42 protein-coding genes (1 of these 42 running past the window's edge) are annotated in these 57,671 nt (G+C 55.8%); 21 read left to right on the top strand and 21 right to left on the bottom strand.

The genetic code is table 11. The features are described from left to right. Together VAE55_RS17510 and VAE55_RS17505 are read right to left on the bottom strand one after the other, a co-directional pair. Nucleotides 1-2,921, bottom strand: partial view of a DNA-directed RNA polymerase subunit beta gene (locus VAE55_RS17510; RefSeq protein WP_322817009.1) — the 5' portion only. 769 nt of this gene lie to the left of the window's left edge; the window shows 2,921 of its 3,690 coding nt (coding positions 1-2,921); its start codon is at nucleotides 2,919-2,921; its stop codon lies beyond the left edge, outside the window. 854 nt (nucleotides 2,922-3,775) lie between these two features. Continuing rightward, on the bottom strand, nucleotides 3,776-4,750 hold the full coding sequence (locus VAE55_RS17505) for a type II CAAX endopeptidase family protein (protein WP_322817008.1): 975 nt from the start codon (nucleotides 4,748-4,750) through the stop codon (nucleotides 3,776-3,778). 1,111 nt (nucleotides 4,751-5,861) lie between these two features. On the opposite strand from VAE55_RS17505, the gene VAE55_RS17500 reads away from it, so the two are divergent. Genes VAE55_RS17500 through VAE55_RS17490 form a run of 3 tightly spaced genes read left to right on the top strand, consistent with a single transcriptional unit; the run spans nucleotide 5,862 to nucleotide 7,775 of the window. Further along, nucleotides 5,862-6,161, top strand: a complete 300-nt coding sequence (locus VAE55_RS17500; RefSeq protein WP_322817007.1) for an autorepressor SdpR family transcription factor — start codon at nucleotides 5,862-5,864, stop codon at nucleotides 6,159-6,161. Next, on the top strand, nucleotides 6,154-6,795 hold the full coding sequence (locus VAE55_RS17495) for an SdpI family protein (RefSeq protein WP_322817006.1): 642 nt from the start codon (nucleotides 6,154-6,156) through the stop codon (nucleotides 6,793-6,795). The genes VAE55_RS17500 and VAE55_RS17495 overlap by 8 nt, the downstream gene beginning before the upstream one ends. A gap of 32 nt (nucleotides 6,796-6,827) precedes the next feature. Then, on the top strand, nucleotides 6,828-7,775 hold the full coding sequence (locus VAE55_RS17490) for a CPBP family intramembrane glutamic endopeptidase (protein WP_322817005.1): 948 nt from the start codon (nucleotides 6,828-6,830) through the stop codon (nucleotides 7,773-7,775). Here VAE55_RS17490 and VAE55_RS17485 read toward each other — a convergent pair. Further along, the gene (locus VAE55_RS17485) at nucleotides 7,758-8,783 is read right to left on the bottom strand and encodes a mechanosensitive ion channel family protein (protein ID WP_322817004.1); all 1,026 of its coding nucleotides are present in this window, start codon (nucleotides 8,781-8,783) and stop codon (nucleotides 7,758-7,760) included. The genes VAE55_RS17490 and VAE55_RS17485 overlap by 18 nt on opposite strands. Before the next feature lie 39 nt (nucleotides 8,784-8,822). On the opposite strand from VAE55_RS17485, the gene VAE55_RS17480 reads away from it, so the two are divergent. From VAE55_RS17480 to VAE55_RS17455, 6 genes are all read left to right on the top strand, one after another. After that, nucleotides 8,823-10,064 (top strand): DUF445 domain-containing protein, encoded by a 1,242-nt coding sequence (locus VAE55_RS17480; RefSeq protein ID WP_322817003.1) that lies wholly within the window; start codon nucleotides 8,823-8,825, stop codon nucleotides 10,062-10,064. Between the two features lie 36 nt (nucleotides 10,065-10,100). Next, a complete protein-coding gene (locus VAE55_RS17475) occupies nucleotides 10,101-11,369 on the top strand; it encodes a cystathionine gamma-synthase family protein (RefSeq protein WP_322817002.1) in 1,269 nt (422 codons plus the stop codon). Between the two features lie 715 nt (nucleotides 11,370-12,084). Continuing rightward, nucleotides 12,085-13,290: a PAS domain-containing protein gene (locus VAE55_RS17470; protein ID WP_322817001.1), complete on the top strand. Its 1,206-nt coding sequence runs from the start codon at nucleotides 12,085-12,087 to the stop codon at nucleotides 13,288-13,290. 33 nt (nucleotides 13,291-13,323) lie between these two features. Further along, the gene (locus VAE55_RS17465) at nucleotides 13,324-13,605 is read left to right on the top strand and encodes a circadian clock KaiB family protein (RefSeq protein WP_322817000.1); all 282 of its coding nucleotides are present in this window, start codon (nucleotides 13,324-13,326) and stop codon (nucleotides 13,603-13,605) included. 36 nt (nucleotides 13,606-13,641) lie between these two features. Then, nucleotides 13,642-15,177: a circadian clock protein KaiC gene (gene kaiC / locus VAE55_RS17460; protein ID WP_322816999.1), complete on the top strand. Its 1,536-nt coding sequence runs from the start codon at nucleotides 13,642-13,644 to the stop codon at nucleotides 15,175-15,177. Next, nucleotides 15,152-17,755, top strand: coding sequence for an EAL and GGDEF domain-containing protein (locus VAE55_RS17455; RefSeq protein ID WP_322816998.1), 2,604 nt, complete (start codon nucleotides 15,152-15,154; stop codon nucleotides 17,753-17,755). Before kaiC ends, VAE55_RS17455 begins: the two co-directional genes overlap by 26 nt. Before the next feature lie 455 nt (nucleotides 17,756-18,210). On the opposite strand, the gene VAE55_RS17450 is transcribed toward VAE55_RS17455, so the two are convergent. Continuing rightward, nucleotides 18,211-19,029, bottom strand: coding sequence for an SDR family oxidoreductase (locus tag VAE55_RS17450; RefSeq protein WP_322816997.1), 819 nt, complete (start codon nucleotides 19,027-19,029; stop codon nucleotides 18,211-18,213). 40 nt (nucleotides 19,030-19,069) lie between these two features. After that, on the bottom strand, nucleotides 19,070-20,194 hold the full coding sequence (locus VAE55_RS17445; RefSeq protein WP_322816996.1) for an ArsA family ATPase: 1,125 nt from the start codon (nucleotides 20,192-20,194) through the stop codon (nucleotides 19,070-19,072). A gap of 167 nt (nucleotides 20,195-20,361) precedes the next feature. Between VAE55_RS17445 and VAE55_RS17440 the strand changes: the two genes are divergently transcribed. The 8 genes from VAE55_RS17440 (at nucleotide 20,362) to VAE55_RS17405 (ending at nucleotide 28,190) form a co-directional block, all read left to right on the top strand. Beyond that, nucleotides 20,362-21,000: a cyclodeaminase/cyclohydrolase family protein gene (locus VAE55_RS17440; protein ID WP_322816995.1), complete on the top strand. Its 639-nt coding sequence runs from the start codon at nucleotides 20,362-20,364 to the stop codon at nucleotides 20,998-21,000. Next, on the top strand, nucleotides 20,997-21,854 hold the full coding sequence (locus tag VAE55_RS17435) for a bifunctional 5,10-methylenetetrahydrofolate dehydrogenase/5,10-methenyltetrahydrofolate cyclohydrolase (RefSeq protein WP_322816994.1): 858 nt from the start codon (nucleotides 20,997-20,999) through the stop codon (nucleotides 21,852-21,854). Before VAE55_RS17440 ends, VAE55_RS17435 begins: the two co-directional genes overlap by 4 nt. A gap of 185 nt (nucleotides 21,855-22,039) precedes the next feature. After that, the gene (locus VAE55_RS17430) at nucleotides 22,040-23,344 is read left to right on the top strand and encodes a phosphoribosylamine--glycine ligase (protein ID WP_322816993.1); all 1,305 of its coding nucleotides are present in this window, start codon (nucleotides 22,040-22,042) and stop codon (nucleotides 23,342-23,344) included. Between the two features lie 51 nt (nucleotides 23,345-23,395). Further along, nucleotides 23,396-23,824, top strand: a complete 429-nt coding sequence (locus VAE55_RS17425) for a GNAT family N-acetyltransferase (RefSeq protein ID WP_322816992.1) — start codon at nucleotides 23,396-23,398, stop codon at nucleotides 23,822-23,824. A 585-nt stretch (nucleotides 23,825-24,409) separates the two neighbouring features. Beyond that, nucleotides 24,410-24,889 carry a phasin family protein gene (locus VAE55_RS17420; protein ID WP_322816991.1) on the top strand — a complete coding sequence of 160 codons (480 nt, stop codon included), beginning with the start codon at nucleotides 24,410-24,412 and terminating at the stop codon, nucleotides 24,887-24,889. 175 nt (nucleotides 24,890-25,064) lie between these two features. Then, nucleotides 25,065-25,592 carry a polyhydroxyalkanoate synthesis regulator DNA-binding domain-containing protein gene (locus VAE55_RS17415; RefSeq protein WP_015909395.1) on the top strand — a complete coding sequence of 176 codons (528 nt, stop codon included), beginning with the start codon at nucleotides 25,065-25,067 and terminating at the stop codon, nucleotides 25,590-25,592. Between the two features lie 170 nt (nucleotides 25,593-25,762). Continuing rightward, complete coding sequence (locus VAE55_RS17410; protein ID WP_322816990.1) at nucleotides 25,763-26,980, top strand: patatin family protein; 1,218 nt, start codon at nucleotides 25,763-25,765, stop codon at nucleotides 26,978-26,980. Between the two features lies 1 nt (nucleotide 26,981). Continuing rightward, nucleotides 26,982-28,190, top strand: coding sequence for a glycosyltransferase family protein (locus tag VAE55_RS17405; RefSeq protein WP_322816989.1), 1,209 nt, complete (start codon nucleotides 26,982-26,984; stop codon nucleotides 28,188-28,190). Nucleotides 28,191-28,708: 518 nt separating this feature from the next. Here the strand turns inward: VAE55_RS17405 and VAE55_RS17400 are convergent. From VAE55_RS17400 to VAE55_RS17355, 10 genes are all read right to left on the bottom strand, one after another. Beyond that, nucleotides 28,709-30,601 (bottom strand): WD40 repeat domain-containing serine/threonine protein kinase, encoded by a 1,893-nt coding sequence (locus tag VAE55_RS17400; RefSeq protein ID WP_322816988.1) that lies wholly within the window; start codon nucleotides 30,599-30,601, stop codon nucleotides 28,709-28,711. Nucleotides 30,602-30,900: 299 nt separating this feature from the next. Then, complete coding sequence (locus VAE55_RS17395; RefSeq protein WP_322816987.1) at nucleotides 30,901-32,127, bottom strand: anaerobic glycerol-3-phosphate dehydrogenase subunit C; 1,227 nt, start codon at nucleotides 32,125-32,127, stop codon at nucleotides 30,901-30,903. A gap of 22 nt (nucleotides 32,128-32,149) precedes the next feature. Further along, nucleotides 32,150-33,388 carry a glycerol-3-phosphate dehydrogenase subunit GlpB gene (gene glpB, locus VAE55_RS17390; protein ID WP_322816986.1) on the bottom strand — a complete coding sequence of 413 codons (1,239 nt, stop codon included), beginning with the start codon at nucleotides 33,386-33,388 and terminating at the stop codon, nucleotides 32,150-32,152. A gap of 17 nt (nucleotides 33,389-33,405) precedes the next feature. Further along, nucleotides 33,406-35,076, bottom strand: a complete 1,671-nt coding sequence (gene glpA, locus VAE55_RS17385; protein WP_322816985.1) for an anaerobic glycerol-3-phosphate dehydrogenase subunit GlpA — start codon at nucleotides 35,074-35,076, stop codon at nucleotides 33,406-33,408. 86 nt (nucleotides 35,077-35,162) lie between these two features. After that, a complete protein-coding gene (glpK, locus tag VAE55_RS17380; protein WP_322816984.1) occupies nucleotides 35,163-36,659 on the bottom strand; it encodes a glycerol kinase GlpK in 1,497 nt (498 codons plus the stop codon). 48 nt (nucleotides 36,660-36,707) lie between these two features. After that, a complete protein-coding gene (dhaL, locus tag VAE55_RS17375) occupies nucleotides 36,708-37,352 on the bottom strand; it encodes a dihydroxyacetone kinase subunit DhaL (RefSeq protein ID WP_322816983.1) in 645 nt (214 codons plus the stop codon). A 64-nt stretch (nucleotides 37,353-37,416) separates the two neighbouring features. Next, on the bottom strand, nucleotides 37,417-38,415 hold the full coding sequence (gene dhaK, locus VAE55_RS17370) for a dihydroxyacetone kinase subunit DhaK (RefSeq protein ID WP_322816982.1): 999 nt from the start codon (nucleotides 38,413-38,415) through the stop codon (nucleotides 37,417-37,419). A 55-nt stretch (nucleotides 38,416-38,470) separates the two neighbouring features. Beyond that, nucleotides 38,471-39,205, bottom strand: coding sequence for an MIP/aquaporin family protein (locus VAE55_RS17365; protein WP_322816981.1), 735 nt, complete (start codon nucleotides 39,203-39,205; stop codon nucleotides 38,471-38,473). A gap of 477 nt (nucleotides 39,206-39,682) precedes the next feature. Continuing rightward, nucleotides 39,683-44,848: an Ig-like domain-containing alpha-2-macroglobulin family protein gene (locus VAE55_RS17360; RefSeq protein WP_322816980.1), complete on the bottom strand. Its 5,166-nt coding sequence runs from the start codon at nucleotides 44,846-44,848 to the stop codon at nucleotides 39,683-39,685. Between the two features lie 224 nt (nucleotides 44,849-45,072). Continuing rightward, nucleotides 45,073-46,077, bottom strand: coding sequence for a homoserine kinase (locus VAE55_RS17355; protein ID WP_322816979.1), 1,005 nt, complete (start codon nucleotides 46,075-46,077; stop codon nucleotides 45,073-45,075). Nucleotides 46,078-46,212: 135 nt separating this feature from the next. Here VAE55_RS17355 and sfsA point away from each other — a divergent pair, with 135 nt between their 5' ends. Then, on the top strand, nucleotides 46,213-46,995 hold the full coding sequence (sfsA, locus tag VAE55_RS17350; protein ID WP_322816978.1) for a DNA/RNA nuclease SfsA: 783 nt from the start codon (nucleotides 46,213-46,215) through the stop codon (nucleotides 46,993-46,995). A 13-nt stretch (nucleotides 46,996-47,008) separates the two neighbouring features. Here sfsA and VAE55_RS17345 read toward each other — a convergent pair whose 3' ends face one another. From VAE55_RS17345 to VAE55_RS17335, 3 genes are all read right to left on the bottom strand, one after another. After that, nucleotides 47,009-47,731, bottom strand: a complete 723-nt coding sequence (locus VAE55_RS17345; RefSeq protein WP_322816977.1) for an SGNH/GDSL hydrolase family protein — start codon at nucleotides 47,729-47,731, stop codon at nucleotides 47,009-47,011. A 1,241-nt stretch (nucleotides 47,732-48,972) separates the two neighbouring features. Further along, nucleotides 48,973-50,175: an MFS transporter gene (locus VAE55_RS17340; RefSeq protein WP_322816976.1), complete on the bottom strand. Its 1,203-nt coding sequence runs from the start codon at nucleotides 50,173-50,175 to the stop codon at nucleotides 48,973-48,975. A 56-nt stretch (nucleotides 50,176-50,231) separates the two neighbouring features. Then, a complete protein-coding gene (locus VAE55_RS17335) occupies nucleotides 50,232-51,155 on the bottom strand; it encodes an LLM class F420-dependent oxidoreductase (RefSeq protein ID WP_322816975.1) in 924 nt (307 codons plus the stop codon). Nucleotides 51,156-51,241: 86 nt separating this feature from the next. Between VAE55_RS17335 and VAE55_RS17330 the strand changes: the two genes are divergently transcribed. From VAE55_RS17330 to VAE55_RS17320, 3 genes are read left to right on the top strand one after another with little or no spacing between them, the layout of a single operon-like run. Beyond that, on the top strand, nucleotides 51,242-51,652 hold the full coding sequence (locus tag VAE55_RS17330) for a gamma-glutamylcyclotransferase family protein (protein WP_322816974.1): 411 nt from the start codon (nucleotides 51,242-51,244) through the stop codon (nucleotides 51,650-51,652). Nucleotides 51,653-51,676: 24 nt separating this feature from the next. Continuing rightward, nucleotides 51,677-52,564: a carbon-nitrogen hydrolase gene (locus VAE55_RS17325; protein WP_322816973.1), complete on the top strand. Its 888-nt coding sequence runs from the start codon at nucleotides 51,677-51,679 to the stop codon at nucleotides 52,562-52,564. Between the two features lie 5 nt (nucleotides 52,565-52,569). Beyond that, nucleotides 52,570-53,625 carry an agmatine deiminase family protein gene (locus VAE55_RS17320; RefSeq protein ID WP_322816972.1) on the top strand — a complete coding sequence of 352 codons (1,056 nt, stop codon included), beginning with the start codon at nucleotides 52,570-52,572 and terminating at the stop codon, nucleotides 53,623-53,625. Between the two features lie 49 nt (nucleotides 53,626-53,674). Here VAE55_RS17320 and VAE55_RS17315 read toward each other — a convergent pair whose 3' ends face one another. Genes VAE55_RS17315 through VAE55_RS17305 form a run of 3 tightly spaced genes read right to left on the bottom strand, consistent with a single transcriptional unit; the run spans nucleotide 53,675 to nucleotide 57,313 of the window. Continuing rightward, nucleotides 53,675-54,100: a cupredoxin domain-containing protein gene (locus VAE55_RS17315; protein WP_322816971.1), complete on the bottom strand. Its 426-nt coding sequence runs from the start codon at nucleotides 54,098-54,100 to the stop codon at nucleotides 53,675-53,677. A gap of 16 nt (nucleotides 54,101-54,116) precedes the next feature. Then, the gene (locus VAE55_RS17310) at nucleotides 54,117-55,484 is read right to left on the bottom strand and encodes a DUF1501 domain-containing protein (RefSeq protein ID WP_322816970.1); all 1,368 of its coding nucleotides are present in this window, start codon (nucleotides 55,482-55,484) and stop codon (nucleotides 54,117-54,119) included. 29 nt (nucleotides 55,485-55,513) lie between these two features. Further along, a complete protein-coding gene (locus VAE55_RS17305; RefSeq protein WP_322816969.1) occupies nucleotides 55,514-57,313 on the bottom strand; it encodes a DUF1800 domain-containing protein in 1,800 nt (599 codons plus the stop codon). Between the last annotated feature and the right edge of the window lie 358 nt (nucleotides 57,314-57,671).

Here is a 57,671-nt window from a genome sequence, read left to right as displayed (position 1 = left end):
TCACCGGCGCTAATCTTCCGCTTCTGACACAGGAGCACGCGCACCGTCTGATTGACGCCAACCGGCAATTCGGCGCCTTCACTTCGCGAGAAGACCTTAACGTCAATCACCTTACCGCGCACCCCGTTTGGCACGCGCAGCGAGCTATCTTTTACTTCACGGGCCTTCTCACCAAAGATAGCGCGCAGCAGACGCTCTTCGGCGGTCAGATCGGTTTCGCCCTTCGGGGTGATTTTACCGACCAGAATATCGTTGGGTTGAACCTCGGCGCCGATGTAGATAATGCCGCGTTCATCGAGATTACGCAGACTCTCCTGACCAACGTTGGGAATATCGCGGGTAATCTCTTCGGGGCCGAGCTTGGTATCACGGGCTTCAACCTCATACTTCTCGATATGGATCGAGGTGAAGATGTCTTCGCGAACCAGCCGCTCGCTGACCAGGATCGCGTCCTCGAAGTTACCGCCTTCCCAGGGCATGTAGGCGACCAGAACGTTCTGACCAAGAGCCAGCTCACCCTGATCGGTGCTCGAGCTATCGGCAATGACATCACCAGCTTTCACCCGTTGCCCACGAACAACCGCTGGCCGCTGATTGATACAGGTGTCCTGGTTGCTGCGCATAAACTTGCGCAGACGATACTCAGTTTGATTTCCGTCGTCTTCCTCAATCACAATCCGTTCGCTGGTTGTGCTCACGACAACACCATCGCGCCGGGCCACAATAACCTGACCGCTATCGCGAGCCGCACGATACTCCATCCCGGTACCGACGATTGGGGCATCGGGGCGGAGCAAGGGCACAGCCTGCCGCTGCATGTTTGAACCCATCAGCGCACGGTTGGCGTCATCGTGCTCGAGGAAGGGGATCAGCGATGTCGAGACACTCACCACCTGTTTTGGCGACACGTCCATATAATCGACCCGCTCAACCCGCTCACTCACGAAGTCTTCACCAAAGCGGCACGAGACAATCGTATCGAGGAAGCGGTTATGCTGGTCGAGAGGCGCATTCGCCTGCACGATGACGAAACGGTCTTCTTCATCGGCACTCAGGTAATCGACCTCTTGCGAAACAACCGGGCGGATCTTGATATGCTTGATCGGCAGCTCAACAATCCGTTCGGCCAGCGCACGGTTGATCTCGGTACCTGCCTCGGCAATCAGCTCATCAGTATCGGGATCGACGATGTCTTCACGCAGAATCTGACCGCGCAGCAGGCCAATCGTAATCTGGCGAGCGATCTCATCGTTCACCCGGGTGCCCTTGGCGGCAATCAGGTCGCCGGTGCGCAGATCACGCACGTCGCGCAGCAGAATGCCCTTTTCCTTCCAGACCTGGACATTATCTACACTGTTGTACACCTTGCGGTACGGTGTTTCGAGAAAGCCCATCTCGTTGACGCGGGCGAAGGTAGACATCGTGCCGATCAGACCGATGTTCGGACCTTCCGGTGTCTCAACCGGACAGATGCGGCCATAGTGCGAGTGGTGCACGTCGCGCACTTCAAAACCGGCCCGATCACGCGAGAGACCGCCGGGGCCAAGTGCCGACAAACGGCGCTTGTTGGTCAACTCGGCGAGCGGATTGGTCTGATCCATAAACTGGCTCAACTGCGAGCCACCGAAGAATTCGCGCATTGCCGCAACGACCGGGCGAATATTGATCAGACCATTCGGCGTTGCACTTGCCGGGTCTTGCAACGACATGCGTTCCTTGACAACACGCTCAAGGCGCAGCAAACCAACCCGGAACTGCTGTTGGATCAGTTCACCGACCGTGCGCACGCGCCGGTTGCCGAGATGGTCAATATCATCGGGCCGCCCATGACCATTGTTAAGCAGAATGAGCTGCTCGACAATGCGGAAGATGTCACGTGGCAACAACACCCGCACACTCAAATCGGGTGCTTTGGCACCATCGCGACGGACATCACGTTCCCAGAGATTCTTATTCAGCTTGTAGCGCCCCACCTTTGCCAGATCGTAGCGGCGCGGGCTGAAGAGCAGTGACTCGATCAGCGAGCGGGCATTCTCAAGCGTAGGCGGATCGCCGGGACGGAGCCGCTTGTACAATTCGAGCAAAGCTTCCTTGGCATTGCGCGAAGGGTCTTTATCGAGCGTGGCATGGATGTATGGGTGCTCTGGTACTGTATCAATGTGGCGGAACAACTCGATAATCTGGTCATTGTGACCGAACTTATCGAGTTCATTATCCGGCACCCAGCGTCCATTCCCATTCTCCTTCTCCTCGGCAATCCAGGCGGTAATTGCACGCAGCAGGATGGTCACGGGAATCTTACGCTTGCGATCCACCTTAACGCTGATCACATCGCGCTTATTGGTCTCAAATTCGAGCCAGGCACCACGATTGGGGATCAGCTTGGCAGTGTGAAGCGAGCGACCACTGGTTGGTTCCTTCTCATCTTTGAAATAGACGCCGGGAGAGCGGATCAACTGTGAGACCACGACTCGTTCAGCACCATTGTAGACAAAGGTACCGTTATCGGTCATGATCGGGAAATCACCAAGAAAGATCTCCGACTCTTTAATCTCACCGGTGGTCAGGATACGCAATTCAACCCGCACGCGCAGCGGAGCGGCGTAGGTCAAATCGCGTTCACGACACTCGAACTCATCGTAGCGTGGCTCACCAAAGGTATAATCGCGGAAGTGGAGTTCAAGATTTTTGCCGGTAAAGTCGGTGATAGGCGAAATCTCATCAAAGAGTTCGCGCAGCCCCTCTCGCTTGAACCACTCAAAACTCTTGAGCTGAGTTTCAATCAGTAACGGCAGATCGATAGCATCCTTGATCCGGGCGAAGGAGCGGCGTTCAATCCGGCGCGACCGACGCCCATCGGCGCCCGGGTCGATCGGGGCGATCAATGGCTGAAGAACCACGCTCTCAATCAACGGGGGCATACGCACCTCTCTCTGTATCACGCTTACGGTTCAGCACACGACTTTGCGTGGCGATTAAGGATCAAAAAACATAAATAGCCAACCTGCAGCGCTACCCATCAGCGGGCCGCAGGCGGACTGACACGGCACGTTGTTTGTTTACGTCTTGTTGTGCCCCACACGGGGACTACCCACCATTACGCTGTATCAATACGGCGCATATACAGATCGCGAAAGACAATGATACCACGGATTTGCGAAAAGAGCAAGCTCTTTTTATCAGCACGGGATTTTTGCTGTTGCTAGTAGTATAGCACGATTCAATGGGGAAAGGGTGGTAAACGGTTCAAATGCCACCAAGGCGATTGCTCGTGGGGAAGAGGTGGATATTTGAAGCACGGGAACGCAGACCTGGTTAGAAGTAAGGCAAGGATGTTAGAACCTGTTTCAAAAAACATCTACTATGAAGGTATCTCATTCATTGCCGACCAATTCTATGTTCGTGACGAGCACACCCGGCATCCGCGTGATTAGCCGGGTCAACAACGTTGTACGCGCTAGATCGTGAGCACGGCTGGCGCGGCAGCATGGCTGCCGCACTCCAAACGACGCCACACGCGGATGATGAGCGAACAAGGCAACCAATCCAGCGCGTGATGGCACCGGCGATGGTTATGAGAGCGCGATAGTATAGCTTTTTATGAAATAAGTTCTAGTATCCCAAGAGTTCGCCCAGTGATCTGTACCCGCTGTAACATTACAAGATGGGGGAGTCCCGTAAGGTTTCCTCCATCTCCTGCCGGAACTATTGAGAATGGTGTCAGGTGTTGTTGATGAAGCGCAGTTGATATCGTGGGATCATCAGCCCTACTCGACTACAGCGCCCGATCCGCTGTAACCGGTTGGGAGGAGACGTGCTGTCCGGTTGCCGGCCACCACCAGATAATCGTGATGCTTAGCAGCAGGACAATCGTTGTGACTAATCCGCCTTCTGGGCCGAATGCGCCGCCGGTCAACCAGTCAGGACCGGTCTCGATTAGATTGAAGATCATACCACCGCTAACCATCTGGCCGCTCACTTCCAGTCCGAAGAGGTTGCCCTGCGCCCAGTTCCAGATTGAATGAAAGGCACAGATACCCCACAGCGACTCTTCACGCAAAGCATAGAGTGCGCCAAATAGACCGTACAGAGCCAGATTGATCATTGCCAGCACACTCAGGTTGGGATTGAGAGCGTGCATAAAGGCAAAAAAGAGCGATGAGATGAGTAGTCCGACCCATACCCGGTAGCGGGCCGCGAGGGTCGGTAACATCCAGCCCCGGGTGAAAATTTCTTCGGCTGCGCCCTGAATCAGCCAGCCCGGGAAGAAGACCAGCACGACTCCACCGAGCGCTGCCAGCCCAACCTGGGCAGGATCACTATCCTCGATAGCAATGTAACCCAGCAGTGCCATCAGCCCTACAATTGCCGCGAATGCAGCCAACCCGATGAGCAGGCCGCGACCGTAAAGAAAGAGGATTCTTCCCCGCTCGAAACCGAGAGTGGTGAAAGAACGTCGCTCGTAAAAGCGTATCCACAACCAGGTGAACAGAATCATTGCCCCGAAGGCCACCATTAACTGAAGGGACAACGCAAGCCCTGATAGTAGCGGCGGTTGGGTAAGCGCACTCTCTTCAGTTATCGGTATGATACCGGCGAGGAAAAGCATGAAGACAATCGGTAAGGCAAAAAGCTGCGAACCAAAAGCGATGGATAAACCAACCAGTATCACTGCCCACCAGGGTGGTAGACGTTGACCACTGCGCACCAGATCGTACAGACGGTTGTGCGTAAGCCACTGAGGGATCATATCCGCTCCTTGTTATTAATAATAATATCGTTATCATTTATTCTAACAATAACCATATATCGTCGTCAAGAGGGATCGAGTCGGGTAAAAGAAGTGGCCTTGCTACCCCTGATGTTGGTGGTACCAGCGAATCGCGCGTTCAGGTGATACCACTATTGTTCAGGTGTGATCCTCGTGCTGTGGCGTGATCGGGTATGCCATTGGCGAGTCGCCGGTGGATTGGCGTGGGCGTAGGGGGGCGACGCATGCGTCGCCCCTACCGGCTCTGGTGCCGGGAAGCTATGCATTACCCATAACTGGTGTCAACCACGTGCGTATCAGCGGGTATGAACGCCATGGGGTGATGTTGTGGGCGACTGGCCCGGTGGCAACGTGCAGCTCCAGCCGTGCTATCGCGTACTGAATGGATTGCCTTTCTCGCACATCATGTGCGTGTCGCAGGGTTTGGAGTGCGGCAGCCATGCTGCCGCGCCAGCCGTACACACGATCCGGCGCGTGTCACAACGTTCCTCATCCTGGTCACGGAGAAACTGGATGTGATCGTTTCGATCAGCGAGTCGGTCCGGCATGAATGCGATACCTGTGTGTAAACGTTTTGGTTATACCAGGTTCGTGCCTGCGTACCAGCGGCCACAGCCAGCACCTGACGGCGGTTGAGAGGATGCCTCCACGCAGGCTGGAAGCCTGCGCCATGGGGAGCTGCCACGGGGAGCGCTTGTAGCCCGGCCTAACGCAGCGTGACGTGTGGGTAATGCATAGGGTAAAGGGAGGGGCTTTATTGCTGGCGGCAAGCGAATCGGCGGCCTGTACACTGGAGAGGCGCTGGTGGATTGTCATCGGCAACGCATGCGACGCTCCTCCTGGCACTAGCGTCCAGCGTCGGCATCGGGCGACGTATGCGTCGCCCCCTACTGACTCAGATAACCGGATGCCTCGCAACCGGCAGTAAAGTACAGGTAAGCCGCCACAAGGTAGTGGAGCTTTCCGGAGTGAACATCTGGCGATAGTGTAGCTTGTTGAAAGAGAAGAATGAATGTCCATAGGGCTAGACAGTGAGGATAGAGTACGGTATACTCATGTCAGGGATATTTAGAAACTTGGCTAAATGTCTATGGAACAGTCGATAACCCGTACTCTTCAGGCACTCTCGGATCCGACGCGACGGGCGATCATTCGGATGCTCAACGAGCGTGATATGACCGCCGGCGAAATTGCTGCCCATTTCGCGATCTCGGCACCAAGTGTTTCTCATCATTTGAATGTATTGAAAACAGCCGATCTGGTCACTGTCGAGCGACAGGGTCAGCGGATTGTGTATCGGTTGAATGCCACGGTCTTGCAAGAGATGCTCAGTAGCTTACTGGATTTATTACGCATCGGCGTCGAGCGGAAGGAGGACGGACATGCGTAATCTACGGTTAATGCTAATCGTTGTGGTACTGATGTGGGGGTTTGGCCTGATCTTGCTACCGTCCATTCCCGATCCGGCGCCTATCCACTGGAATGCTGCGGGTGAGGTCGATGGTTATGGTAGTCCGTGGCTCGTAGCGTTGTTACTCCCAATCATAGCAACCATCACGGCTCTCCTGGCATTGGTTTTGCCACGAGTCGATCCACGCGGTCGGGGGTATACGGCATTTTTCCGTACGTATGCGCTGATTATGAATAGTCTGATACTGTTTTTCGCCTGGTTACAGGTCATTACGATTGGTGTGGCTGTAGGATGGCAAATCAGCATTCCGCGTCTGCTCAGTTTGGGAATGTCACTCTTGATCATTGTGTTGGGTAACGAGTTGGGACGGGTAACTCCCAACTATTTTGTCGGAATTCGTACACCGTGGACACTCGCCGATCCCGATGTCTGGCGCAAGACGCATCGGGTTGGGGCCAGGTTGTTTGTCGCTGGTGGTGGTCTGGCTGCTCTGTCCAGTCTGGTTGTGCCTGAAGAGTGGCTCTTCGTGGCAACCTTGTTATTCGTGATCGTTCCGGTGCTGGCAACGATTCCGTATTCGTATGTGGTCTGGCGGCAATTACGGAGTGGTTAAGTATTTGCCACGAATAGAAGAAGGAAACGTGAATGACTACTCTCAATTGGCGCGGTATAGGCTGGTTTATCGGATTAGCAATGGGCTTCGCGTGGCTCTGCTGTTTACCACTCTGGCTTAGTGGTCAGGGTCTAAATCATCCGCTAGCGTTTGCACTCATCTTACTGATGATGTTTACGCCATCGCTGGCGACGCTCATTGTAGTACGCTGGATCAGTCCACCACCGGTTGGTATCGTCGAAGCAACCGGTCTGGGGTTGGGGAAGGGACGGCGATGGGGATGGTACTGGTTGTTTGCCTGGACAGTGCCGGCGCTGGTGATGGTCATTTCGCCGTTTTTCAGTGCGTTACTTGGGGCCTACGACCTCGATCTGTCGCTGTCCGGCTTTCGTGAGTTGTTGAACACAGCGGGCGCGGGTGATGCGCTGGCTAACGTATCACTATGGCCGATTGTGATCATGCAGTTGCTGGTTGCGCTGGCAATTGGCCCGCTGCTAAACGCGATTCCGGTGTTTGGTGAAGAGTGGGGCTGGCGCGGGTATTTGCTACCCCAACTGCTGCCACTTGGTCAATGGCCGGCGCTGATCATCAGTGGCGTCATCTGGGGCTTGTGGCACGCCCCGATCATCCTCCTGGGTTACAACTATCCCACCAATCCGGTGTTGGGTGTGGTGATGATGACGGTCTTTTGTGTGCTGGTGGGTACGCTGCTCGGCTGGACGCGACTCGCAACCGGGAGTGTCTGGCCAGCCGTTATCGGTCACGCCGGCTTGAATGCCTTTGGCGGAGTGGTTGTCCTTTTTGCCCGTGCCGGCTCATCAGTCGACACCATTTGGGCAACAGCACTGGGCGTAACCGGTTGGCCGTTGTGGTTGATAATCATCGCCATCCTTGTTCTTGCTCGCCGGTTGCCGGTGAGCGATGTGCCTGATGAACAGCAAGTGCGCGACGCACAAGTGATGTCAATTGCTATGCGCTAACCCATCATACAACCGCACAACCTGAGTTGGCGGCGTAATACCCTCAGCCCGCAAGCGTGTGCGCAGCCGTTTGATCAGCTCGTGGCGAAGGAGAAACTGGTCGGTGAAGGTTTGACCGCGCAAGACGACGGTAAAGCGCGTTCCTGATGGATCGACTCCGTTGAAGCGAATGAGTGGCTCGAAGGTCGCTACACCACCGGTAGTGGTGGTCAGAATCTCACGGGCGACCTCAAGAGCCACTCTTTCGGTGTGTTCCAGATCGGCATCAGGTCCCACCGCAAAGTCGACCAGGACTGCTAGTTCCGGTTCAGGTCGGCTAAAATTGGTAACGATCTGGGTGATCATTTGGGCGTTGGGAATGATGATAATGTTGTTCGCCAATTGCCGGATGTAGGTGTCAGACCAGCGAATATCGGTGACAAATCCCTCTTCGCCAGAGGCAAGCCGAATGTAGTCGCCGGGGCGTACCCGATTAGAGACGATAATTTGTACCCCGGCAAAAAAGTTGGCTAATGGCTCGCGGAGAGCAAGGGTAAGGCCGAGACTCGATCCGGCAATGACGGTTAGCACAGGACTGATCGGAACACCGTAGCTGACCAGCAAGGTGCCACCAATCGCTAATGCCCCCAGACCACGCAACAGATTATTGATAAGTGAAATGTTTCCGATCTGACGATGGCGGAGATAGCTATCGACAAGATTGGTGATTAACCGCACAATAAAGACAGCAACTGCTAGCGTCGTAGCGATACTGAGGACAGGTTGCCAGGAATCGATCAAGGATGAAGAGACAACCTGATCGCCGACAAGGTTGAGCAAGAGTACGAGCGTCCAGAAGGTAAACTGACCTCCAAGTGCGATAGCGACAGCTTCAATCGCAATCGCGTTACGGGCGTCGGCCCAGCGTTTGATGGATGGACGAACCAGCCAATCAAGCACGAGGCCGCCAGACAAAAGCACAATAATGAGTGTAATAGTTTCGGTAAGTTCAATTTCGTTCGTAATCATACAGGTATTATAGCCAACTTTGATAGGAGTACAAACCAGATGATGGACGATGAGCAGCGAATTGCCGATTTACGTCGCATGCAGCGAGTTGCAACCGGTTTACTGGTAGCAGCGGGTATAGTCTTCGTGCTGGCGAGTATCTGGCGTGATGTCGCACCGTGGGTGCCGTTCGTGCGGGCGTTTGCCGAAGCAGCAATGGTCGGCGCATTTGCCGATTGGTTTGCGGTTACTGCTCTTTTCCGACATCCACTTGGGTTGCCGATCCCACATACAGCGATCATTCCCCGTCGCAAAGAACGCATTGCTGTTAGCTTCGGTCGTTTTATTGAACATAATTTTCTTGACCCTGATCAGATTACCAAACGGATTCGTTATCATGATCCGGTTACTCACATAGCGCACTGGTTACGCCGACCTGAACACTCAAATCAGGTGGCAGAAGTCGTAGCCGACGCAATTCGTGGCCTGTTGCGGGTCATTGATGATGATGACGTGAGCCAGGCGCTGGCACGAGGGCTTAATCAGCGTGTCGAAAGCATCCCAGCAGCATCGCTGGCCGGTCGTCTGCTTGGGGTCTTTCTCACCGGTGGTAGACAACGCGATGCGCTGATGCAGCTTGTCCAGTTGCTGGCAGAAGTTATTGCTAAGAATGAAACGGAAATCCGGCGCCGGATTGCCGGTGAGCTACCACCGTGGGTGCCCCGTATTGTCGATCAGCGTATCTACGAACGGTTGCTGGAAGCAGTGCAGCGCTTGTTGCGTGAATTACGTGATACCCCGGACCATCCGCTCTTCCAGCAGTTTACCAACTTGATTGATCGCTGGATCGTCGATTTACAGTTTGACCCCCAGGTTCAGCAGCAGGGTGAAGCATTGAAGCGTGAGCTCATGGCACACCCGATGGTGCGAGAGCTGGTTCAGGCAAGCTGGCGTGACCTGAAGCTAACCCTTCTTACCCAGAGTGTATCGCCTGCGTCACCGTTGCGTCATTCGATTGCCACTGCACTGACGCGGTTTGCCGATCTTCTTGAACACAATGCGGAATGGCGTGAAAAAGTAGATACCTGGATTGAGGCAGCGGTGGTGGTGATTGTGCGTCGTTACCGACATACGATTGGCGAATTTGTTACGCAGACGGTCAATAACTGGGATACGGAGGTAACAACGCGCAAAATCGAGCTGCAATTCGGGCGTGATCTGCAATTTATTCGCATTAATGGTACCATTGTAGGTGGCCTGGTTGGCCTGATTATTTATAGTGTTTCTCTTCTCTTTTCCTGAGTGAGCGATGCTGCTCGTGACGCAAGGAGGCGCATAATGACGAAGCAGAGTAAACAAACGACCATCGACGGCCATCGTCTGCATCCCGAAAGTCTGATGATGAGTTATGGGTATGTGCCGGCACTCTCTGAAGGTGCGATCAAGTGTCCGATTTTCCAGACCTCAACCTTTGTGTTTCAGACCGCCGAAGAGGGTAAAGCCTTCTTCGAGCTGGCCTACGGTCTACGCCATCCTCGTGAGGGCGAAGAGATTGGCCTGATTTACAGCCGGCTTAACAACCCCGATCTTGAAATTCTGGAAGACCGGCTTACGCTATGGGATCAGGCTGAGTCCGCAGCGGTATTTGCCAGCGGGATGGCGGCTATCACCACCACCCTGCTCACCTTCTTACGGCCCGGTGATGTCATTGTGCATAGTGAGCCGGTCTATGGCGGTACCGATTACCTGTTGAAGCACGTCTTGCCGTCGTTTGGGATCCGGCGATTTGGTTTTATGTCGGGTGTTTCACCCGAACAGGTTGAAGTCCAACTGCGACGTACCGGCCTGTTTGATACGGTAGGGATGATCTATCTGGAAACGCCGGCGAATCCGACGAATGCCTTGGTGGACATCGCCGGCTTTGCGGCGCTGGCGAAGCGAATGCCACGACGAGTCTTAACCGCAGTTGATAATACGTTTCTCGGCCCGCTCTGGCAACATCCTCTGGCCCACGGCGCCGATCTGGTGCTCTACTCGGCTACCAAGTATATCGGTGGCCACAGTGATGTGATTGCCGGAGTCTGTCTGGGCAGTCGTGAGTTGCTGGCCCAGGTGAAGGGGATGCGCACCATTATGGGAACGATGTCGGGTGCGCATACCGGTTGGCTCCTTCTGCGTTCACTGGAGACGCTCAAGATTCGGATGGAAACCCAGCAAGCTGGCGCACGCCGGGTAGCCGATTTTCTGGCAACCCACCCCAAAGTAGCGCGGGTCTACTATCTCGGCCATCTTGAAAGTAATGATCCCCAATACCATATCTATCGGCGGCAATGTCTGGGACCAGGGGCCATGATCTCGTTTGATTTGCACGGTGGTGAGGCGGAAGCGTTTCGCTTCCTCAACCATCTGCAATTGATCCACCTGGCAGTGAGTCTGGGTGGTACCGAGTCGCTGGCCGAACACCCGGCTTCGATGACCCACTCGGATGTCGATCCCGAAGAGCGCATCGAGTTTGGGATTGGCCCGGCCATGATCCGGCTTTCGGTGGGAGTGGAACATCCCGATGACCTGATCGCCGATCTGAATCAGGCGTTGCGGGCGGTGTGATTTTCAAGAAGTTAGAACATAGGAGATAGGAACGAGGAAGAGGAGCCAGGTGTAGAGAAGAAATGCTCTTGCCAGGGTCTGTTATATATGTTGTAGTATGAACGGAGCCGGTTTGGGTAGGTAAAGGTATCGCTTTTACCTACCCTCGCAGATCGACCCGTTGTAGACTATGCAGACAGGTGTTCAGTGATAGATCCCATCCAGAGATCGGTCTTTTGCTAGAACTGTCTCCGCTCGCGAACAGACACCATCAGGAATCCCTGAACTGCGTTCACAACGACACCGTCAATCATCCCACAATGGATGATACGATTATGGCGTGTCATAGATGCGGTATAATTGTATCGGTTGTACAGTTGAACGGCGCTACATTTTCCCAGTTTCGCACCTGAACGCTTTGCTTTTATGACTGACGTAACGGAGTTATCTGCTTTTGCTAAGGCCCAGATGTTATGAAGAAATTAATATTCTTATTGCACTCTCTTTCGCATAAGTAAGCTTGACATGTACACAAAAGCGCAGCATCATGCATACATGTCTCTGTTTGATGTTTCAGTACGATAAGAACAACGCTTCTATCTTTGCAAGAAAGAACTGATCCGAATAATCATAGCGGGATAGGCGAAGGTATTGCCTTCACTCACCTATCACAGGTGCTCAGAGTGATGTGATACATCGGCAACGTAGAACACAGTTATGTCGGTGTTCTTTTCGTATGTCAGAACAGTACCGAGAAAACGAGGAAACTACCATCAAGTCATTATCCCTTTTGACAGCCGATGACACTGTGCGTGCGATTGTCAGCCATGACACCGACGGGGCGATTATTGTTGATCACAGCGGTGTTGTACGGTTTTTGAATAATGCTGCTGAACGACTGCTCAATCGTCATGGCGCGGAATTGCACGGCAAAGTCTTTGGTTTTCCGCTCGTAGTAGGTGAGCGTGCGGAAGTTGAAGTTTTGCGCCCGAATGGTGATTTCTCAGTCGCCGAAATGCGGGTGCTGGCGATCCGGTGGGAGGGGCAAGACGCAATCTTGATTACGTTGCGCGACATTACCGCCGAGCGTCAGGCAGAAGCAGCTCTTCGTGAAGCAGAAGAGTTCAGTATTGCGATTTTGAATTCATTGACCAGTGAGATTGCGGTGATTGACGAGCACGGCAGGATTATTGCTGTTAATGAAGCCTGGCTGGATTTTGGCCGGCGTAACGGGATTCCCGATCTGTCGGTAATTGGGATTGGGGTGGATTATTTTGCAGTTTGCGCCGCAGTCAGTGATGATGTGTATACTGCTGAGATTTTGCGTGGTTTGAAGGCAGTGCTAAATGGTGAAATAGCCGAATTCACGCACGAGTACCCGTGTACTGGCCCGCAGGGTACCCGCTGGTTTTCGCTACGGGCAGTACCACTGCGTGGGACACGTCGGGGATTAGTAATTTCTCATCAGGATATTACCGATCAGCGTCGGGCAGCACAGATCGCGGCTGAAGCAGAGATGTTACGCGAACAGCTGCGACAGATGGAACGAGAGCTGGTTAACGTTGAAGTTATTTCTCGTTCCGAGGAGGTTCAACGTTCGCGGCTGACACCGCTGCGTCAGCGTGCTCCCGATCTCTTTGCGCGTGCGTTGGAACGCTACAGCGCTATTCTGGAAGAAGCGTTGCACAGTCGGGTTCATCGCACCCCAATGCCTTCACAGGCTCTCCGTGAATTAGGTGAGTGGCTGGGATCGGTCTGGGCTACGCCGCGTGATTTAATTGACACCCATTTGCAAGCGATCCGTGAACGTAGTCAGTTTTATGCGCCCAAAAAGATTCAGGCTTACTTTGAAGAAGGACGTCTGCTGTTGTTAGAGTTAATGGGTTATCTTGCATCGTACTATCGAGCAATAGCGACGGGTGAATTGCGTGATCAGGAATAAGTAGTAAGAGTTAACTGCCGGCGGGATGAGTCTGTGAGTAAAATTGTTTTGCAGCTCTATATTGCAGGTCATACCCCTCGTGCCGAACGTGCGATTAGTACGTTGCGCCATATGATTGAGTCGGAACTGGCCGGTTATGAGTGTGATTTGATGATTATCGATGTTCTCGCCCATCCGCAGCAGGCAGAAGATCAGAAGATTTTGGCAACTCCGACATTGATTAAGAGTTTGCCTCCACCATATCGACGGGTGATCGGCGATCTTTCCAGTGTCAACGATTTGTTGCAAGTGCTGAACTTACCTCCAAAATCGTGAGTTTGCTATTCATTGGTAACAACAAGGAGCAAGCTGGTGTGCGCTGATCAGATCGAACGCCTGCCCACCGGAATTACCGGTTTTGATCATATCGCTAACGGTGGTTTGCCCAAGGGTCGCACAACACTGGTTTCGGGCACCGCCGGTAGCGCGAAGACTGTCTTTGCAGCCCAGTTTCTGGCGGCCGGTATCAAACGTGGTGAACCGGGGGTCTTTGTGACCTTTGAAGAGACCCCAGATGCCTTGCGTCGCAATATGCTGGGTTTTGGATGGGATATTGCCCGCTGGGAAGCAGAAGGAAAGTGGGCTTTTGTTGATGTGTCGCCTCAACCTGACGAAGAGATTGTCGAGTTGGGATCATACGATCTCGGTGCATTATTGGCCCGCATTGAACATGCGGTACGTAGCATCGGGGCCGTTCGGCTGTCCCTCGACTCGCTCGGCGCCATCTTCACCCGCTTAAGCGATACCAGAGTAGTGCGCAACGAGCTGCTGCGGATTGTCAGTACGCTGCGCCGGCTAGAAGTGACGGCAGTCTTGACCGCTGAGCGAACGCAAGAATACGGTGAGATTGCGCGCTACGGGGTAGAAGAGTTTGTTTCCGACGATGTAGTAATTTTACGCAATGTGCTCGAAGATGAGAAACGGCGACGCACGGTCGAGATTCTCAAGTTTCGTGGTACTTCGCACCAAAAAGGTAGCTTTCCCTTTACCGTTATTCCCGGCGAAGGGATTCATGTCATTCCGCTCTCGGCAATTGAGCTGAAGCAACGATCGTCCAATGTTCGGATCACATCGGGAAACGCCGAGCTAGATCGTATGTGTGGCGGTGGCTTCTTCCGCGATTCGATTGTGCTGGTGAGTGGTGCTACCGGAACCGGAAAAACTCTTATGGCCACAACCTTTATGGCTGCCGGCGTTCGCCAGCAGGAACGGTCGTTGCTCTTCGCTTTTGAAGAGAGTCGCGACCAGCTCTTCCGTAATGCGATTGGTTGGGGGATCGATTTTGAGCAGATGGAGCGTGATGGCTTGTTGCGTGTGATCTGTAATTATCCCGAGGTAACCAGTCTGGAAGATCAATTGATCTTTATGAAGGCTGAAATTGATCGCTTTCGTCCACAACGGGTAGCGGTAGATAGCCTCTCGGCACTGGAGCGGGTGGCCACGATTAAGGGATTTCGCGAATTTGTAATCGGTTTGACGTCATTTATCAAGCATCAAGAAATGGCCGGTCTCTACACGGCGACTACCCCAACCTTGCTGGGCGGTTCATCGGTGACAGAGGCACATATTTCGACCATCACCGACTCGATCATCCTGTTACGGTATGTTGAGTTGTTTGGCGAGATGCGCCGCGGGTTAACGGTCTTGAAAATGCGTGGTTCTGGTCACGATAAAGACATTCGTGAGTTTACAATTGATAGTCGTGGTATGCATATTGGTCGTCCATTTCGTAACATTTCGGGTATTTTGTCAGGTCAATTCACCCACATTACCCCAAGTGAGATTGATCGCCTGAGTGCAATGTTTCGCGATGAAGAGAGCGGTGGGGCGTACGATCAATCATCTTGAGCGCTTTTCGGAGTTCTGGTCGGTGAGTGAGACTATTCAAATGCGGCAAGACCACGCTGAACGCAATCCACAGTCTGCTGATCTCGAGTCGTCGAATCTGGATCGACAGACTCTCTACGCGATACTTGCCAACAATATTAATGCATTGCTGGTACTCGATCTCGACGGAGTCGTGCTCTTCGCCAATGAAGCAGCGCAGCGTCTGTTTGGTCGGCAGTCTGCTCAGCTAACCGGCAGTCCATTTGGCTTTCCACTTCAGCCTGGTCTGACAGTGGATGCCGAGATCGTACGTCCTGATAACTCAGTCGTTATTGTCGATCTGCGGGTTGAGCCGATAGAGTGGCAGGGTACGCCGGCGATGCTAGCCGTGCTGCACGATATTACTGATCGTAAGCAGGCCGAACAACAGTTGATCGAGATGCAGCAGCTTTTACATTCGGCGCTGGATGCCCTACCAACCGCTATTGCTATCCTCAATCAGTACGGTCAGGTCTTGGCCGCGAATGTCCGCTGGTTACAATTGGGGACTCTGCTTGGTGTTGAGACGGTCGATTGTGCAGTTGGTGCATCGTTTCTGGCGGCGTGTCACTTGGTTGGTAAAACAGCAGGTGTCATCGCGCAGGCCATTGAACGTCTGTTACATGGCGACGTGGTTCGATACGACGATGAGCTTGTGGTAGGGAAGGAAGCACAACGCTGGCTGGAAATACGGGTGGTGCGCTTCGGTTCTGGCGAGCGGGTGCAAGCCGTGGTAGTGCTTGACGACATTTCGGCCCGACGGAAGGCTGAGCAGATCGCCCTCGCTCGTCGCCGAGTATTGGAATTGATTGCTCGCCAGTACGATTTACGAACGATTACCCGCGAATTGTTACACCTGATTGGAGAGCAAATTCCTGATCTGATCTACGCTGCTTGTGTTGTGCGTTCGAGTAATCTGTTTGTCAGCTATAGTACATCGTTACCGGAAGAGGTGATCAAACATCTTGATGCCTGGGCTGGTGAGGTGCTGGCATCCGAGCTGCTCCCGCAGCAGCGGATAATGTCGCTGCATGTAGACCCCTCCCGGTGGCCGGCAGTTGATTACATCCTGCAAGCATACGCGGTGAGCGGAACGTGGATGATGGCATTGCAAACCAACCGCGATGTCGATAGCTGGCTGCTCGTTTGCCGACAGCAGAATAACCCACTGACAGCCGAAGAACAGCTTCTGATTGAACAGTTTGAACAGTTGAGCCTCATCGCGCTCGAACAGCACGCTACACTGCATAAACTCGCCTATCAGACGCATCACGATGCACTCACCGGCTTGCCGAACCGGCTGCTGTTCGAGGATCGCTTACAGCAGGCGATTGAGCATGCCCGGCGGGCAAATACCATGGTTGCTGTGCTCTTCATCGATCTCGATCGTTTCAAACACGTCAATGATACCCTTGGTCACACAACCGGTGATATGCTCCTGATCCAGGTTGCCCGTCGCTTTGAAGCCTGTATACGCGCAACCGATACCATTGCCCGTCATGGTGGTGATGAATTCTTACTGGTGTTGTCTGACATTACCAATCCTCAACAGGTGACACATATTGTGTATCGTCTCCACGAGGCACTCGATCAGCCCTTCTTCGTCAACGGCCATGAGATTTTTGTAAGTGCCAGTATCGGCGCCAGCCTGTACCCGATTGATGGTACCGATGTGATTGCATTGCAGCGGGCTGCCGATGTCGCGATGTACCGTGCCAAGCAGCTTTTGCACAACAGTTTTCATTTTTTTGATGCGGCAATTACTGATGTCTCCATCGAACGATTACAGATCGAGAACCTTCTGCGGCGGGCGATTGAACGACAGGAGCTGCTGCTCCACTATCAGCCAAAAGTTGATCGCACAGGGCAGTTGGTCGGTTTAGAGGCGTTGTTGCGCTGGCAACATCCTACATTGGGAATGGTTTCTCCGGCGCGGTTTATTCCAATTGCCGAAGAAACAGGCTTTATTGTGCCCATTGGTAGATGGGTGCTGCGTGAGGTTGCGCGTCAGGTGACGCAATGGTGGCAGGATGGTCTGAAGGTTGTCCCTGTTGCCGTGAATGTGTCGGTGATCCAGTTTACGCAAGCCGATTTTGCGCAGACTGTTGCCGATACGGTAGCGCAGACTGCATTACCATTTTCCTGGCTGGAACTTGAATTAACCGAAAGTATGCTGATGGGCCAGATTGATGATTTACGTCGCCAGCCCGGTGAGTTGCGCCAGCTTGGGGTGACACTGGCAATTGATGATTTTGGTACCGGTTATTCCTCACTCTCTTACCTGCACCGTTTGCCAATCAACGTGTTGAAGATTGACCGGTCATTTGTTGCTCTTCTCGACCAGGACAACGCCGGGGTTGAACGTAGCCTGATCACCACAATTATTACCCTCGGTCATCACCTTGGGGTGCAGATCGTTGCTGAAGGTGTTGAGACGGCAGGTCAACATCAGATACTATTCGATGCCGGTTGCGACGTGTTTCAAGGCTATTACATCAGTCGTCCACTACCTGCTGAAGAGGTACGAGGATGGTTAGATCAGAACACAGGTGCAGGGTGAGGGGAGAAAACGCGTGAGTTCGCATTTGTCAGGGGGATTACAAGAGATAGGATCAGCTGGCATCATCTGTATGATCCGGACGGACGGATTGCCTGGGGGCGGGTTGAGGGGGCGGGTTGAGAACCCGCCCCTACGGTGCATGGATGATCCGGATGGACGGATTGCCTGGAGGCGGGTTGAGAACCCGCCCCTATGGTGCATGGATGATCCGGATGGACGGATTGCCTGGGGGCGGGTTGAGAACCCGCCCCTACGGTGCATGTGCCTATTCCCATTGGTATATAGGGGAGTGCGGTAACCGAGGGTGTTGCGTTCCATTTTTGCGCAAATGGGTGGCACTCTTACCACCAACGGGAGGCTCTGGAAGGGGACGAGAACCAGGTGAACGGGAGCCATTAATTTGATATTACATTTATTGCCGGTAAAGACCTGTTTCTCGTCATCCCGTCACTCGTTCATCCTATGGACCCGTCGCTGCGCCGTGAAAGAGCTGCTTTGAGCAGGCGCCAGATTGCCCGATGACGTGGCATGACCTCGAAGACCTGCCCATTTTTACCCTCGCGCACAATGCGTAGGGCGAGTTCGGCTGTCTCTTCGGCTGTCGTGCCGAAGATGCGGAGGACGCGGGGCAATTGCTTGATCGCCTCGCCGCCGGGGCCAACCGTTTCAAAGTGATTGATCATGTCTGTCGGCACCATACCAGGGGTGAGTACGTTAAAGCGCAGGTAGGGGTGGTCTTGATAGTCGCGGGCAAAGGCTTCGGTCAGACGCACAATCGCCGCTTTTGATGTGCTGTAGGCCGAGAGAAAGCGCTGGGCACGTTTTGCTCCACCACCGGAGAGATTGATGATCTGACCGTTACGTTGTTTGATCATGTACGGCAGTGCTGCCCGACAACCGTAATAGGTGCCGAGCAGATTGACCCTGATCACCTGTTCCCAGGCATCGGGCGGTATATCCAGTGCATAGCCGAATGGCCCTGAGATACCGGCGTTGTTGATCCAGAGATCGATCCGTCCCATCTGTGCCACGGCGGCACTTGCCAGTGCTTCAACCTCACTGCGATTGGCGACATCACAGCGAATACCGGTGACGTTCAAACCGGCAGCCTGCAACGCGCGTTCAGCTTCAGTAAGGTTGGTTGGATTGGTTGATGAGATAATAACCTGCGCACCGGTACGGGCCAGCGCTTCAGCAATTGCCCGGCCAATCCCACGGCTGCCGCCGGTGACGACGGCTTTCAGATCGCGTAAGTCGGATGGTGTACGAGCCATGATCTCCTCGCTGGCACAAAACAAGCGAACTCCAAACAGGTTAACGGCGTCGGATCGTCAGGTGATCACCTTCCCGGACAGCACGAATTGACACGCCACGCAGTCCTGGTGGCAAGAGCAGGTGGCGGCGGTATGGGCCAAGTGAAACGACGAGTTCATCACTGCTGACGCTGATACTCAGATCGTCACGGGCCACGCCGGGTAAGCACAGGCGTAGAGATGGATCATCGGCTGGGCCGGTGGTAATGGGTGGCGGTTGTGGCATCGGTGATAGCGTCAGGTCTTGACCGACATCGATGACGGGGTCGATAGCGCCTGGCGTGGCGCTGAAGGGTAAGCGCAGCAATGGCAGGTTCGGCCAGCGGGCCTTGACTGCTACCAGTACGTCTTCCTGTTCGTGGATGACAGACGCTAACCGGTGTCCGGCATCCAATGCCGGCAACAAAGGCCCGACGATGAGGGCATCAAGATTCATACCGAAGAGTAGAAATGCCGGAGCAGAGATAGTGGCTGTGCGCAAGCCGGCTTGATCAGGCCGAATGACCAGCCGTGCTCGCACATGTGCCGGATCAAGGGCAGTATCACGGAGTTGCTCGAACGTGACCCGCGCATCTTGCAGGCGGCCAATTTGCTCAAAGGGCAGCAAATTGGCGGGCAAGGCAGCCCGGGCCAGCGACTCACTCGACTGACCGGGGCCGCGATCAAGCCCGAAAAGCTGACGCATAAGCCAGCGAAAGGTGTCGGGAATGGCTAACGCACGAATGAGGCCATCGGGAGGGCCGGCATCGACGCAAATCACAGCATAGTTACGGCGGGCGTGGATTGCCAGGCGATAAACGGCCAGAAACAGATCGATACCGGGCAGCAACGGCAAATCTTCACCGTTCACCGGTGGGCCTGGAAGCTGAACACGTGCTCGCAGATCATTCCAGATACCGTTCAACTCGTTCAGTGTATTGCATGCCCAGAAATCGAGGTTGGTACGCAGCGTCATTGGCTCAGACGCTGGTGCGACACCCAACAGGGTAGCGGCAGGGTGCGTCGGTACGAGGCTGGTCAGCAGTGTCGATTGCCCACGCGCTGCGAAACCGACTGCCGAAGCAGTAGCAGCCAATGCACTGGCTTCACCACTAAAAAGAATAATCTGCGAGTGTGACGGCCACATTGTATTGATCCTGCCTGCTGAACGGGAGATCTAACCTTTGCTTATCGGCTATTATAACGCGGGAACGCCCGATACCTGCTGCCGCTTTGGTCACAGCTATCCGCTATAATGAGTCGTGTCAAACGCTACAGTGCGTTCTCGTATCTCGTTCTGTTCAGGGAGGCGACATGGCAGAGTCATTGATGCAACAACCGCTCGGCGCCATCCTCGATGCACTGGCTTCGCGTTCCCCTACCCCCGGTGGTGGGAGTGTTGCGGCCTTAACCGGCGCCATGGCAGCCGGGTTAGTGAGTATGGTGTGCGAGCTGACCATTGGTAAGCCGCAATTTGCCACTCTTGAAGGTGAACTACGCGCTATTCATGCCCAGGCCGAGCAGTTGCGCAGTGAATTGCAGCGACTAGCAGATGAAGACATCACCGTATTCAACCGACTGGCGGCCGCCTACAAGCTCCCGCGAACGACGGAAGCTGATGCAGCAACGCGGAAGGCAGCGATTCAGCAGATTACCAGGCTGGCAGCGGAAGTGCCACTGCGTACAGCACAGGCGGCAACGGCGCTGCTGCCGCTCTGTACAACGCTGGCCAATAACTGTGCACGCCTGGTGGTCAGTGATGTCGGTGTAGCGGCATTTCTGATCCGGGCCGCCGTGCAGAGTGCTGCGCTGAACGTTGAAATTAATCTGGCCGCCTTGGAAGATCAATTGTTCGTGCGAGAGACACGGGCACAGTTGCAAGACCTGCTAATCGGACTTGGTGATGAAGTTGATGGTATCGTCACCATTGTTCGGGGAAGGATGGCGGGATGAGCGCACGCATCCTCGATGGTAAGGCACTGGCGCAAGAGCTACGGGCCGAAGCCGCAGCCCAAATTGCTGAATTGCGCACTCAGATTGATCGTCCACCTACAATCGCTGTGGTGCAGGTCGGTGATGATCCGGCGGCGACTCGCTATGTGCGGAGTATTGACCGCCTGTGTCAGTCGTTGGGCGCTGCCTGCCGGGCAATTGCGCTACCAGCAGAAACGGCGCAGGCCGACCTGGAAGCGACCGTGGCGACGCTGAGTGCAGATGATCGGATTGACGGTATCTTACTGCAATTACCGTTACCGGCGGGTTTAACCCTCGATGGTGTGCTAAGCCGGCTTGCACCGGAAAAGGACCTCGATGGTATTCACCCGATCAACGCCGGCTTGCTGGCGCAGGGGCGGCCAACCCTCACACCAAACACCCCGGCTGGTGGTATTGAACTCATGCGGCGTTATGGTATCGAGATTCGTGGGCGGCGTGCCGCAGTGGTTGGCCGCTCGGCAATCGTTGGGCGGCCTATGGCCCTCCTGCTACTGCAAGCCGATGCGACAGTGACAATCTGTCATTCCCGGACAGCCGATCTTGGTGCTGTTTTGCGCGAGTGCGATATTATCGCTGCGGCTGCCGGTCGTCCTGGTCTGATCACTGCCGATATGGTCAAACCCGGTGCAACCGTAATCGACTTCGGTACCAATGTGTTAGCCGATGGAAGTATGGTTGGCGATGTCGATTTTTCCGCCGTGGTTGAGGTAGCCGGGGCAATTACGCCGGTACCCGGTGGCACCGGGCCGGTGACCAACGTCATGTTGATGCGGAATCTGATCACGGCAACGCGCACTCGTCTTGGCATCTAACCGCATGTAGTTACTTACGAGTAAGGATGAGACGTATAAGTTGACGTGCGAGGTGACAATCTCGTACGTGACAAACTACTCTGGCCGTCAGGTGTCACCAGCCTAAAGGTTTTCTGACTCATCTCGCCGACTCGTTGAGATATGTGCCACGGAGTAGGCCTGGGCGAGTGAAGGAATGCGCCGGTATGAAGATTCTGGTTCTCGGTAATGATGGACGCGCTCACGCGCTGGTTTGGAAACTCTTTGCCAGCCCGACGGCTGACGTCCTGGTGGCGCCGGGCAATGGTGGTGCGTGCCAGATTGCTCCCCAGGTTGATCTTGATCCACTCCAACCGGCGCATGTAGCGCAATGGGCATTTAACGAACAGATTGACCTCATCGTTCCTGCCGGAAGTGAACCGCTCTGGGCCGGTTTGGTTGATGAGGTCGTGAGTATGCATATTGGCGTGTGTGGTGCTTCACAGCGCAGCACACGCATCGAATGGAGTCGCTGTTACGCCAAGGAATTGCTCTTGCGCTATCAGCTCCCAACACCGAACGGACGCTGTTTTGCCAGCTTACCAATGGCGGAAAAATATCTGGCTGCTCAGCAATTACCGGTGGTGCTGCGTGGCGATCACCCGGCTACCGGTGAAGGTGTCTACTTCGACCGCTACACAGCCCTTGAGGCGTTGCGGTCATTCTTTGTTACCCGCCCGGTGGAAGGGAGCAGTCACGGGGTTGTGATTGAAGAATATGTGGCAGGGCCACTGGTCAGCTTTTCGGCTATTACCGATGGCAGTCATCTGGTATCGCTGTTACCGGCACGTATCTACGACGGGATGGGGCCACAGCCAGATAGCCCGCCCGCTCCTGGTATGGGGGCCATTACCGGCAATTCAACCTATGCCCAGCGCTTGACGAGCTATCTTGAACGACACATCATGCAGCCCCTTATCGCGGCAATTGCGCGTGAACAATTGCCCTACTGGGGGATTATCGGCGTTGATTGCATTATTGGTGACCACGGCCCACGCATCGTTGGCTTGCGTTGCAGTCTTCGCGATATGGAGGCACAGGCTGTTTTGCCGCGCCTGATCGATGATCTGGTGCCATACTACGAAGCCGCCATTGCCCGTAGTTTACAGCGTTTACCACCACTGCGTTGGCGCGATGAAGCGAGTGTGGCGTTGGCGTTGGTTACCCAAGGTTACCCTCATCATTATCCAATCAATGCAGCAGTTGATGGTGTTGGCGATGTGGACGAAGGCGTATTAGTCTTTCACGACCAGACCGAGTCGCCGTTTATCTTGCGCTACGATCCGTCTCGTCGTGAGCGCCTGTTGGGTAGTCAAAGTGGTAGTCTCTATCTGACCGGCGGTCATGTGGTAACCGTAGTGGCATTAGGGGCAACACTGGCCGGTGCGCGTGGTCGTGCGCTCATTAACGCCGAACGTATTCGCTTTCCTGGTCGGATGTATCGCGACGATGTGGGAGCTGGTGAGCGGTGATCGCACTGACTGAGAATGGTTCCATGCCTTGATCGACGAGGATGACAACCGATGAACATCTCGATTGCTACTACTGATGACGAAATTGCCGCCTGCTATCCGATCATGTGCCAGTTGCGACCGCAGCTTACCCAACCTGAATTTGTTCCACGGATTCGCCGGTTGATGGCAATGGGCTATTGTTTGGCGGCACTTATCGATAAGAATGAAGTCGTTGCAGTCGCCGGCTTTCGGTTCGGTGAGAATCTGGCCTGGGGTCGCTTTCTGTACGTTGACGATCTGGTGACTGATGCCAATCGGCGTTCACATGGCTACGGATCGGCACTCCTGAACTGGTTGAAACAGTATGCCTTGGCTGCCGGCTGTGATCAATTACACCTTGATTCCGGTACTTGGCGTAAAGATGCTCACCGGTTCTACGAACGGGAAGGCATGCGGTTGAGCAGTTTTCATTTTGTGAGCGATGTGCGGGCAAAGTGATGTAGCCGATGGCATCTCAAATCTGAACCAATACCGGATATCATCGCTGAGGCTTTTAATCATCATTGGCGAGAACCTGCACAGCGTGTTGCTGCTTTGTCCGCGATGCACGGACAGCCCCCTTAGGGCTGGCTGCCAAACCGTACTTATACCACTCCTTCACCAGAGTCTCGGATTGGTACGAGTACGCCCCGCGCCTTTTGGTACGCACAGTGGAAGCTTTCGCATGCCAAACCTTGTCACGGATAACCCGATCCAGAAACCGTATCCATGTCGGTGTGTGATACCGTGTGCAGCGGAAACGCCGTTCTCTGCATCTGCACTTATGTCGCCGCCGAGACGATGGTGCGATTACGAGTGATGACTTCGCTCCTGTGAGTGTGTAGATACAGCTCAGCATCACAATATGATCCATCCAGGTCTGATAACAAATTGATATAACCTCGTTGATTGACTTTCATGACGCAGTGTGTTATACTCAAACTGGATAACGCATTGCGTTATACGACTACCGAAATCGCTCAGACTATGCTATGATACAGACAGTCTGAACACCAGTTACTCGCACAAAGCAGGAGGTTACTCATGACAACCGTAGAAGAGATTGAAGTCAACGTGCGCCAGATCGACGAGACTCCACCGCAGGTCAATCCGAGCGTTCAGGTATTTGAGATTGTTCGCAAGCTGATGCTGGCCGGGATCGGTGCTTTTGCGCTCAGCCGTGAAGAGGCCGAGGCTTTCCTCAACCGGCTGGTTGAGCGTGGTGAGCTGGCGCAGAAGGATGCGCAGAAGCTGTTTGATGAGACAATGGAGCGCTTCCGCAAGACGACAATGCCCCAGGCCGATCAGGTACAGACCAATCTCAACAACCTCACAGCCCAGGTCGAGACCAGCTTCGAGCAGTTCCTCAATCGGCTTAATATTCCATCGAAGCGGGATATTGATGAGCTGAGCGCCAAGATTGCGCAACTGGCTGTGCGCGTCGAAGAGCTGCGCCGTGCACAGGAGGCGCCGGCCCGTACCCGTGGCCGCAGCGAGGCTAAGGAAGAGAGCAGCGAGAAGTAATTCTTCTGATATTCACTGAACGCCGGCGCTACGGTGATGCCCGTAGTTGCCGGCGTTTTGGCGCAGCGTGTTATAATTGCCGCTGAGACTATCAGGTTCGTTTGGAGTAATGGATAGTGTAGCCGGAACGCTCTCAGTTTCATACCAGCAACGTCTGGCACAAGGCGGCAATTCTATGCATCTGATCAAGAAGTACGCGAATCGCAAACTGTATCATACGAATCAGAAACGTTACATTACCCTCGATGGCATTGCCCGATTGGTGCAAGAGGGTGAAACTGTTCAGGTACTCGACAACGAGACCGGCGACGATATTACCGCTAACATTCTGGCCCAGGTTGTGTTACACGCCCGTGGTCGTCAATCGCCGTTACCAACCAATTTGTTGACCGATCTGATACAGGTGGGTGGCGACACGATTGCCAATTTGCGCCGTGCTCTTTTCAGTTCGCTTGGAGGCGACGATTTGATCGAAGCCGAAATTGGGCGGCGGATCGATGTGCTGGTGGATGAGGGTGAACTCTCACCGGAGGAAGCTGATCGCTGGCGCAAACTGCTCTTGCGGCAGGAGTTTGCGCACGATGCCCGCAACCGGCTGGCCGACCGGATTGCTGATGTGCCCACTCGTAACGATGTCGAACGGTTGCATGCGCAAATCGATGCGCTGGCTAGTACGGTCGAACAATTATTGCGGCGGCGCTAAAGGGTTCATTTTGGTATTAAACGCAATTGTATAGCGATTCGGTTGATGGTAGAGCCAGACAGGTTACAGCGAGCCTGATGTCCCCTTGTGGTTAAGCAGGTTATTTACTCTTCTAAACACTCCACGTCATTCCTGTGCGTCGGGTGCGCGTTAGTGCAGAGAGGCATGGTATGCATCGTAGCAAAACTGCTCTGGTCCTCGCTGGCGGTGGTGTTGCTGGCGCTGCTTACGAAATTGGGGCGCTCTGTGCCATTGATCAAGTGCTCGAACATCTTTCTGTTAATGAATTTGATGTCTACGTCGGCACCAGTGCCGGAGCGTTGATCAGTGCCTGTCTGGCGAACAATATGTCACCACGCACGTTAATTAGCGTGCTTGAAAGCTCGCTGCTCGGGATTGATCAGCTTGAACCGTACCATCTCTATCAGTTGAATATCACCGATCTTCTGTATCGGGCTGCTCATCTACCCGGTGCCCTGGTACAGGCGATACAGCGTTGGGTTCGTGAGGGTGGTGAAGTTTCGTTACTCGATCTGATTGAAACTGTGGCGGTAGGCTTGCCGACCGGCCTCTACGACTCGCGATCCCTTGAGCAGTACTTGCGCGCAGCCCTTGAGCAGCCCGGTCGCTCGAATCGTTTCGCCGATCTTGATCGTGAGCTAATGATTGTCGCTACCGATCTTGATACGGGTGAACGGGCGATTTTCGGTTTGCCACCTCTTGATGATGTGCCAATCTCGCTCGCAGTATGTGCTTCGGCAGCTATCCCCATTTTTTATCGACCGGTACGAATTGGTGATCACGACTATATCGACGGCGGTCTGCGGGGTACAGCCAGTCTCGATGTAGCAATTGAGCGCGGTGCAGAATTGATCGTCTGTATCAACCCGATGGTGCCTTTCGATAATCGTCGGCATCCACCCGGTGCGGCCATTAGTGATCAGGGAATCCAGCGTATCGGCAATCAGGTTTTTCGTACTTTTATTCATGCCGGCCTGCATTACCATATCAAACAGGTGCGCCGACGCCATCCTGAAGTTGATATTATTCTAATTGAGCCATCCCGTAAAGATCGGACAATGTTCGCCGAGAATACGATGCGCTTTCATACCCGGATGACGATTGCCCGGCATGGCTTTGAGAGTGTGGCCCGCCAGTTGTGCGAACATTATCCTTACTATCGTGCGATGCTGGCCCGTCACGGTATTACTATCAGCGATGGGCGCATCCGCCAGGACCTCCGCAATTTACAAATGGCCGGCGATAATCCGCATCTGGTACATGCAGCTCTGGTGACCGGTGGTTCACTACACACAGCTCCAGCCGGCCTGGCCTCGACCCTGGCTGAACTCGACCGTTTACTGTCGCGCCTTGAGGTAACCCGCTGAGATGATAGTCTATATTGCCTACCCAACCAGCCTGAATTTGCAATCGGCGAATGCGCTGCAAACCTTTACGACACTCCGTGAATTGCGTGCCCGCCGTCCTGATACGCTGGCACTCATTCCAAGATGGGGATTTGAATCGAGTCGATTTCAAGAATTAAATGTCGTCCATTTACCGCGACCGGCCATTGGCAAGCTGTCACGATTGTATAAGAGCACGCTGTTGTATTATCTCGAACATTCGGTATTTGCCGCGATGACCGTAGTCTTTGTCGCTCCACAGCGTCGTCAGGTTGAAGCAGTCTATATTCGTCAACCGATCATTGCTGCGTGGTGGTCCGGCTGCTTTGGTCCACAATTGGGCATACCGGTGATTTACGAGGCTCACGATCTCGAATCACGTAATCCTTCACGCGCAAAAGAACGTTGGGCACGAGGTTTACTCGACTTGATCGACCGTACTGCGCTGTGTCGGGCAACTGCTGTAGCTTCGCTTACCAATGATTTTCGCTGTCTGCTCTCCCAGATCGGCTGGCGCGATCCCGCAGATGTCGCTGTCATCCCTGATGCTTACGATGAGCAGATCTTTACGCCACAAGATCGTGCGCAGTGTCGGGCTGAACTGGGGTTGCCGCCACACGTGCCGATCATTGCGTATGCCGGTATGACCTTTGCCCATCGCTGGCTCGATGGTCTTTTGAGTGCCCTTCGTTCACTCAAGGTGACCTACCCCACCCTTACAGGACTGATTCTCGGTGGTCGTCCTGGTGAACGGGCTGCGCTGACTGCCCACGCAGTGAGTGAAGGCTTTCGCGTCGCCGATACAACAACGACACCGGCTGATCTCTACATCCTGCCACCCCGTCCACAAGTCGACGTGGTACGTTGCCTGGGTGCGGCTGATGTGCTGGTTATTCCTGATACCGTCACCGATGTTACTGCGTCGCCTTTGAAGCTGTTTGAATATCTGGCCCTGGGTTTGCCGCTTGTGTTGCCGGCGATTCCAGCTCTGCACGAGATCGTTCCGCCTCATCTGGCGTACAGTTTCCCTCGGCGCAACCTGACCGGCTTACAGGAAGCACTGTCCGCAGCCCTCAATGAACGTGATCTGGCACTGGCAACCGCCCGCCGGGCAGTTGCCGCCAACCATACGTATGGCCGACGGGCCGAGCGGATTCTGGCTCTGGTGGATCGGGTACGAGCAACGGCATGAGCGTGGATGTGCGGCTATGTCTGCACGGCAAGGTACTGCTAACCGGCGGGTTCAAACCCTGCCTCAATTCGTGGAAGGCCGGCGGGGCTGGTCCGGTGAGCGTACTTGATCGCAGCCCCTGTGGGGCTGGCACGCTGTCAGGCAGGTCTTTTGCCCGCATGACGACAGGGCTGGCCGGGGTTCGTGCTCTCAGCCCCTTTTCATTTACTTATGGTGTCAACATATTGGCTTATCCGACAGTTATCACAACACACGAGACACTTCGTATTGCGGTGATCATGATGACACCCTGGGTTGTCCCAACCGTCTATCGGTGGCGACTCCACTGCGTGCTTCTGCACCCCACTGATTTGGCTGATTGACGATCAGATCGCTCGATTAATGGCAGGTACCTCAGCGGTTCCGTAGGGGCGGGTTATGAACCCGCCCCTACTATACGAGGGATGCGGCGAACGAGGGGTGGCGAAAGGGTGCGTCTTGGATTGCGTGCCATGCGTTGGCATGTACCAGATTTGGCATCAGATTGCAGCCGGTGCCTGCCAGAGGCAAATGCGACCGTCGTGGGCGCCGGTAGCCAGTAATTGCCCATTGGGACTAAAGCTCAGACAACTGACACCAGCGCTATGTTCGAGGATCGGCGGGTGAGGTTGGCCCTGTTCGGCCAGCCAGAAGCGAGCACTACGATCTTCACTGGCGGAGGCAAGCAATGGTACACAAGGACTGAAGGCCAGACCGCGTACCGGTGCCGTATGGCCGTGTAATGTGTCAAGGGCGTGAAAATCTTTTACGCGCCAAAGGCGGATAGTGGTACCGCTGCATGCGGCCAGAATCGTACCGGCTGGATTAAAGGCGACGCTGTAGATAAAGGTATTGAATCCTTCGATTGGTTTCAGGGGTTGGTGATCGGTAATCTGCCAGAGGTAGATCGCGCCATCGTAACAACCGGCAGCTAACATCGATCCATCAGGCGAAAAGCTCAACGAGTGTACGAATGGACAGGTGAACAAACCAATTGGTTCTATCTTTCGTTTCCGAATTTCGTAGAGCGTGATCGCTTCTCCCCAACCGCCAACCGCCAGATAACGACCATCAGGACTGAAACAGACACTCTCGACAGGGCAACCGGTCTGGTGAATGAGTTGCACCATCTGCCAGTTGTCTGTTGTCCAGAGTCGTATCGTTTCATCATCGCTACCGGTTGCAGCCAATGTGCTATCAGGACTGACAGCAACAGCGCGGATGGTGCTCTCGTGACCGCGCAGCGTATGGATTTGCTCGCCGCTGCTCAGGTTCCACACCCCAACCGTATAATCGTCGTAGCCGGCCAGTAACCAGCGACTGTTTGGGTCAAAGGATAGGCTGCCTACCTGTGAACCGGTGATCATACGACGGAGCAGGGTGCCAACTGGTGTTGGTGATGAGGTCTGCGGTTGGGAAACAGGTGCAGCCTGGGTGGGAGTGGCCGGCTTTGATGAGGCGGGTGTTGCGGTCGTGTCGTTAGATGAAGAAGATGCTGTCTGGGCAATAGGCCGGATTGCAGCGGGTGAACCACTCGTAATTGGTCGGCCACGCAGCCGGTGTAGTGCCTCGCGCATTTCGCGCACTGATTGTGGTCGCTGATTGATCAGCGTCGCCATTCCCTGCTCAATCAATTGGGCTAACCCTTCGGGCACATGGGGAGCCAGGCTCCGAATTGGGCGGAGTGGATCGGGTTGACCATTGACCAGACTGGCCATGCGGGTCATTGCATCAGGTGGTAAAACGCCGGTGAGCAAGTGATACAGCGTTGCTGATAGCGAGTAAATATCACTCCGCGGATCGGGTTCACCATCACGCATTTGTTCGTATGGTGCGTAGGGAGGGGTAAAACCGTAGACTTTGCGGGTGCCTGAACCATCAATATCAGCGACAACCGTCATACCGCCGCGCGCCAGGCCAAAATCGAGTAGGATAATATCATGATTTGGCGTTAACTTCAGGTTTTTCGGCTTAATGTCACGATGAATGACAGGCACCGGACGGGTATGCAGGTAGTGTAATACATCAAGTAGTTGATCAGTCCACTTCACAACCAGCGGTAATACTTGCGGCGATGCAAAGCGCCGTCCCAGGCGAGCCAGTTGATTGCCCAGGTCCTCGCCGTGGATGAATTCCATCACCAGAAACTGGCCCTGTGGCTCGATGAAATGGTCAATAACTCGGGGCAGCGCCTGATGGCGCAGCCGGGCCAGAATTTGCGCTTCCCGTTCAAATGCCTGCCGGTACGCATCGTCGTTGAACAGGGTCTGTTTGAGGGCAACATCGATGCGCAGTCGCAGATCGCGGGCGTGGTAGACAGCACCCATCCCACCTTTTGCGATCTGAGAGATGACACGATACCGACCCTGTAAGACTGTTTCCGGCGTAAGCATCTACTAATCCTTGCTCTATTTTGAACCAAACTATCCCCTATTATAACAAAATGTAGGAGCAGCGGTACCTACTCCACTGCTCTGGATAAAAGTAAAATACTACTTGTAAGTCTACTATAAAAGATCGTATAATCCGGTCAGGATGTTGATCACTATCTCATAGTGCGCCGGGCTCGATGATTGCGATAATCATGTCTATCGTGCTCAATGCCCGCCAGTAAGCACGGTAGGTGCAGAAGCTACATTTCTGCACCTCAAACCAGGCGATAGTTTGTGACACAGCTTTATGAGATTAGGTTCTACACAAGGTCGTATGCTTCAGCCAGAATTTCAATTGGATGGCGGGTGGTAACGCCGGTAGCGCCGCTAATTTGCCAGCGACAGGTCTCGCTATCGCAAAGCGCAAGCTGTTGACCGCTTGAACGCACAAACTCGAACAGCGGCTTGCCAACATCCATTGCGATCTGGTACTTCTCGCGTTTCAATCCATATGTTCCGGCAATACCGCAGCACTCGGCACGGCTTTCGTGCAGGCGCAGACCAGGAACCAGGCTCAACACATCGAGTACCGGGCGTCCGATCCGGTGCGCACGTAACTGGCACGGTGGATGGTAGGGAAGGCTGCGTTCCAGCGGGCGAAAATCGGTACGCAACCGACCTTGTTCGTGCAGATCGCGCAGAAATTCAAAGATGTCGTAGGTGCCGGCAGCTACTGCTCGCACATCATCACCGTGTAATCCGAGCAGTTCTGGCGCTTCTTCTTTCAAGGTTAGCGTGCAACTGGTGCTGGTGCCAACAATTGGAATGCCGGCACGTGCATACGGTAAGAGTTGTGCAACATTGTATTCGTGATGCTTCTGCGCCGCCGGAAAATCACCGTTAGAGAGTAACGGCAAACCACAACAGCGTTGAGGTGGTATGATCACCTCGAAGCCGAGGTGTTCGAGAACCGCGATAGCAGCTTTGCCAACGTGTGGTTCGTAAAAGTTGGTGCTACAACCGTGGAAGTAGACCACTTGTGGAAAGCGACCGGTCACTGTTACTTTACGACGTTGGAACCAGCGCCGAAACGTGTAGGTGCTGGCTTTGGGCAATGGCGCATGGCGGTGAATACCCATCACCTGTTCGATGAGCCAGCGAGCCGGGGCAAACTGAAGTGTGAAATTCACCAGTGGAGCATGGGGACCGCAACTCAGCCGTCCAACCAGGCCAGAGCGGGCAATGATCCGATTGCGGAGCGACATACCGCGTTCGGCCACGATTTGGGCACGGGCACGGGCGTTTAGTTCGGCGATGCGCACTCCGGTTGGGCAGACCTGGTTACAGACCCGACAACCCGAGCAGTAATCAACCGATGCGTCGGGAACCGGCTGCGCAGCATGGCGAAAACGTTGCGCTTGTGGCCCAACGTATTTCGGACCAGGAAAGGCATCGGTCACCGCTGCCACTGGACAGGCGGAAGTGCAGATGTTGCACTTGATGCAGTGATCAAGCGATTGCGTGAGCGATAGCTCGATGTGATCCATAGCGATTGTTCCTCTTGGTCGACTACTGCTGCCCAGCTTTCCAGCCGGTGGCAATAGCGACACCCTCAAGGCATCCTTCACGAATCGGATCAAAACCGGCAAGCGCACTGCCGGCAACCATCACATTTTCGTAGACCAGTTGACCTCCGGCATCGAGTGGACGCAGATCACGATCAACACGCACCCCACTCTGAAAGACTGGATGACCGTCTTCGGCAAGGAAGCGAGGCGCAAACCAGCCCGCTCTGCCGGCGGGCGTCTGGAGGGGAAGGTCGAGCGCAGTTTCCCGAAGCTGACCTTCCGGTGTTGCCCTAACTCCACCACCGAGGATGCCGCCGGTAGCCAGTACCCAACGGCGGGCAGTGTGCCGTTGCTCACGAGCGGCTGCCTCACTGAAAACAGCAACCAGTGTCTGCTGAACATGCTCACCGCGTTGGACAAAACCGCCCAACTGCACCCTGCCTCCCAGGCGGATCAATTCGTCTTCCAGCATATGATAGAGCCGCATCCCGGCCACAGAGGTGGGAAGCGTAGGAATTTCAAAGATCAGTGCGCCAGACCGATTCTGTAAATCACGTACTACTTCGGTCGCATGTTTCAAACCGAGAATAGCCGGCATCCCAATGCGTGCATACCCTCCCTTACGCACCAGACCTGCGAGCTGGTCGCCGACACTGGCCCGAAAAGCGGGCTGATCGAACAGGCGTGCCAGCGTCACCGGGTTAAAGTCGCGCTGACGACCGGTTGGAGGAAGGGTAAGCTGCGCTGCTTCAGCATGAATGCCCTGCGCACGTAGATTGGCCGCGATAAGGGGCGGGAAGAAGTCACGCAGTTCGCCGAAGCTGGCGATCAGAGTAGGCCGTCCATCACGCAACTGGCGGGTGTCGCCGGCGATCATAGTTGCCGGGGTAAAGGCGGTAGGGCGCAGTGCGCCCAGTGCAGTGGGCAAAAAGACGTTATGGTTGAGATTACCGACGAGCGGATAGCCGGCAGCCTCGCAGATTGCCCGCAGTCGGGCAATTCCATGCTCGATCATGGTCGGCCCGCTCAGCGCGTAGGGATGGTGAGGCCGTTCTACTGCCAGTTGGGCAATCCCGGCCAAAGGATCATCTGCCGCTGCCAGCAGATCGATACAGCCACTGGCCCAGTGGGTCGTTCCGTGACCCTTCGCCAGCACCAGAACTTTTTCCCCCCGTTCGGCACGCCCGATGGCGGCCATCATGCCGGCCAGACCGGCACCAATGACAATCGTATCGTACATATCACTCTCCCGGCAACCTATGCCTGCACATACTCAGTTGCAATTGCCGGGTGTTGCGTCACCAATCCACCACCCGGTTCGGCCAATGTGCGCAGGCGATCAATGCCCAGCACACCGACGTAGATCAGTTCATCGAGGCGTGCCTGTCGTAACTGGTCGCCCCACAATACCGGTGTGAGACCTTTCCAGCGTTCCTGGAGAAAGTGCATGATTGCTTCGTTCGTATGAACGTGGTTGAGCCCCGCTGCACAGCGTTGTTCATAGAGCAGGTTGGCGGTACGGTAGATACACCAGCCGCCCTGACATGGCCCCATGCCCATGCGTACATCGCGGCGAATATCGTCAAGGTTATGCGCACCGGCATCAATTGCAGCCTGAATCCGGTCGCGCGTCACCAGCTCGCATTCACAGATCAGATCACCAGCCGCGTGGTGACTCTCAACGAGCGCTAATGGTTTCCCCAGCCAGTAGTGAGGGGTTTGCGCAGCCGGATTGGGTGAAACAGTGACCGTCGCGTGGCTACTGTGCTCGAAACGGGGCACCGGCAAGACCTCGCTTGCCGTGCGACAGGGTTGAGTATTACCCAGGCGGCGAGCAATCTCATTGACCGTTTGTTCGGCCATCAGCCGATAGGTTGTCCATTTACCGCCAACAATTGAGAAGATACCACTCACGCCATCACGCTCTTCGTGGTCAAGCAATTTGAACGTGCGGGGAATATCGCGGTCACTGGCCACATCTTTATCTTTGTAGAGTGGGCGCACGCCAGCCCAGGCTCGTAAAGCGCGATACTGACGGAAGCCGGGAATGAGCTTCTCGCCTTCATCGAGCATAAACTGTATCTCTTCGGGTTCGATCCCAAAGACATCGGGATCGGGAACGTGGACATCGGTCGTACCGATCACAGCAACCGTGTGAATTGGCACGATAATGTCACCATCAGACGGCAGCTTACAGCGATTGACCACAGTATTCACCATACGGTGGTTCATCGCAACCATGGTACCTTTACCGGGCACGACATTCACCGTTAGCCCGGCCAGGGCGGCAATCTTCCCGGCCCAGGCGCCTGCCGCGTTGAGTACATACGCGCAGTCGATTCGCACCCGTTCACCGCTACGTAAATCCTCGACGATTGCGCCTACGACGCGATCCCCGACCCGAATGAGTTCGACAACATGATGGTAGGTGCGAATATCGGCACCATATTCACGTGCCGCCAGTGCGACCGAATGGGTAGCAAGGAACGAGTCGGCAGAGCCGTCGGGAACTTCAAAGACGCGGGAAATGCGGGGGTTAAGGAGTGGTTCACGACGCAGCATCTCGGCGACGCTGATCTCCTGAACCGGTACACCGGTACGATGGCAGTTGGCGACGAAGACATCGCCATAGCTCTCATCGTCCCACGGTGTAATCACAAAGAAGCCAGAGGTTTGCTCGATACAATGCGGCATGATCCGCCGCAAAATCGCGTTTTCGTGGGCGCATTCGCTGGCTGACTGGGGGTCTTTGGTTACGTAGCGCCCGCCTGAGTGGAGCAGGCCGTGATAGCGACCGGTGGTACCGTGTGTCAAATCGCCCTTTTCCACCAGCACACAACGGATACCGCGCATTGCCAGATCGAGTGCGCAACCGGTGCCGGTAGCGCCGCCACCAATAACCAGCACATCGGTGGAGATAGTCTGCATAATGAACTCCTGACGGGCAGCAAGACCGGCAGGAGATATCCCGCCGGTCTTGCCACAATGGTCTGTTCGGGTGCGGTGAGGGTGGTTTACTCCACCCAATCGAAGGTACGGGTAACTGCCTTCTTCCAGCCCCGATAGAGCCGCTCGCGGGTTGCTTCATCCATCTGTGGCGTCCAGGTGTGATCAACCCCCCAGTTGGCCCGCATCTCATCGGTATTTGACCAGAAGCCGACTGCTAAACCGGCAGCGTAAGCAGCACCGAGTGATGTGGTCTCTGCAACTTTAGGCCGAATAACGGGAACACCCAAAATATCGGCCTGAAATTGCATCAGAGTATTATTGTACACCATACCACCGTCGACCTTCAAGGCGGTCAGCTTGACGCCTGAGTCCTGTTCCATCGCGTCGAGCACCTCGCGAGTCTGGTAGGCAGTGGCTTCGAGTACGGCACGGGCGAGGTGACCTTTATTGACATAACGAGTCAGGCCAACAATCACACCGCGGGCATCCGAGCGCCAGTAGGGAGCGAAGAGGCCGGAGAAGGCGGGTACGAAGTAGATACCGCCGTTATCTTCGACCAGATTCGCCAGTGCCTCAACTTCCGCCGAGGATGTAATCAGACCAAGGTTATCACGAAGCCACTGCACCAGTGCACCGGTGATAGCAATTGAGCCTTCGAGGGCGTAGACGGCGGGCTGATCGCCGAACTTGTAACAGACGGTGGTTAGCAAGCCACTCTTGGACGGGACCAGTTTCGTGCCGGTGTTGAGCAGCATAAACGAACCGGTACCGTAGGTGTTTTTGGCCTCACCGACATCGAAGCAGGTCTGTCCGACCATGGCCGCCTGCTGATCACCCAGGATACCGGCTACCGGCACACCGGCCAGGTCTCCTGTTGCCGTACCGTAGACCATACTGGAGGGCACGATCTTGGGCAGCATCTGGCGCGGAATTCCCATGATACCGAGAATCTCATCGTCCCAATCAAGGGTTTCGAGATTCATCAGCATCGTGCGTGAGGCGTTGGTCACATCGGTAACGTGGACACCACCGTTGGGCCCACCGGTGAGCCACCAGGTCAGGAAGGTATCGATGTTACCAAACACCACATCACCGGCCTCCGCTGCCTCGCGGGCGCCGGGCACATTGTCGAGAATCCAGCGAATCTTGGGACCGGAGAAGTAGGTTGCCAGTGGCAAGCCAACCTTGGGGCGGAACCGATCCTGACCGCCGTCGGCGGCAAGTTCATTACAAATCTGGTCAGTGCGGGTGTCTTGCCAGACTATCGCATTGTACACCGGTCGGCCTGTTTTGCGATTCCAGACCACCGTTGTCTCGCGCTGATTGGTAATGCCGACGGCGACAATATCGCTTGCGCTCAGGCCGCCTTTGCTCAGTGCCCCACGAATCACGCTTTGGGTGCGCTCCCAAATCTCATCGGGGCTGTGTTCTACCCAGCCGGGACGGGGATAAATCTGCTCGTGCTCTTTCTGGTCGTAGCAAATGACATTCCCGCTATGATCGAAGATCATACAGCGGGTACTGGTTGTACCCTGATCGATAGCAGCGGCGTACTTTGCCATAATCGAAGACTCCTTTGTCTATACTCACACGATCTGGTTGGTATACCATCACCCCTTGGCTGCCTGCTCGACTACCTCAAGCAACGCCTGAGCCATCAGGTAAGCAGACGCTGCACCGGGATCGCGATGACCAATCGAACGTTCACCAAGATAGGATGCGCGGCCCTTAGTCGCCAGCATCGGTTCAGTTGCGATCATGCCCTGCTCGCAGGCGGCAACTGCGGCGCGCATTGCTGCCTGCAGATCACCGCTTGCTGCATACTGTTCTTTCAACGTATCAATTGCAGGCGCGATCGCATCGATCATCGTCTTTTCGCCACGAGTCGCTTTGCCACGGGTTTGAATGCCTTCCAGAGCAGCACTTAATGCGGCGATCAATTCTTCTGCGCCGATGGTTGTACGATTACCAATCGCAGTGCTAGCCCGCAGAAATGCTGTGCCGTACAAAGGCCCGCTGGCACCCCCAACCGTAGAGATGAGAGTCATCCCGGTCAGTTTCAGCAAACCGCTGATGCTACGGTCGGTCGTGGTTGGCAGCTTACTTATCACCATGCTGAAGCCACGATCGAGGTTAACACCGTGATCTGCGTCACCGATTGCGGCATCGAGCCTGGTCAGATAGTCACGCTGCTCTTTGACTCGTTCAGCAACCAACTGGAGAAAACTTGTGACATGATCGGCGGTGATCTGCATGGCCCCTCTTTGTGTCTAATCTTGTGGCGGGGTACTCACCCCGCCACAATACTGCTCATTCTCCTTACCTGCCCCAACGTAATGCCGGTGTATGCACCGGTGCATCCCAAAGTTTGATCATCTCATCGTCCAGGCGGAGAAGCGTAAAGCTGACACCGGCCATCTCAAGTGATGTGATATAGCTTCCCACCAGTGAACGAGCAATGGTAATATTGCGATCCTTCAGGATACGTGCCAGTTCATTGTACATTACGTACAGCTCGATAAGCGGCGTGCCACCCATACCGTTGACAAACGCCAGCACAGCATCACCGCTCTTAAAGGGCAGATCTTCCAGGATCGGGCCGGCCAGCATCTCAGCAATATCCCGCGCTGGAGCCAGCTTCTCGCGTCGCCGGCCTGGTTCGCCGTGAATACCAATGCCAACTTCCATCTCATCATCGGCCAGCTCGAAGCCCGGCTTTCCAGCCTGGGGGACGGTACAGGGTGTTAGCGCCATACCCATGCTGCGACCACTGGCATTTACCCGTTCGGCAATTGCCTTACAGGTAGCCAGATCAGCACCGGCCTCGGCCGCAGCTCCAACGATCTTCTCGAGCAGAACTGTTACACCTACCCCACGGCGACCTGCCGTCCAGGTGCTGTTTTCGACTGCCACGTCATCATTTGTTACCACACTGGCGACCTCAATTCCCTCCGCGGCAGCCAGTTCAGCCGCCATCTCGAAGTTCATTACGTCGCCGGTGTAGTTCTTGACAATGTGTAAAACACCCTTCCCGCCGTTAACCGCCTTGGTTGCCGCCAGCATCTGATCCGGTACCGGCGAGGTGAAGACTGCGCCTGGACAGGCGGCATCGAGCATGCCGTAGCCGACAAAACCACCATGCATCGGTTCGTGACCTGAGCCGCCACCGGAGATGACACCAACCTTGTTGTGTGGTGCGCCAACACGCACAATGTAATCAGGATCGTAGTGAACCTGAATCAGGTCGGCATGGGCAATTGCCATTCCGGCTAATGCCTCCTTAACGACATTCTCCGGTGCGTTGATCAACTTCTTCACAGGCTTCCTCCCTTGAAGCGATGACTGCTAACCGTTCGTAACGATGCATAGCACATCACATACCTAACGCATTCGCCAATAGCGCTGCAATGGAACCACCAATAATCGGACCAACAACCGGTACCCACGAGTAACCCCAGTTGCTATCGCCCTTACCGGCGATCGGTAACACAAAGTGAGCAATACGGGGGCCAAGGTCACGAGCCGGATTAATCGCATAGCCGGTTGGCCCACCGAGCGAGAGGCCAATGCCCCATACTAGTGCAGCAACCAGGTACGGGCCGAGACCACTGGCCGGGTTACCCCCCGTAGCTCCATCGCCACTGAAAATGGCGAAGATGATGAAGACCAGAGCGAAGGTGCCAATCACTTCGGTAATGATATTGTTGACCGGATTGTTGATCGCCGGACCGGTGCTGAAACAGGCCAGCTTCAGACCAGGGTCTTTGGTAACTTCCCAGTGTGAAAGATAGGTCAACCAGACCAGGGTTGCCCCGATAAACGCACCAATGAACTGGGCGATAATGTGCATCACTGCAGTACCGACATCGTAGCCACCGCGAATCATCACAGCAATCGTGACTGCCGGATTGAGATCGGCTCCCGGACTACCCAACGCGGCTGCAGTAAACACACCACACATCACGGCAAAGGCCCAGCCTGTGGTAATCACGATCCAGCCACCACCATTCCCCTTCGATTGCGTGAGCAGAACGTTGGCAACAACACCATTGCCAAACAGGATCAGCACCATTGTGCCGAAAACTTCGCCCAGAAAGGACGCAGGCATAGAGGGTCTCCTCCTTGCAACACAAAACAGGCGGAACCAGTTCGTACGAATCACCCTTGATCCAGCGTTCAAACAGAGAACGTGATACGCGCCGATTCTTACCCGCAACATAACCTGTTGCTATACACGCGCTGCGTGGCGTGCCGGCGCATCTGAACTAGGCGTGCGCGCCGTCTCAATCGCAGCATCCGACGACCCGCCCTGCGCACCTCCTTTCTTACCGACTATACGGCAACACGATGCATTGCACCGTGCAATGCACACATAATAACATGCCTCACTTGTTGGGCGTATAAGATATTGATGTGTACATTTGGTGGGGCATTAATGTGGTGTTGGAACGTTGCCCCTTTTGATTGAGTTGCTGTGCGATTATCCTAGCAAATTGCGTTGAGGGGCGTCAAGCTGTGAAAAAGCCGTGCAGTATGCAAAAGTGTTTCAATGTTGAAACATTGAGCTGTTTCTCGCCCGGTATCATTACGGTTCAATCTCTAATACCTGATCGATACCCTGTTCAACCAGCAGTGGCAGGCCGCTACCAGGGGTTGCAATCAGAATCGGTGGGATATGAAAGCTCCCGGCAGTCGTGCTTTGGGTAGTAACAGTGAAGCGGTAGACACCAGGTGGCAGATTAACGCCGCTTAGTCGCACACTTCGCCGTTCACGATCTACCTGAACGTAAGAGAATTCGGCCGGGTTGCCAACGTGCACCGGTGTCAGCCCCGACGGCAGCGGAACGGTGACATCGCAACGAATCAGGGATTTTCTGACCAGCAACAATACCTCAACCCGCACCGGTTGATTGACCGACAGGGGGATGCCGGACGGGTGATAGATTAGGCGGACACGCAGGTCTTCAATTGTTGATTGTTCGGTTGTCGGGCTACGGATTGCGATGAGTGCCGGGCCACTCAGGGGTTCAATCCGCAAGACTCCGCCACGTACTTGCCAGCGTACTACGTCGTTTGGTGAGGTTGTTGTCAGCAGGTCATTGTTGTACCAGACCCGAACGCCGGCATTGTCGTTCTTAAGCGTATCACCCAGCGCAAGCGCGACACGGGCAGCTTCGTAAGGTGTCGGCCAGCCATCAATATCCCAACGCCGTAAGAGAGCAGCGCGCCAGGTAGTCAGACGGGGATCGCTGGGGCGATCACTACTGAGCGCTTGCACGACGCTGGCACTCACTGCCAGGGCACTCGATGGCATGCCTTCGGCGCCTGCCCAGGGCAGACCACCGCCGGCAGTTGACCAGAACTGTGCCAGTAGTGTGCTGCGGTCTTGGGTACGGTGCAACGCACTGAACGCCCACCCGGTCGGACCTGGAGGATTAATCAGGCCGGCTGACCCATCGGTAACCCCATGCAGCGACAAGACGTAATCAATGTACGCCTGCAAATCGAGTGTTGCGGTCGTTCGGGTGCGGCGCAGATAGAGGATTCCCGGATCACTCAGTGGGTTCGTCTGATTGGAAGGATTATCGATCCGGGCAATCGCTTCAAGGACAAAGGCAGTGATAAATGGATCAGATGGCTGATTCGGCCACCATCCCCAACCGCCATCTGGATTACGCAGGGCACGCAACTGGCCGGGTAGACTCTCTACTGCTGCCTGCCAGCGTTCGACGTCAGTGGTTGTGGGAGCGGTACGCTGCAATTCGTGGCCGATAATGAGGGCCGCAGCCAGCATGTCAGCCGTAGGTGCAGGTGATTGAAGCAGGCGTTGCGCCTGATCGGCCAGCGCTGAACGTGCGTTAGGGGCAACGGCAATCTCAGTATCACCGTCTGGGATGGTCAGTTCCAGTGGGTCGCTTACCAGCCGGTTTTGTGAGCGAGTGGCAATCCGCTCGTCACGCACAACCGGTACGGCATATTCAATGGGTGGTAGTGTGATGGTATCAATCACTTCGTAACGTAGACCCACGATAGACACGTCTGCCTGGGTCTGCAATCGCCAGGATGCATGAACGGTTGTACTGGCCGGGATGGTTATCGTCTGCTCAGGCGGATCAAGCAGGGTACCGCCGCTGGTCAACAGGCGCACCCGGACCGTACGCGCCTGCGCGTCGATGTTGCGCAAGATAAGCGTGGCAACGGCGGTGTCGTTGTTCCGGAGTGGTGGCAAAGGAATGGCAATAGCTTCAACCGGTTGGAATGTGTCAAGGAGTATGCCGGTCGCTGTAGCAGTTCCAGAGTCGGCGATGGCAATCACGTCGAGGCGCCAGCGCCCTGATTGTTGTGGTAGGCGGAGCGAGATTTGATGCTGATCGCCGGTTGATTGTACGGTTGAGGGCACAACGATGCCGGGGAGACCGCTTAACGGATGGGTTGTTCGCCTGGCAACCAGTGGCTGATTCCAGTGATCAAGGTTGATCGCCGGGGCGTGGATAGGAGTTAGCGTTGTCAGGAATGTACTCATCGGCGCGGTAACGGTTAACGTGATGGTCGTTCCCGGCACGACCTCGGTTTGTGGTAGGGAAAGTAATGGCGACGCCGGTGGATCGATCTGGAGCACCGCTGTATGTACCCAAAGCCGGGTGCCATCGTCGATCAAGGCTGTGATGAGCGTCGTTGGTGGTAAGTCGTTGGTGATGGGAAATGGAATAATCGTACCGGGCTGCAACGTTGTCAGGATAGTACGGGCTGTGTCACCCTGCCCTGCAATCAGCAAGAGAGTGCCACCGCCGGTTGGCCCACTGATCAACAGCCGTGCAGTCTCACCAACAGTGTAGGCAGTGCGATCAGTAACCAGCATTGGTTCAGCGGTGGCAATACCGGACCCTGCGACCCATAATTGGCGACGACTCACACTTAACCCAGAGCGCACGGTGACTTCGTAGCGACCGGGGGCGAGCGGAGCCAGGTCGGTGTTGGCTGTGCCACCGGCGTTGGTACGCACTCGCCGCACCAGCAACGGCGGATCGTTACTGGTGCGCCGTACCTCCAGTTCTACCAGGCTATTGGGGATGGGTAGACCGTCCACCTGTCGCAGCGAGATAGTTACTCTGGCCCGTTCATCGCGTTCAATAACCCGCGGCACCTCGATAGCGAGCCGTGGGCTGCGTGGCGCGATGATCCCTTCCGCGCTATATGGTAATTGTTCGCCGTCGGGCAACTGTGCTGTCAGATCTAAGCGGTAGCGAAGCGGGCGGATCAGGGCTTCGGCTGCCGGCAGTGTAATCTGCACCCGCCCGCTCTGGTCGGTAATAGCACTCGCCAGCGTTTCAGCGGCTGAACCCAACACGTCGCCGCTTGTCCCATCAAGCTCAGGTGTCGATAGTGTTTCGAGCCGAAGCGTCCAGCTCACCGCGACACCAGCGACCGGTAAGCCGGCACGAACCACATCGATGGCGAGACTGTTGGTGAGGGTTGGTGTCACGCGAATAGTTGTGGCGGTCGTCGGCACAAAGACCTGAATTGGCACAGCATACGTTGTCTCACCGATACTTACCTGCACCGTGTAAGTACCGGGTGCGGTACGGGCATCGAGGCGCAGGCTGCCGTTAAGCTGGCCGGTATCGTTGATTGTGCAGGTAACGACAGTCGGTTCGCCGGCGAGCTTTGGGCCGTCAAGCTTCAGGCGACAGGAGGTGTCGGTGGGCAGTGTCGCCCGACCATCAGGCTGACGTTCACGGACGATGCCGCTGATACGCACAATCCCGCCTGGGCGATAACTCAGTCGATCAGGTGCCAGCAGGGCAAGGGTTTCCGACCCGGTTGATCGCGCAAGCACAGTACGGGCCAGCGCAATACCTTCCCCTTCAGCAATAGCGATAATTGTCCGATTGGCGATACTGCCAACCAGGGTGCCCAATCCGGTAAGTGGCACGCGCCACACACCCTGCTCGTTGCTGGTACCGCGACTGATCAGCGATTCATCGAGGTAAATAGTGAGCGGGATGTTGGGGAGCGGTTTTCCGTTGCCGTAGCCGGTAACCCACAACAGTAACTCATCACCGTTGGGGACAACGGTCAGGCGGATTGCAGAGACGAGGAATAATTGATCAACGCGCAAACCATTGTCGGCTGTTAGCTGTAGGTAATAGGCACCGGGGGGGAGCAATGCTCCTTCACTATTGCTGGTAAGGGAAAAGACACTACGCACCAATTCATCAGGGGGATCGTTGAGTATTTCGCGCCAGGCTCGGACCAATGGCTGCCCGTACCGTTCCGGGATAAATCGCGGCCATTCTTCAGGGCGCAATGATATGGCGCGGATCAGTGTCGAGGCATCGAGCTGGTACAGTTGTGCGTTCAGGGCATTGAGATTCATGCGCTCAATGGTAATAGCCGGCGTTGCATTGGCCGGGAAGCGTTGCAGCAGATCACCGACAACCCGTAATGCCGGTGGGGAACTGGCGGTGCGTATCGTCAGTGAAATATCGTTTTGGAGTGGTACCCCACTGCGGTCGCGGGTGCCGGCGGCAATGGTGATGGTGTAAGTCGTTGCTGCCTGCACAACCGGGCGAAGACTGACCCGATTGTCATCAACGGTCAGATGAACGTCGTTCACCGGAGGATCAAAACGCAGTCCGGTTCGCAGTTCAGTCTCGTCCATTGGTGTGCTGAAGATCAGGCGAATCTCTTGATCGGGCAGCAGCGATTGGCTTTGGCCGGGGAAAGAGGCAATTAATGCCGGCTCTGGCTCAACATAAAACTGCCAACTTGACGACGATGCTTCGGTTTCGCCGGTACGGAGACGTATCTGATAGGTTTGACCGGGCACCCAACCAGTGTAGGGGGTAAAAGATACAACGTAGCGTCCATCATCCATGACGCCGGTCATATCGCCACTAATCGGCGGCGTAATATCGAGGACATTGCTGAGCAGGCGCGTATCAATGGGGGCATCGAAGATCAGGACCAGTGGTTGTTGCGGGTTCACCCATCGCGCTTCTGGCGGTGGGGTCTGGGCAATAAGCTTTGGCCAGGGCGTACTAAATTGCCAGCGAAACGGTTGTCCTAATTCAATACCCCGCGCATCGCGGAGTGTGGCATCGATGGTCAGCGTGTAGGTGGTTGCCGCAGTAAACGCCATCATCGGTTGCAGCAGCAGGGTCTGTGGATCGAGCCATTCGCCGCTAAGCGGCCAGGGCGGAGAGAGGCGTATCTGCGCGAGAGACATCAGCTGACCGACTGTATCCTCAGCCACCATAGGCTGGCTAAAGATGAGCGCAATCGGTGCATCGAGCAGGCGTGGGGCCAGTGCCGTGCGAATCGTTGGTTGGGCAGCCGTGACAAACGTTACATCCAGCGGTTGAGACAATGGCCGCCACCACCGACTTTGCGCGTTCGCCGCCACTTGGATGCGATACACGGTTGCCGGTTGTAAGGGTTGGGAAGGGACTATCTGCAACACGCGCATATCGTCTGACCACTGATAAGTAGCGGCCAGCGGCGGATCGATGCGGAGAGCGCGTATCACCGTAAATGGATTCATCGGCGTACTGAAGGCGAGCGTGATGGAGCTGCGGGGTGGTACGGTTTGGCTTTGGGGCAATGGATCGCGGAGTTGAACCGTAGGTGTCTCTACCCACGGCGACAACGGTGCCAGCCAGCGCATTGCCAGCCCACATAGTAAGCTCGCAACTACTCCGACCAACAAAATTGTCCAGAGGCGGGCCAGTCTCTGTATCCCGCGCTGCATGCTCACGTTCATGCTGGCTTCGACCGACGCTGCACGCTGATCGCGTGTTGTGAATGCTTCAGAACACCTATTAGTATACCATTGTCATCCAAGGGGGCGAGTACCATCCGGCGTGGTCGAGATAAACCGTTGTCGGTGCTATGGGCAATATGTGTTTCTAGATGGTACCGATGGACATGTTGTGAATGATACAACGACTTCCCGTCGGTGCGCGTTGGTTACGCTCACGTTGCTAAACCTGCCGACAGCACCTGATCGCGATAACGATCCATCCATTCCGATAACCATTGTCCTTGTTCTAACAGTTCCAAATGGTACTCAGGTTCCGCATCTGGTGTGCTGAGGGTACGTCGCAGGTTTCCCTGGAGCCAGACGACTTCGAGCATGACCGTGAGCGCGGTAGCTTCATGGCGCGACAGGGGCATAATTGCATTGTACGCCTGGAGAAGCAATCGTACCCGTTCGAGGTCAAGTGGTGCACGATATACCCCCCACGTTGACCAGTCTGGTGGTGGTGTGCTTATCGCCATATCTACCAGGGCATCCGCGACATCGACCAGGCGGGCATCAACGCAGACCTGATCATAGTCGATCAGCGCCGCCACTGCATCACCCCGAAAGATGAGATTGTCGCGATGTACATCACCGTGGATAAGCAGATGCGGGAGAGCGGTATAGGCTTCGTCACTCAGTTTATGGCACAAATCGGCGATACGTCGTTCGTACCAGTGCAACGGGATGGTCAACTCACCCAACAGATCACGAGTGATCAGGCGTTCGGTCAGACTGCGTAGACTGGAAGGCAGGTAACGGGGCGTTGATGCAGGGGGGAGATCGGGAAAACCGGCAACCGCCCGGTGATAACTGGCCAGCACACGGCCAATATCGCTCAACTGTTGAGGGCGGGCGGGATTAAATTCGTCGCCGATAATAAAGATGCTCAGCTCATAGACTCGGTCATTAACGATAACCATCGTCTCGCCATTGCGGGCCGGCAGGATACGTGGCGCCGGGAAACCGCGCTGGCGAAGCCAATCGAGCAGCCGATGGCGAAAGGTAATCGACTGAAGACCACTGACACGACGATTGCGACGAATCACAAAGCGGCCAACACTGGTTTCGATAAACGCTGTTTCGTTAATCATACCCCGGCCGGCAGCCCGTACCGACCGTAGCTCACCTACATCGTAGTGGGCCAGTACATGGGAAATTTCGTCGTGTGTCAGCATGGAGTAACCTCATCATAGTACACCGTTTCTATTCTACCATTGCGAGGAACGGTCCTCGATGACCGTGTTGCATATTGTGATAGCAGGCACTGGGAATGTGCATGATTTGATACAAGCCGTGTTATACTTGAGAGTATGGTAACAAGGCACGGAACAGGACATCACGGACAATCGATAGTACGGGTTTCGCTTTCCAGTGGCGCACCTCTCATTGAGGCAACGTTTGCCGGTCGCCCGGCTCAGTTTCTGGTTGAAGCTCAGATGGGTGGGCGTATGGTGCGCGCCCATCTCGCCGACCGGGGGCGATTAACCGATTTGTTAACGCCGGGAGCGCGCTTGTTGCTTGCCTCACGCGAGGAGATTGGGCGGAAGACGGTATTTCAGGTGGTGGCAGTCTATCAAGACAGCGACCTGGTCGCTCTTGATACCCAATTACCCAATCGCCTGGTGGCGGCAGCGTTGTCGCTCGGTGCGCTTCCCCAATTCGCACGTTATTCGCGGGTACAGCGGGAAGTACAGCTCGGCCCGCATCGCATCGATTTTCGCTTGAGTGAAGGACTGGATACCTGCCTGCTGGAGGTCAAGTCGGTGACCCGGCTGGTTGATGGTATTGCAGTCTTTCCCGATGCACCGACTAGGCGTGGTGAGCGCCATCTGGAGCTACTAATTAATGCTGCCTGCAATGGCCAGCGGGCGGCTGTAGTGTTCATCATTCAACGCTCGCGAGGTTGCGCATTTGCCCCCGATGTAACCGTTGATCCTGCGTTCAGTCGGTCGTTACGCGAAGCACGCTCGGTCGGCGTCGAGATATACGCCTACCGTTGTCCGGTCGATCCGTCTGGTATCGCGCTGGGTCAGGAAGTGCCGGTCTTTTCCTCATTTGCAGCCGTACCGTTCGAGCTGCGGCAGCACTGCTGACGCAGGATTTCACTCACTCCAGTTCTCGCAAGAGCGAGACCAATCGCTCATTCAGCAACTTGTACCCTGCCGCGTTGATGTGAAGCAGATCATCGCGAAATGGCTCAGCTACATACCCCGTTTCATCGGCTAGGATTGCTGCACTATCGAAGATGATGGCATCTGAGGCTGCCATTGCATGGATTGCCTGGTTGACGCGGGTAATTGCCGCCGTGATACGGCCGGTTGATGGATCGAGCCGTTCGAGCGCATTTGGACCGAGGGGAAAGATGGTAGTCAGGATAACCCGGCTGCCATCATTGCGGGCGAGTGTCAGCATCTCGCGGAGGTTTGCAATGGTTGCCTGCGTAATAGCCTCGCTGTCATCGTCGTCGTCCAGAATTGCCAGCGCCGCCAGATCATTGACACCGACCTGCATAATCACCAGTTCTGGCTTGAGCGGGCTAACATGGATCGGGTAGCGCAGGCGAGCCTGGGCGCTGGTATGGCCGGGAACGCCGCGGTTAACCACCGTAAAGCCGGTCGGTGTCGGCCATGCTGCGGCTCGCGAGTCACCGAACATCACGATACGCGCTGATGGCGAGCGATCATTGCTGATAGCGGTCAAACCTAGCGGATCAAGCCGGGTCAGATGAAACAGCCGTTCAAAATGACGGGCGCGCTGCCAGGCCAGCAATCCCCCCAGACAGACTACCCCCAGCACAGCAAGCCAGATAAGCCAAAGCCGACGTGTCAATTGCAAGCCTCCAGAGTCTTCTTCATCTTTGCGCACTGCATAATCTTTTTTACCACAACAAATACTGAAACGCACGTACAGGAACCGGAGGCTGGGAAGTGCACCGCAGAGTGGGGAGCGGTGATGGGCGTGCTCCAGGGCAAGCTCCCGCCCCCAGCGGGGGCGGGCTGGGGTGGGGATGTGCCTCCATCGCAGCGGGGGAGTGATGAGGGGCGTATTTCATGAGGGTTGCCGTGTGTCAAGCACGTGCGTATCAGCGGGTATGATAGCTATGGATGCTGTTTTGGGCGACTGGCTCGATGGCAGTGCGCTGCTCCAGCCGTGCTATCACGTACTGAATGATTGCCTTACCCGCTTGTCCTGCGCGTGTCGCGCAGTTTGGAGTGCGGCAGCCATGCTGCCGCGCCAGCCGTGCTCACGATCCGGCGCGTGGCATACCGTTCCCCATCCTGGTCACGGGGGTGCTAGATTGGATCGTGCCGATCATCGAGTCGGTCAGGCATGCGTGCGATCCTTGCGCGTAGACGGTTATGTTGCAAGAGATTCGTGCCTGTACACCAGCGGCCACGGCCAGCATCTGACAGCGGTGGAGAGGATGCTTCTCTACGCAGGCTGGAAGCCTGAGCCACGGGGAGCGCTTGCAACCTGGCTTAACGCAGCGTGACATGTGGGTAATGCATAGCCGCTAAGGGTAGGCATCCTCCCGTCCCCAGCGGGGGCGGGCTGGGGTGGAGGTGTGTCTCCATCACAGCGGGGGAGTGATGAGGGGCGTACTCCTCATCCGAGCGCTGAGAGCGCACGCCTCCGGCGCACCACAGTGCCGGTACCATTCCCTCACGCGCCAGCCATACACGTGCTCGCCGTATGGCGTGCGGTAGCCATGCTGCCGCGCCAATCGCGCTCATCGCTCCATCTCTGCGGATCGGTTAGCCTGCCGGTCGCTAACGGCGGGTAATGCCCTCCAGCTTTCGCTCCGCGTATCAATGCATTACCTACAACCCGGATACTGCATTGCCCGCGCTGTGGGAGCGGGTCAGGGGGAACGGGCATCCTCCCGTCCCCAGCGGGGGCGGGAGAATGCTCTCGCCCCCAGACTTGCTTCTGCACACGGGCTATGCAGTATCCGAGGTATGGGTAATGCGCGCCGGAGGTGTGCGCTCCCAGCGCTCGGATGGGGAGCACGCTCCCACTCCCCACTCCCCATTCCCCACGCCACCAATGCTTGCCGCGATGTTACCTGCTCAGCGGGGTGCCACCACCAGTGCAGGTAGCCGGGCGGCACCCGCGGCGATGACCAGGCAGGCACAGCCGCTAATGAAGAAGGCACTCTCCAGCCCAAAAGGAGTAACCACCATGGCACCGATGAGGGGAGCGACGGCGCGGGCTGCTGAGACAATCGAGCTGTCGAGGCCGTATACTGCGCCTTCATTCCCTTCGGCGGTGTAACGACCGAGGAGTGCGCTGAGTGACGGGGTGATACCGCCGATTGCCGCGCCACTCAGGGCTTGCAGGATCAGGAGCTGCCAGATGTTGGTGACGATGCCTTGCGGCAGGAACGCGAGACCCGCCACCAGGGCGCTGACCATTAACACCTGCTGATGCCCGATACGATCACCGAGACGCCCCAGCCAGATGGCGGTCGCTGTGCCGGCGGCTGATGAAATGCCAACTATCAGGCCGGTGTAGGCGCTTACCGGATCGGTTGGGGAGAGCAGGCTGGCAATGAATAGCGGTGCGAACGGCAGCAGGATCGTTTGGGACAGGCTGCTGAGGAAGCGCATGCTGTAGGCCGGTCTGATGCCGGGTGTGCGTAAGATGCTCAACCAGCTTTGCCACATGCTCAACGATGGCCGTTTGGTGGCAGAGGCCGTCTGGCGCACGCCGCGCACCCCAACCGTGACCAGGATGCCGGAGATGAGCAGGAGTGTTGCGGTGGTGATGAAGGTCGCCCGAAAGCCGAGGGTTTCGGCCATGATGCCACCGATTAGCGGGCCGGCTGCGGTGCCACTCCATAAGCCCATCTGGAGCGTCCCCATCGCGAAGCCCATGCGTTCGCGGGGGATGACGGTTGCTACCAGGGCATTGGCAGCCGAGATGGTGCCGGTGATCAGGCCCTGGATGGTGCGTAGCAGGGTCAATTCTTCGGCGGAACGGGCAAAACCCATCAGTAGCAGGATAATGGCACCGCCGTACATGGCCCGTTCGACCATCAGTTTGTAGCCGAGCCGGTCGGCCAGTGATCCCCAGATCGGTGCGGCAATTGCCATGGTCAGGGCTTGCAGTGAGAAGACCAGACCTGACCAGAGGGCAACGTCGCCGATGGTCGCCACGCCCAGATAGGCGACGTACAACGGCAGAAATGGAAAGATGATTGAAAACCCGATTGCCGAAAGAAACTGGGCGACGAACATAATCCAGAGGGTTGTTTGCCAGCGTGTTTGCATGATCGTATTCAGGGAATATCTCTCTCGTTGTAACGGCAGGGCTGATGCGGTAAAGCCTATCCCAGGCTGGGCAATACGCTGGTGGCAAAGGATTCCAGTCGATCCAAATCATCAAGATCAAGCCATTGCACCATAATCCGTTGCACGCCGACAGCGGCAAATGCCTGAATCTGTTCGACAATCTCGTCGGCGACGCCGACCAGGATGCCGCGGGCACGCAATTGCTGGCGGTCGCGTCCGGCCAGCAGCCGCTCCACTTCCTGTTCGTCGCGCCCAAACACCGACCCGATCATTAGTGTGCGCCGTACAGCCTCGCGTGGCCGACCGGCTGCGTCCAGCAGGTTGTCGAGTTTGGCGTTGAGTTCGGCAAATCGGGCCGGCGGTACAAAAACGGCATTCCATTCGTCGGCGTAGCGGGCGGTGAGGGGTAATGTGCGCTGCTCGCCATTGCCGCCGATCACAATCGGCGGGCCGCCCGGGCGCTGGGGGCGGGGCAATAAAATGGCTTCGCGCAACTGGTAGTACTCGCCGATCCAGGTGACCGGTGTGTCACTGCGCAGGAGGCAGGTCACGACTTCGAGACCTTCGCGGAAGCGTTGAAAGCGCGGCGCTACTTCCAGCAGATCAAAGCCGAACATCGTATGTTCGCGTTCCTGCCAGCCCGCACCCAGGCCGAGCTGTAACCGTCCACCGGACAGGTCGTCGACGGCGGCGGCCATTCTGGCTGTCATGGCCGGATGGCGGAATGAGACCGGTGAGACCAACGGCCCGAATTCGATCCGTTTGGTATGCGAGGCCAGCCAGGTCAGGGAAACCCACAATTCAAGCGATTCCTTCTCTGGGGGATTGGCGTTGGTGAAGTGATCGGAGCGGTAGAGACCGGCAAACCCTAAATCTTCAGCCGCCTGCGCCAGCCGCTGCCAGCGCGACCAGGTCAGTCCATTCTGGCCTTCAATCATCAAGGCTACGTCAATTATCATCTTCAGTACTCCTGATCGGCGAAACCTGCTATAGTATGAACGGGCCGCGTTGCGGCGTGTGGATAGTATACCGCGAAAAATAGTTGATGCGTCCATTTTTTGTCTACGGAACGTTAAAGCGGGGACAATCAAACTATGCCCGGCTGTTGGCCGGCTATACGCTGCGCGAGGAACGGGCCTGGTTGCCGGCGGCAGCGCTCTACACCGCCGGGCTGTACCCGTTTCTGGTGCAGGCTGCCGATCTGGTGCCTGCCGGTGCGATTGTGTTTGGCGAACTGATCGAGGTGCAGCCTGACCACTACCAGCGGTTGTTGCGGTTGCTCGATGGATTGGAAGATTACGTTCCCGGACGGGTCGGTAATCTGTACGAACGGATTGTGGTGACGGTGCAGACGGCTAACGGTGAGCGGGAAGCGTGGGTGTACGTCGCCGGTCGAGCTGCGGAAGCAGCGATCCGACGTGGTGAATTACACTGGATTGGTAATGGTGAGTGGTGATACCACACGACCCTGGAGAAGACCATGACGCAACGAATTGTCAATATCGGTCTGGTGCAGATGCGCTGTACCGCCGATCCAGAGTTCAATATGGCGACGGCGGAAGCCGGGATTCGGGCAGCAGCGGCGCAGGGGGCGCAGATTGTGTGTCTGCCGGAGCTGTTTCGGTCGCTCTATTTCTGTCAGAGCGAGAATCATGATTTCTTCGCTCTGGCCGAGCCGGTGCCCGGCCCCAGTACCGGGCGGCTCAGTAAACTGGCTGCTGAGTTGCAGGTGGTGATTGTGGCCAGTCTGTTCGAGAAACGGGCGGAAGGTCTCTACCACAATACGGCGGCGGTGATCGATGCCGATGGCCGGTATCTGGGGAAGTACCGTAAGATGCACATTCCCGATGATCCGCTCTTCTACGAGAAGTTTTATTTCACGCCGGGTGATCTGGGGTTCAAGGTGTTCAAAACGCGCTACGCCCGGATCGGGGTGCTGATCTGCTGGGATCAATGGTACCCCGAAGCGGCCCGGCTCACGGCGCTACGCGGAGCCGATGTGCTCTGTTATCCGACGGCAATTGGCTGGCATCCCGCTGAGAAGTCTGAGTACGGTGTAGCGCAACACCAGAGCTGGGAGATTATCCAGCGCTCACACGGGATTGCCAACGGTTGTTACGTCGTGAGCATCAATCGTACCGGTCACGAAGGCGATCCTGCCGGTGGGATCGAGTTCTGGGGGCAGAGCTTTGTTTCCGATCCTTCGGGAACGGTGATCGTGCGGGCGCCGGTTGATGAGCCGGCGGTGCTGGTCGCCCCCATCGATCTGGCAAAGATTGATGTGCAGCGTACTCACTGGCCATTTCTGCGCGATCGCCGGATTGATGCCTACGGCGAGATTACGCGCCGTTATCTTGATGAGGAGTAAGCGTTATGGCAACCCCTGCCGAACTGGGTTACCGGATGCCCGCCGAATGGGAACCGCATCAGGCTACATGGCTTTCGTGGCCGCATAAAGAGGAGAGCTGGCCGGGTATTATTGACCGTATCTGGCCGGTCTATGCCCGTTTTGTCGCCGAACTGGCCCGTGGCGAGACGGTGCATATCAATGTGAACGATGCTGCCATGGCCGATCAGGCGCGCTCCTTCCTGGCCGAAGCAGGAGCCGTCGGCGATATTCGCTTGCACGAATTTCCAACCAACGATGCCTGGTGCCGCGATCACGGTGCTATTTTCGTGGTGCGTGATACGCCTGCCGGGCGCGAGCTGGCCGCCACCGATTGGGAGTTTAATACCTGGGGCGGGAAGTATCCTCCTTACGATCTCGACAACCAGATTCCGGCCCGGATGGCCGCGTATCTGGGAGTGCCACGGTTCTGTGGTGGGATGGTGCTGGAGGGTGGTTCGATTGACGTGGATGGGAACGGCTTATTGCTGACCTCTGAGCAGTGTCTGCTCAACCCCAACCGTAATCCGCACCTGGATCGGGCGGCTATCGAGCAGCGTCTGCGCGAGATGCTCGGTGTTCACACCATTCTCTGGCTGGGTGAAGGGATTGTCGGTGATGATACCGATGGTCATATTGATGATCTGGCCCGCTTTGTTGCGCCTGGAGTGGTGGTGACCGTTGTCGAGGAAGATCCACTTGACGAGAATTATCACGTGCTCCAGGACAATCTCCGCCGGCTGCAACTGATGCGGGATGCTGCCGGCAGGCCGCTCACAGTACTGACTATTCCGATGCCGCCGCCGGTGGTGTTTCAGGGTCAGCGCTTACCAGCCTCGTATGCCAATTTTTACATCGCCAACCACATGGTGATCGTGCCTACCTTCAATCATCCCAACGATCAGCGGGCATGTGCCGTCTTGCAGCACTGTTTTCCTGATCGGCGTGTGGTGGGGATCGAGGCGACCGATGTTATCTGGGGACTGGGATCGTGGCATTGTCTCAGTCAGCAGGTGCCGGCGGGATCGATCAATGTTGGATGATAAGCTGGCATACGTTCCAGCATCAGTAGGAGCGACGCATGCGTCGCCCCTACCGGCCCTGCTCCAAAACCTCGCGGATGCGGTTATGCGGTTCGATGTGCAAGACACCGACTGAACGGGCTACCGGCATCAGTTCAGCCGGTTCGAGGACACACAGGAACGGATTATCGCCTCCCAGCGCACGATGATTGGTAGCGCTGAGACAGAACAGATCGAATGTCCCCATGATGTAGCGCGGTAATTCAAAAACACCATCACTACCGGGGGCCAGCTCAATCCAGCGATCCATCGTTGGAATGCTGACGACCATTGCCTCATCAGCGATATTCCGCACGCTCAGCACCGGTTCGCGTTCCGGCGGTAGGGTCAGGCTAACCGGTGAGCAGCCTTGACTGGTGATTGTGAGATCAACTGGCGGTATTGATGTTGTGCAGGCACTGCATAACAACACGCAAAGGATCAACCATCTGCTCATAGTCACAACTGATCGGCTAGCGGCACTGGTGAACAACCGGCACGAAGACCTGATACCCAGTATCGGCTAGTGTAGCGGTAGCCGACAGATCGGGTGGCAGATCGGGGCCGCGCACAATCCCCAGTGGCGTATACGACGACAGACCGGGGAAGATGGTACCGAGCTTCGGGTTACCGAGCCGGCGCACCAGAATCTCGCTCAACACCTGGCGATAGTCGGTCGTGATTTGCAGGTCTTGCCGTTTATCGAGCTGATCGGGATGCAATCCCGGCCAGGTACCGTAGATGCGACGACCATTCACGTTGCCGCCCAACACCATCATCACATTACCGTGACCATGATCGGTTCCATTTGACAAATTGCGTCCCAGGCGGCGGCCGAACTCGCTGAGCACGACAATGGTTAGCCGACTGTGATAGGCATTGAGGTCGTTGTAGAAGGCATGCAGACCCTGGGAGAGAATGCCCAGACGGTCGGGGAGATAGCCGGTCCCGTCACTGTTGGCCTGCGCTTCGTGCGTATCCCAACCACCGAAATCAATCGTTGCTACTTGCAGCCCAAGATCAGCTTTGATCAATTGCGCCACCGTCTTCAAGGCATCGCCAAACGATCCCGAAGGGTATGTGGTACCAGTGGCCGGGGTATAGCTTCCCAGGCTCCGCATCACATCAATCACCTGCGTGACCCGGCGACCGGCCGGTGCCAGTGGGTTGATCGAACTCCGGCTGTAGATTTCGCGGAGCGTACTGAGGAAGGGGTAGTTATCTTGTGGACGGTTGTAGCGCCAGATGGTACTGATATTGAAGCTACTGGGTGAGGTGACGGCAACCGCTCCTGTATAGTCCAACAGCGAAGCAGGTGGTGCGCTATTGGCAGCGATTGCCGGCAATAGCGTGCTGACCCCACCCTGGGTTTGTAAATGACGAGTGAGCCAGCCGCTGCTAGTCGTTTTGTTCCCCGGTGTTCCGCGTTCGATATAGTCCATGGCGTCAAAATGGCTGCGCGTATCATCATCGAGGCCACAGGCGTGGATGAACGCAAGGTGCCCACTGTTGTACAGATCGCGCAGATGGGGCATTCTGCTGTTTAGCCCAAAGCTGGACGTATTGAATGACGGGTTGTTCTGATCAATACGCAACGGCGCATTCGCCCCGCTCAAAGGTAATGCCAGCGTTCCGCGGGCACTCCGGTAATTCGAATCATCGTATGGGCTGAGCAGACTCAGCCCATCGCAGCCACCGCGCAGAAAAATCTGCACAAAAATTTCATTCGTTGCCTGGGGTTGGGCCGGCTCGGCGAAGGCCAGTTGGCCGACGCGAGCCGCAGCCATCGCCGCAATTGCAGCGCTGCACCCCATCAGAAATTCGCGACGAGTCCATTGCATTGGTGTATTCTCCTCTGGTGTGGCGCTGATTATCGCAGCCAGAATTCAGGACTGGTAGCCAGTAACTGTACCATCGCAACAATCCGGTCATTGACGGCGTCCGCAGATCCCCAATCTGGAGCACCGCGCAGCGGTTGGGGCGGTTGGTTCGGATCGCCACCTTGCGCCAGAAAGTTAATCAGCAGAGTACGGAGATCACCGGTGGGAATGTAGGTCAGCATGCGCTGGAGCCAAAAGTCAACAATCTCTGCACAGGACCGACCGGGTGGGGTCTGACCGACAATGTCAACGGTTACATTGCCGCCCCAGGATTGTGACATCGTGTAAAAGGTGTTCCAGGTTCTGAGCAAGGCATTCGTATTTGCCCAGTAATCGGCTCGGTCAGGATGGCCGGTAGGTGTGTCCCAGCCGAAGAGCCGATGACCGGTCTGGTCCGCGTTCCAAAGCAGGCTTGACCAGTAGCTACCCTGCGTTGCATCGCCGTTCACGGCTGGAACGTCGTTGGGCAAGGCAGCGTTGGTGGTGCGCAAAAATGCCCACATTGCCTCAAGGGGGCGGCAGATCTTGGCGCCAAAGGTGCTTTTTGCTTCTGAGGAAAGCAGAATAGCTTCAACGACGCGCCGGATCTGATCAGGCGAATCACGATGCTGCATCCAGACGTTCCACGCCGTATTGATGAGTGATTCCGGCGGATTGTCGGCCACCAGCCGCCGGCACAGTTTGGTACAGAGATGGCGGGCTGTACCGGGGTGGCGGGCAACGAGACGCAGAACTTCCATACCATCACTTTCTGCACCGTTATTGAAAGGAAAGTTGGGTGCCGGCTCGATACCGGGTAGGGGGGCTGGTGCCAGCACAGTTTTGGGATAGTTATCGTGCCAGGACTCCATGATGTAGAAAGCACCAGTATTTGGTCGCCCGTCGCGGCCATTGGCAATTGTCCAGCCGGTCAGACAGCGAGAGGCTTCGTAGACATCATAGTCAATATAGGCGGATGCATAGCTCTCACTACCGTATTCTGCAACTGGGATATTACCGCGTTGATTGTAGAATTTACGGTAGTTGTCACTTCCCAGCGTATGTAACTCGAAGAGTTCACGGGCAAAATTCTCGTTGCCGCCTTCACCGCCGCCGGCTTTATTACTCACATTGTTGAGGTAATACATCATGGCAATGCTCTTGGTGACCTCAACCAGCATGGTGTAAAAATTGCCCAGGGTATGGGTGCGAATGATGCGGTCGTAGTCGGGCCAGGTGGCAGCGATCCGTTGATCGGCAGTAGCCCGCACATTGAAATGGTTGTGCCAGAAATCAACCATCACCTCGAAGAGCTGGCGACGACTGCACAAAGCCCGAATCCACGTCGCCACGCGTACCTCTTCGTAAGGCCGAATGCGCTCGGCCCAGGGCAGATCGGGTACTACCCGCTGTTGCCAGAGTGTTTCGCGTGTGGCTGATAGCCAGCTTAGCGGTCGAACTTCGCTGATTGTGCGGTTGTTGTGGTTGTAGCGAATCTTGAGCTGAGCGGACAGAATGCGATTAGCGCAAGGAGTGTTGTCAATTGCAGTGTAGTTCAGTTGCTGCCGAACCCAATTGTCGAACCGTTCTTCATCACTCGCGCCAGAAGTAGCATCATACATCGCCATCAATTCGGGGCTGGGACCGAAAGCCAGTCGACGCATTGCAATCGTGCGTAGCGAAGCCGGCTGAGTGTACGAACAGGCGGCAACCGGTGCAGGTGAGGTGCCTACGGCTGTCAGTCCGGCAGCGGCTAGCCCGGCAATCAGGGCAACACCGCCTTCGAGCACGTCACGTCGAGTTAGTTCCATAGGTTTTTGATCTGATATATTGTTTCTTGCGATCTACCTGAAAAGATTGTAATCTTGACTGAAAAACTACTACTATCACCAAAAGGTACTATCTTTGGCCGGCAACAGGTACGTTGTTTCAGTAGGACGCTGGCTCAGATAGAGAGATGTTACTGGAAGTGCGGTGCGCGCCGGAGGTGTGCGCACCCAGTGCTTTGCCCAGGGCGGCTGGAGGTGCGCGGCGGATGTGCGCTCTCGCAGTGCTGTTCCCTATGCATTACCCACATGTCACGTTGCGTTAAGATGGACTGCAAGCGCTCCCCGTGGCGCAGGCTTCCAGCCTGCGTGGAGGCATCCTCGCCACCGCCGGCAGATGCTG

It is taken from the genome of Chloroflexus sp., assembly GCF_034432675.1.
In the GTDB taxonomy this organism is placed as follows: domain Bacteria; phylum Chloroflexota; class Chloroflexia; order Chloroflexales; family Chloroflexaceae; genus Chloroflexus.
Note: the sequence above shows the minus strand (reverse complement) of the source record. Positions and strands in the feature narration are given on the sequence as shown.

What these genes read in the sequence shown, in the direction of transcription:
- VAE55_RS17420 (WP_322816991.1), top strand. Translation starts at nt 24,410, where the DNA reads ATGACAACCGTAGAAGAGATTGAAGTCAACGTGCGCCAGATCGACGAG.
- VAE55_RS17330 (WP_322816974.1), top strand. Translation starts at nt 51,242, where the DNA reads ATGCGTCCATTTTTTGTCTACGGAACGTTAAAGCGGGGACAATCAAAC.
- VAE55_RS17500 (WP_322817007.1), top strand. Translation starts at nt 5,862, where the DNA reads ATGGAACAGTCGATAACCCGTACTCTTCAGGCACTCTCGGATCCGACG.
- VAE55_RS17450 (WP_322816997.1), bottom strand. Translation starts at nt 19,029, where the DNA reads ATGGCTCGTACACCATCCGACTTACGCGATCTGAAAGCCGTCGTCACC.
- VAE55_RS17490 (WP_322817005.1), top strand. Translation starts at nt 6,828, where the DNA reads ATGACTACTCTCAATTGGCGCGGTATAGGCTGGTTTATCGGATTAGCA.
- VAE55_RS17325 (WP_322816973.1), top strand. Translation starts at nt 51,677, where the DNA reads ATGACGCAACGAATTGTCAATATCGGTCTGGTGCAGATGCGCTGTACC.
- VAE55_RS17335 (WP_322816975.1), bottom strand. Translation starts at nt 51,155, where the DNA reads ATGATAATTGACGTAGCCTTGATGATTGAAGGCCAGAATGGACTGACC.
- VAE55_RS17435 (WP_322816994.1), top strand. Translation starts at nt 20,997, where the DNA reads ATGAGCGCACGCATCCTCGATGGTAAGGCACTGGCGCAAGAGCTACGG.
- VAE55_RS17405 (WP_322816989.1), top strand. Translation starts at nt 26,982, where the DNA reads ATGATAGTCTATATTGCCTACCCAACCAGCCTGAATTTGCAATCGGCG.
- VAE55_RS17360 (WP_322816980.1), bottom strand. Translation starts at nt 44,848, where the DNA reads ATGCAGCGCGGGATACAGAGACTGGCCCGCCTCTGGACAATTTTGTTG.
- VAE55_RS17365 (WP_322816981.1), bottom strand. Translation starts at nt 39,205, where the DNA reads ATGCCTGCGTCCTTTCTGGGCGAAGTTTTCGGCACAATGGTGCTGATC.
- VAE55_RS17430 (WP_322816993.1), top strand. Translation starts at nt 22,040, where the DNA reads ATGAAGATTCTGGTTCTCGGTAATGATGGACGCGCTCACGCGCTGGTT.
- VAE55_RS17495 (WP_322817006.1), top strand. Translation starts at nt 6,154, where the DNA reads ATGCGTAATCTACGGTTAATGCTAATCGTTGTGGTACTGATGTGGGGG.
- VAE55_RS17410 (WP_322816990.1), top strand. Translation starts at nt 25,763, where the DNA reads ATGCATCGTAGCAAAACTGCTCTGGTCCTCGCTGGCGGTGGTGTTGCT.
- VAE55_RS17320 (WP_322816972.1), top strand. Translation starts at nt 52,570, where the DNA reads ATGGCAACCCCTGCCGAACTGGGTTACCGGATGCCCGCCGAATGGGAA.
- VAE55_RS17340 (WP_322816976.1), bottom strand. Translation starts at nt 50,175, where the DNA reads ATGCAAACACGCTGGCAAACAACCCTCTGGATTATGTTCGTCGCCCAG.
- VAE55_RS17480 (WP_322817003.1), top strand. Translation starts at nt 8,823, where the DNA reads ATGATGGACGATGAGCAGCGAATTGCCGATTTACGTCGCATGCAGCGA.
- sfsA (WP_322816978.1), top strand. Translation starts at nt 46,213, where the DNA reads ATGGTAACAAGGCACGGAACAGGACATCACGGACAATCGATAGTACGG.
- VAE55_RS17425 (WP_322816992.1), top strand. Translation starts at nt 23,396, where the DNA reads ATGAACATCTCGATTGCTACTACTGATGACGAAATTGCCGCCTGCTAT.
- VAE55_RS17440 (WP_322816995.1), top strand. Translation starts at nt 20,362, where the DNA reads ATGGCAGAGTCATTGATGCAACAACCGCTCGGCGCCATCCTCGATGCA.
- VAE55_RS17305 (WP_322816969.1), bottom strand. Translation starts at nt 57,313, where the DNA reads ATGGAACTAACTCGACGTGACGTGCTCGAAGGCGGTGTTGCCCTGATT.
- VAE55_RS17505 (WP_322817008.1), bottom strand. Translation starts at nt 4,750, where the DNA reads ATGATCCCTCAGTGGCTTACGCACAACCGTCTGTACGATCTGGTGCGC.
- dhaL (WP_322816983.1), bottom strand. Translation starts at nt 37,352, where the DNA reads ATGCAGATCACCGCCGATCATGTCACAAGTTTTCTCCAGTTGGTTGCT.
- glpK (WP_322816984.1), bottom strand. Translation starts at nt 36,659, where the DNA reads ATGGCAAAGTACGCCGCTGCTATCGATCAGGGTACAACCAGTACCCGC.
- VAE55_RS17470 (WP_322817001.1), top strand. Translation starts at nt 12,085, where the DNA reads ATGTCAGAACAGTACCGAGAAAACGAGGAAACTACCATCAAGTCATTA.
- VAE55_RS17445 (WP_322816996.1), bottom strand. Translation starts at nt 20,194, where the DNA reads ATGTGGCCGTCACACTCGCAGATTATTCTTTTTAGTGGTGAAGCCAGT.
- glpB (WP_322816986.1), bottom strand. Translation starts at nt 33,388, where the DNA reads ATGTACGATACGATTGTCATTGGTGCCGGTCTGGCCGGCATGATGGCC.
- VAE55_RS17310 (WP_322816970.1), bottom strand. Translation starts at nt 55,484, where the DNA reads ATGCAATGGACTCGTCGCGAATTTCTGATGGGGTGCAGCGCTGCAATT.
- VAE55_RS17400 (WP_322816988.1), bottom strand. Translation starts at nt 30,601, where the DNA reads ATGCTTACGCCGGAAACAGTCTTACAGGGTCGGTATCGTGTCATCTCT.
- VAE55_RS17485 (WP_322817004.1), bottom strand. Translation starts at nt 8,783, where the DNA reads ATGATTACGAACGAAATTGAACTTACCGAAACTATTACACTCATTATT.
- VAE55_RS17415 (WP_015909395.1), top strand. Translation starts at nt 25,065, where the DNA reads ATGCATCTGATCAAGAAGTACGCGAATCGCAAACTGTATCATACGAAT.
- VAE55_RS17395 (WP_322816987.1), bottom strand. Translation starts at nt 32,127, where the DNA reads ATGGATCACATCGAGCTATCGCTCACGCAATCGCTTGATCACTGCATC.
- VAE55_RS17315 (WP_322816971.1), bottom strand. Translation starts at nt 54,100, where the DNA reads ATGAGCAGATGGTTGATCCTTTGCGTGTTGTTATGCAGTGCCTGCACA.
- VAE55_RS17355 (WP_322816979.1), bottom strand. Translation starts at nt 46,077, where the DNA reads ATGCTGACACACGACGAAATTTCCCATGTACTGGCCCACTACGATGTA.
- glpA (WP_322816985.1), bottom strand. Translation starts at nt 35,076, where the DNA reads ATGCAGACTATCTCCACCGATGTGCTGGTTATTGGTGGCGGCGCTACC.
- VAE55_RS17475 (WP_322817002.1), top strand. Translation starts at nt 10,101, where the DNA reads ATGACGAAGCAGAGTAAACAAACGACCATCGACGGCCATCGTCTGCAT.